Below are 56,804 nucleotides of genomic sequence, written 5' to 3'. Positions count from 1 at the left end.
TCCACGCTTAGTGCTTCGCTATAACCTTCAAGTGCAAACTTACTTGCACTGTAAAAGCCTTGGCCTGGTGCGCCAATCAATCCTGCCACTGAACTCATATTAATAATATGTCCACTACGCTGCTGTCTCATAACTGGCAAAACGGCGTTTGTGAGGCGGACAACACCCCAAAAGTTGGTTTCAAAAATTTCCTTGGCTTGTTCTAAACTTGTTTCTTCCAGCATACTGGCATGAATTTGTCCAGCATTATTAATTAGTAAATCAATGCGATTAGTTCGTGTGAGCAACTGTTTAATACATGATTGTACTGAGGATTCAGAGGTAACATCAAGCATCAACATTTCCACATTAACTGATGCTGGATGTTCCTTGCGACTCGTACCGAAGACCAAGTAACCTTCTTGAGCAAGCTTTTGAGCAGTTAACTGCCCAAATCCAGATGATGCTCCTGTAACTAGCACGACCTTTTTGTTAGTCATAGGTTTTCAGTTTTAGTACTACTATAGCGGTTCTCAGTTGGGGAATGGCAAAGTATGTATCAATTAACTTGGAGTAGCAATTTAGAAACGTTTGTGGTGATTAGTGGCTTGAAACCCAATTAAAAGGCACGTAGCTTACTGCAACCTTGGAGTAAGTGAAAATGCAAAATTCACGTCATAAATATGCTGATTTGAATAATGTCCAAAAAGCACATTGATTCGACGTAATTAAATTTGATAAATGCGTGAATTACTGTAGCCGTTCGGCGTCTATAGCTTACTTAAACTTAAGTGTACGCTAACACTCAATTAAAAAATTAAAAGCAGCTGCGAAGTTGGTGCGACGAATGAACGTTGTTCGTAGAGAACAGAAAATTTGCAACTCAAAGCTAATCTAAATTTATTAATGGAGAACGCTACAAATGAGAATTGAATCAGAGAAAGAATTTTGGTTACGCCAATTAGACGAATACCGAGAAATTGTCCGCCAAAGAAAACTAAAAAAACTCAATGCCCAAAACAACCCGTCCGTCAACAAGAATACGACGGACAAGTTTATTTAGTATTCGTTTTTTATCCTCAGATGTTCGACTGTCCCAGTATTCACGATCGCAAAACATCTGCACTAACTCTTCTCGAACCAACAGGCTACGTTTTGTGATGTTTTCGTGCAGGCTTAAGATACTAGCGATTTGGTCACGAATACCATCTTTGGCTTTTTCTACAAAAGGATTAGTAGGCAACTTTTCCAGCCCTGCTATCGTTTCCCGCAGTTCTTTAACTTCTGTAGGTTCAAGATGCTTATCTTCTTCAAAATCCACCATGCCAGCTAGCCTAGTAGCTTCGCTTACTAGCAAATCAGCCACTTGTGAATCTAAACTTCGACTACTAAGCATCTCCTTGGCATCGCAACGGCCGAGGGAGTAGTAGGTACATTGATAGTAGGCTGTATATTGCCCATTGCGATCGCGTCGGGACGACATCCGGGTTAGTGCGCCTTCACATCTAGCACACTTCAATAAATTAGCGAATGGGTTAATATCTTCTTTTCTTGCAGCCCACTTATTATTGCGATTTTGGCGAATAGTGCGTTTTATTTGTTCGTGTTGTTCGCGGGTAATTATCCCCTCATGGGTATCCCAGTTGCAATCCCACTGATCAAAATGCTTAATTTGTTTGCCTGACGGACTAGATGCAGTGACGTTAAATGGTGTTCCGCCTGCATGAACTGGATTTACTAAGAAGTTTTTTAGTCCAGTCGGTGACCACTGTAAGCCCGTCCAAGGGTATCGTTGATAAGTTTTTTTATGATTTTGAAATAAATCTAATTGCTCGATATCATCGGGCATTATCCGATGATTCCCTTTTGATTTTGTGCTTTTTGCATCTACTTTCCCACATACCCCAAACATCTCATTTAATATATTGCAAGTTTTTCTGGCACTACCATAACTATTAAATATTTCAAATATAAATAAAGCCAGTTCCCAAACCCTAAAATTACGCTTGCCTTCTAGTAGCGAAACACACCAACTTTCATCCTTGACGTAGGAATCATCAACAACCTTCCAGCCAAACGGCGCAAACCGATGACTTTTCTTCTGAACCATACGATGCTTACGTTCGGCAGATACACGACTGGACAACATTTTTATTTCAAATTTACTGGCTGCCAGCAAAATATCAATCGTCAACTCGCCACCCAAACTTTCTGTATCAATTGTTTGGTCTAGTGCTACTAGCCTAATACCCTTACTCCGTAATACTTCTAATAGCGAGTAAAATAGTTTTGATGATGACCCAATCCGGTCAATTCTGGTAACAATTAAATCAGTGACAGTACCCTTTGGTGTTATTTTTAAATCATCAATTAATTGCTGCAATCCATTACGCACCTCGGTTGTGCGACTTTGAATATCCCAGTAAAAGCGATCGCATCCAACATTTTTACCCCTTTCTAGTTGCTTTTTAAGAGCGTTGCGATCTTCTTGTTGCTCGATCGTCGAAACCCGACCATAAAACCATTTTTCGGTCATCTTGACAAATTTTTATTCTATAGTGACTATAGTATGTCATTTCTCAACGCTGAAGAACCGACAGTCTGCGATTTAATTGCCGACTTTGGCATCAAGGTACTTTGGCATCCCTCCTTGGGATTGGAAATAGGCGACAACTTACAAACACTGCTACGGGATTGTATTTCTGGCGCAATTCCTTTAGATATCTTGGTATTTGAAGGCAGCGTTGTTAATGCCCCCAACGGTACTGGCGAATGGAATCGCTTTGCCGATCGCGCCATGAAAGATTGGTTAGCAGACCTCGCCAAAGTTGCTCAATTTATTGTAGCGGTGGGAGACTGTGCTACATGGGGAGGAATTCCCGCCATGTCACCTAATCCTAGCGAATCGGAAGGTTTACAATTCCTCAAACGTCAAGAAGGCGGCTTTTTAGGGAAAGATTTTCTCTCACAAGCTGGATTACCTGTAATTAATATACCTGGATGTCCCGCCCATCCCGACTGGATTACGCAGATATTAGTTGCGATCGCTACTGGACGCATAGCAGACATTGCTTTCGATGAACTAAATCGTCCCCAAACCTTTTTCAACACCTATACTCAAACAGGCTGTACCCGCAACGTCCACTTCGCCTACAAAGCCTCAACCGCCGAATTTGGTCAGCGCAAAGGCTGCCTATTTTACGACTTAGGTTGTCGCGGCCCCATGACTCATTCTTCCTGCAACCGCATCTTATGGAACCGCGTCTCCTCCAAAACTCGCGCCGGAATGCCTTGTTTAGGTTGCACAGAACCAGAATTTCCCTTCTTTGACCTCAAACCTGGAACCGTCTTTAAAACCCAAACAGTAATGGGAGTTCCCAAAGAATTACCGCCAGGAGTCAACAAAAAAGACTACGCATTACTCACAATGGTTGCAAAAGATGCAGCGCCACCTTGGGCAGAAGAAGACTTTTTTACAGTTTAGTCATTGGTCATTGGTCATTAGTCATTTGTCCTTTGTGATTTGACCAATGATCGTAACCTTTCACACTACCCTCTAACTCTCAACGAGAAATCAAGTATTTCGACCATTTTGCAGTGGGGCGAGTGAATAATTACCAATGATAAATGACAAATGACAAATAACGAATGACAAAGGACAAATGACAAATGACAATTCAATCATTAGATATATCGCCCGTCGGTAGAGTTGAAGGCGATTTAGATGTCCGAGTTGATATTGAACATGGAAGAGTAGTCAACGCTTGGACACACGCCGAACTTTTCCGAGGATTTGAGGTTATCCTACGTGGTAAAGACCCCCAAGCCGGATTAATTGTCACACCTCGCATTTGCGGAATTTGTGGCGGTTCTCACTTGACTTGTGCATCTTGGGCATTAGATACAGCTTGGGAAACAGAAGTTCCCCGCAATGCGATTTTAGCCAGAAATCTTGGACAAATTGTCGAGACAATTCAAAGCATCCCTCGCTATTTTTATGGATTATTTGCTATTGATTTAACTAATAAAAAATACCGCAATAGTCGCTATTATGACGAAGCTGTTAGACGCTTTGCCGCTTTCACAGGCAAATCTTACGAACTAGGCATAACAATTTCCGCTAAACCCGTAGAAATTTATGCACTATTAGGCGGACAATGGCCCCATTCTAGTTACATGGTTCCCGGTGGCGTGATGTGCGCCCCCACTTTAACAGACATTACGCGCGCTTGGGCGATTCTTGAATACTTCCGCACCAATTGGTTAGAACCAGTGTGGTTGGGTTGTTCTTTAGAACGCTACGAACAAATCCAAACTTATGATGACTTTAGAGATTGGTTGGATGAAGACCGAAATCATCGAGATTCCGACTTAGGTTTCTATTGGCGCATGGGTTTAGACATCGGTTTAGATAGATATGGCGCTGGTGTGGGTAAATATGTGACTTGGGGATATTTAGCCCATGAAGATAAATACCAAAAGCCGACTATTGAAGGACGCAATGCGGCAATGATCATGAAAAGTGGAGTGTATGACAGCTTTGCAGACACTCACACCTTAATGGATCAGTCATTTATCCGCGAAAATACAACTCACTCTTGGTACGATGAAGGGACAGAAGATATTCACCCTAGCGATCGCACCACTAAACCCACTGCCATTAATACAAAAGACTTCGATAACGCCTACTCTTGGTCTAGTGCAGTCCTTCACCAAGACTTCGGACGTTTGGAAACTGGCCCTTTAGCGCGTCAATTAGTAGCCGGTGGTAAACATGGCGAATCTTGGCAACACTACGACGGCTTTATCCTAGATGTCTTCAAAGAAATGGGTGGTGCTAGTATTCATGTACGTCAATTAGCACGAGTTCACGAACTTGTCAAGTTATATCGGCAAGCGGAACACTGTTTACGCGAATTCAAATTAAACGACCCCTGGTATATCAAACCCACAGAAAAAGATGGACGCGGTTGGGGTGCAACGGAAGCAGCACGCGGTTCCTTGAGTCACTGGGTAGAAGTGGAGGGCGGTAAAATTAAGAATTACCAAGTGATTGCCCCAGGTACTTGGAATATCGGCCCTCGTGACAGTGAAGGTATCCGCGGCCCTATTGAAGAAGCTTTAATTGGCACACCAATTTATGATTCTAGCGACCCTGTGGAAGTTGGTCATGTGGCGCGATCGTTTGATTCATGTTTGGTCTGTACAGTCCACGCCCATGATGCGAAGACGGGTGAAGAGTTAGCGCGTTTTCGGACTGCTTAATTAGTCGAGGTGCGTTATTCGTAATTTAACGCACCACAACTTATACCAAATTATTGTGAAGCCGCATGAATCTGTGAAAGGCTGCAAGGCTTATGAGATAACGGTTTTAGTTTTATAATTCTATGCAACTTCATACAAAATTGGTATTAGTATATGCCTAAATCATTGAATGACTGCCCCAGAAACAAATTCATAACACACAGCAACAAGTTTTTAATATTCAAATATTTAGATAGATTAAGTACAATCCTCTAGTAATATTTTCTTCCATTTGTTCAATCAACCTTAATTCCTGTATTATACTTCTTCGTAAATTGCTTAGATAGTTGTATGGAGTAAAATCCATACTTAACCTTACTCCAATATCGCAAGCCATAACTTTTTCGTAAAAATACCCCCATCTTAAAGCGTTGGGATGAATTGAAATTTTGCTATATGGATTGTCTTTAATTCTTGGATTGTCGTACCAAATATTATAGTTTAAATCTATTGTAGGTCTCCAAAAGATGCAGTGTTCCAATGCTTTATCTCTCCATTTTCGGTTGATAAATGTTGGAAGACAATAATAAATTTCATTCGTTTTTTGGATTAATTCAAATTGCCCTTTAGGGTTATGCAAATCCCAATGAAGATCGGTGAAGTCAGAATTATAATTTTTCCTAATACCTAGACTAGCTTTTTTCATCTGCAAACCAATTATTTTGCCTGATGTGTATAAATGCTCGTCTCCTGGCCAAGTACTTTCAACGCTAGGGGAAACAGCCCTTTTCCCCTTTTGTTGTTATCTTAAGTTCTACTCATGGCGATAGTACCCAAAACGACTTACTGAATAACGGTTATGTTTAGCGGTGGCTAATAACTTTTGTAATCCGCCAGGGGCTTTAGTCGGTCTAATGGAACACGGTTGTTAAACCTCATCGCCACTCCAGCATTTCTTCAATCGTCAAACCAATATCACTCGCAATCTGCCGTAGCAATCTTGGTGAGATGTCACGCCCTTTGTGAAATGGGACTGTTGTTCCTCGTCCATCTTCGTGTCGAAACTGTTTGTGTGAGCCTTTCTGACGTACCTCCACAAACCCAAGGCTCTCTAATATTCGTACAACTTCTTGAGGTTTCAGAATAGGAATATTACTCATGGTCTACTGAACCACAATCTGTTGTATACCTACAAACTCTGTCTCGAATACCAGATCCTCGTCCTCTAGAAGCATCTCAATAACTTCACGCAAATTTTCCTGCAATTCATCCAAGGTTTCACCTTGAGAATGCGCCCCAGGAAAGCCAGGAACATAGCCAACATAGAACTTAGTATCAGGATCTCTTTCAACGATCGCAGTAAAAGTTTTCATATCATAATCATGGACAACGCTCACTTACAGCTTACTGGATCGCTCATCTAACTGAGCGTAGGCGTAGCCCGTCGTAGACATCGCCCTTGTTTCACTGTGGCAACCAGACTAAACTTAGTTTAATCTTATGGAAACTGTAAATATTCATCAAGCTAAAACGAATCTCTCAAAGCTGTTGTCGCGCGTAGAACTTGGAGAAGAAATCATTATTTCCAACCGAGGTATTCCTGTTGCCAAGTTGGTTCCGTTTCGCTCCTCATCAAATCGACTCAATAGTTTAGGGCAAGATAAAGGGCGTTTTGTAGTGCCAGATCATTTCAATGCCCCTTTGCCAGAAGAAATTTTGGCAGCATTTGAGGGCGGTGAGGAGTGAAACTTTTACTAGATACGCAGTGCTGGTTATGGTGGTTTACCCAACCAGAGCTTTTGAATGAAGCAGCAATCGCCCATATTGCCGATGAAACAAATGAATTGTGGCTCTCAGTTGCCAGCATTTGGGAAACGGAGATATTTACTACTTCAGCGATCGCTGCTGCTTATTGCGTTCATCCCCAAACAACGGATTGACCTAGACAATGAGGATCTAGATTGCAGTCGGTTGCAACGCTGTGTTATGCCGCACTGACTATGATAACTAGGCGATCGGCTTCAACAGCCACAATATTTTTACCTACGATTTCTCAATTTTGAAAAATACTAGGGGGTTGCCATTCACGATTTTTTCGTCCACCTTTGTCATGCCTATTCTTTCTGTTAATTTTTGTGATTCAAGGTTTGGGCGATCGCAGCTTGCTAAAAGATACTGATAGTTAAGTTTATTAAAACAATAGTCCAGTATCTTGGCTGCTGCTTCGGTAGCGTAGCCTTTTTTGGTTGCTTCAGGCAGCAAAGCATAAACTAGTTGGGGCTGTTCTTCATCAAAGAAATCCCACAAACCAACAAATCCAATGATTTCTTGCTCATTTTTAGTTTCAATAAACCATAAACCAAGTTTTTTTTCTTCAAAATTATTCTGGCTTTGTATCACCATTTCTTCAACCTGTTGCAATGGAAAAATTTTGTCATCGCACAGATACTTTCTAACGTATGAGTCAATGAGAATAGTATGTAGTGTGTTCAATCCACTCTTCAAAATTGGTTTTAACAACAGCCTCTGAGTTTCAAGTATTAAAGTCATTGGTTTAGACCTCACTCCAACTCCAGCATTTTTCAGAACAGAAACATTATACTAATTTGCAATGGACAACTCTTAGAGACGCTAAAAGCGTACAGCTTGCTGAATCACTAGGTTCTCTACTTTTTAGGGACGCAATCTCTTGCGCCCCTAGAATGGGATATTTTTTTAACTGGTAGTCCGAAAGATGCCGAAAGCGCAGAGACAAAAAGCTAAAAAACGAAATATTGAGGTTGGTTAAAACACAATAGTATTAAACCGTTAAAATATTTGCTGCTATTCGCTGTGCTACATCTTTATTTTGCCAGTAACTTCCGTGAGCGCTGCCGCCATTTACCAAAGCCAAAAACGTTTGTCGGATGGGAGGAATTTGAGCAAATAAATTCAAGAAACCAGAGTCACTAGTGAGAACGTCTTCTACCTTAACGTAAGAACCAGAATTGGGAATTAACTTAGTGATGACATTTTCTAGTGGCCAAGCAATTGGATCGCCAGGATGTATAAAATTGAGCCAAGACAACTCTCGATCTCCTTGGGTAAGGTTCTTCAACAAATTACTTAAACCAGGGCTGATGTCATGAGTACTTTCATCGTTAGCATTTCTACCATTGATACTAATTAAGCTAAACAAGGCAATGGGAGAACCCATAGTCTGAATACTAGCTAATCGGATACCTTCTTTAGGCTTGTCTCCAACGCCATAAAGCTTATCTCGAATATCCTTTACACTCTGATAGCCAGGAATTTCCTGATTATCCCAACGGCTGGCAAACAGAATGTCAAACAGTACAATTGTCCCCCAACTATGAGTCACCAAATGTAGGCGATCGTCCTGTTTATACTTTTCTAAGCCTTTAAATGTTTGCTTTTTAAGTTGGTTAGCTGCCATTGATCCAATTAGGCGACTGATGTACAGTCCTCCATCGCCGACAAATTGCAATATTTGCTTCTGGCGAAAATCTTGAAACCAGAGTTGGTTCCACTTAGACGAGCCTTTCAGGTTTGTTAGTAATTCATTTAAGGCGCTTTGGTTGACATCACCCCAGTAAAGAGGCACTTTGATGCATTCACGATTACGATCTTTCTGCCGGACTAGCTCAACAATCAAGTTAAACAACTTATCGGCATAAGTGTAATTCTGGTTCCTTTCATTTTCTTTCGATTCCCGTACATTTACGCCATGCAGAAATAAAACATAATCTTTTCCCATAGCTAACTTTGCCTTCCTTAAACTAATTAATCAAAACGGGTGATAATATTCTTAAGATTCCCATAAGAAATACAACTTTAATACATCTGTAAATATTCTTTAAAATTATATCCTCGTAATTGTGGTTTTCCTGTTAATCGACAATTATTTCACTATGATGGGCATTATCGGTCTACTTTAGGATGATTTTTGCTTGAGATATCTAATAATCTAACTATTTATTCAACAGTCGTAGCGTAACACACCAAAACTTATAGAAACGATGCGTTAGGCTTGCCTTAATGCATTTGCATAAAACAGCAATTTACACGGTAAGCTTGTGTCTGATTTAGCGCTACATAATTATCTCCCTCGCGTTCCCGATGCAGCATTGCAAGAATACATAGAATGGTGTGTTTTAGAGCAGGCTCAAGCCGCAGAATGTAACTTTACTCCCGATAGAAGTAAGTTAGATAATTTGCCACCAGCAGATTACATTCCTAAACTTGTCGAGCAGTTCATGAAAGTTAAACCAGACCCAATTAAAGCCGGATTGGTAGCTGCGATCGCAGGCAAGGAAGCTGACCAACACGCTTTATCTGGTTTAGCGATCGCTGCTGATTTTGTATCTCTTTATGTCAAGTATTTAATTCCTAAAGAAGGAAGTACTAAAGAACAGGCTGAAGAGATATTAACTAAAGTGTCACAAGATCAGTATGATAAACTGAATGAAATCGCTAAGAAACATGGTGTAGAGTTCTAGTTTCCTGCTAATGAATTATTTTTCAGAGGCTTTGTCTATATTATTTAGTCAGAGCCTCTGTTTTATTCACTATTGAAGACCTAAGCTACAACCTATTCGATAGTAATACAGGCGGCGAACAATTGGAGAGCAAAACTGATCGTAATCAGCGCGAAGCCAATACTTCCACACGATTTCCAAAACCACGTGTTCAAAGTTGGTTCATACCCAAGTTTGACACCTCTCTCGCTAAATCGTGAGCCAGTGCGCCAACTATCAAGAAAAGCGAGAAAGGCACCTATGAAGCCGAGAATTAAAGCTATGGTATTAAGAATTTTGACCATCGAATTTTAAGTGTAGGTACCACGCCTAACTATTTATTTAACTACTCTTATATGGTTTAACACGCTGCCTATAGTGTTATCCAACACTAAAGAGCAGATAAACACTTCTGTCTGGGATGTTAAAGCGCACTCAGCAGTGTAACATATCAAAATTTTGAATACTGCTCTTGGTAGTCTAATAGCACCTGAAATTGTGCTTTACCTCATCTATTTATCGATGACAGTGCTTTTGCAACTCACCAAAGTGATTAAATCTCATCCCATACTGACTATTATTGGTTGCGGAAATCTCAATCGCAGTGATGATGCTGTAGGCGTTATCATTGCCCAACGCTTACAGAAATATCTAGCTGAAAATCCTCATCCTCATGTGCGAGTTTATGACTGTGGCACAGCAGGGATGGAAGTAATGTTTCAAGCTAGAGGTAGTAAAGAATTAATAATTATTGATGCAAGTTCAACTGGTTCTGAACCGGGTGCTGTATTTAAAGTTCCGGGAAAAGAACTGGAAGCTTTACCAGAGCCTAGTTATAACTTGCACGATTTTCGTTGGGATAATGCTTTAGCCGCCGGACGGAAAATCTTTCAAAATGATTTTCCTGAAGATATAACAGTTTATTTAATTGAAGCGGCAAATCTTGATTTGGGACTGGAATTAAGTCCTGCTATTAAGCATTCTGCTGATTTAGTTTTTGAAGAGGTAGCTGCACTTATCAAACAGAATATTAACTAATCCAAAATCCAAAATTGAATTATGCCCAATCCCGATAAACAGAGAGTTCATCTACCCTCATTTCAAAAGGTACACCTTGACTCTCTGGCGGACAAACACGGATTTTAGCGCTGCTAACAATTCCATATAGTAATGTCCCCATTGGCACAATTTTTTGCAGAATTCGCCAATTAGTAACTTGATCGGGACATTCAATTACCAATGTTAGAGCATTGGCATGAGTTGTGACATACCACCGACAATTAGATAGAAGATTTTGAATGGTGCGATCGCAAGCTTCATAAAAGTATCTACTAATAGAATACTCTAGTTGCTGCCGCAGTATAATATCTGCCGATGTCGGTTGCATAGGATGTGAGTCATCACTATTAAAGTAATGCATATTTCTAACCATATTTCTTTAGCTTCCTACTTATATTCCAATCACCATTCCATAAAGTACATCTTTATTTGTTTCTAATAATTCTTGGGTTTCATCATCATAATAAGCACCAATACCACTACAGTGAATCCCCAAATAATTACTAGTTAAATAAAGCCTCTGTCCAAAAAAACCAGCTACTTGCATAGCAGTTTGATAGTTTAAATAATCTGACACAAAAAATAAAGTTACAGCGCCATCTTTAGCAATAGCTTGATTAATACATAAGTAACCTGTCTTTTCACTAAAGTTACCCGCTTTAACCAGATACGTACCTTTATATAACCCAGGTGTCATTCCTTTTACTCGATGCACCACTGAGTAAATTTCTATCTCCTCATAGTTTTCTGTCGGTATTGACTGCTGAAGTTGTTGCACTACATATAAATAATCTTCTTGAGAAATAGACTCTTTCCGGAAACGTCTAATAGAACGTCTAGCCCAAACTGTTTGATAAAATTTATCCCGATCAAAATCAAATTGAGGATACTCTAATTTCTGCTGGCGACTCTTTTGTAGAGTAGTTGCTTGATAGGCATCTTCAATAAATTGATTGGATTCAAAATAATCAGTACCAGAGACAAAAGGAACTTTCAGTCTTAAGTGTCTGATTTTCTTGTCTTGTATTTCTCCTGACACCGCACAAGCAGTAATAAACTCCTTATTCTCAAAACCCAAATCTGAATTGAGAGCAAGTTTATCAAAGTCAAAAATTAGTTGTATATCTCGGTTGTGGAGAAAAGCTGAAGCTGCAACTGCACCTAAATGGTGTCCGCTATCTAAGAAGCAATATCTTATGCTCCTGTTTTGATATTTCCAGCTAGACCTATAATAAACACAACTAATTAAAAAAATGAATCCGTTGATACTTTTACCCGGTATAATATAATTTTCTAACCCATCATCAATTAATTCATAGATGAGAGTTAGACAATTATTCTCAACTTCTAGATGATATATCCCATTTACTATTCCCTCTACGCCACGAACCTGTACGTAAACTTCTGTGGGATACAGAGCGCCTGCTGATGGATTTACCCGCAGTTTATAAGGGCCATCTTTATACACCTTTTCCAAAGTTATCGCACTGGTTAAAGAGATAAAAGAATGAACCGTATTATTGAGATTTAATTTCACTCTCCGATAAAACTTTGGATAAACTTTAAATGGAGATGGCTGTGTTGAAGCATCTACATAATTTGGATCAAGTTGTACCGATAAGTAAGAATGCTTGGTAGCGTCATGATAAGTTTTGCCCGATATCTGACTTTGTGGCATTTTTCAGAATCCTTAAAACTTCTACGTTGCTAGCACAATCTATCGCTTTATAATCATCTAGATTTTTCAAATACAAATTAGATAGTTATTAATATACTGTGGCAGGAGTTTTCCTAGCTTTAAGAATGAGCTTAAAACCATTGTTAAAGCTCAAATTTGATATCATGTTTCCATTGAATCTTGTGTTTAATAAAGCAGAGATATTACGCTGATATTTACTTTGTCATGCTTAAACTTATTAAGAAATCTCAAAAGGTTTACTTTTTTAACCAAAATTTGCTAGTTTATTTAAGTAAAAATTAAGTAAAACACAAACGAAAAATGGAAATTAGCGCTCGTAATTCTATCAAAGGTACTGTAAAAAAAATTGTACCTGGCACAGTTAATACTGAAGTAACTTTAGAAATTGCACCAGGAGTAGAGTTAGTGTCAATAATTACCAAATCATCAGCGGAAAAGCTGGGGCTTGCAGAAGGTAAGGAAGCTTATGCCGTGATTAAATCATCAGATGTGATAGTTGCTGTTGATTAAAATATGGGCAACTTTTTCTGCAAGCGGTTTTACCTGTAATACCAAATTGCATTCATAATCTATAAATTGAGTGACCTCACTCCTGGAATCAATTAGGACAGGAGTGGGGTCAATATAATTCGTAATTCGTATTTACAATGAATGCTTGCTCTGTAATCTTTTAATTACGAAGTGAAAATTATTTTAAGACAATCTTATGTAGATGTTAAATACAACATTTTTCAGGTAAATTAAGTACACAGGTAGGGGCACGGCAGTGCTGTGCCCTTAAAATAATCTGTACCTCACCAAGTTGTAATCTGCTATAATTTAATTATTAATAATGCGGATATAAATAGCGCGGATACTTTCTATATCTGGTGCTAAAGATGTATTTCCTACTTTAATAATAAACGAAGGAAAATTTTGTTCTAAAGTTACAGTAGCCCCTGGTGCTACGCCCATTGATATCAGCTTTTGTAAGATTGTTTCATCTTTATTTTTACAGAAGATGACGATTCCTCGTTCTCCTGTTCTCAATAATTCTAATGAACATCCAGTTACACTGAAGTGGGTAAACATTGAATTATAAATGAAAAATTGTGAAAGGAAGAAGGAAGTATTTTTCATCCTTCATCCTTCATATTTCATTTGGTCGTCAAAGGCAGCAACCAAACGAATAGTTTAAACGAGATAAGGTTCTTGATGTGTCTTAATTGTGCAATTAGAACGAGGATAAGTGACACAAAGTAGAGCGAATCCTTTAGACATCTGTTCGTCATCCAGGAAGTTTTGATCGTCTTGATTAATTTCACCTTCAACAACTTTGCCTACACAACTAGAGCAAGAACCTGCTTGACAAGAAGCTGGCAAGTCAATATCGTTTTCGTGTGCTGCGTCTAAAATGTAAGTATCTTCGTCAACTTCAATTGTGGTGTCGAGGTCTTCTTTTTTGTTGATTAATCTAACTTGGTAGGTAGCCATTTTCAGATTCTCCTCAAACGTTATAAAGTTGGTCTAATTTACGAATTTTTTGAGCAACCTATCCTACTTCTTGCTTCCCTTCTTCTTATAGAGATGCTACGCTTAGTTGGCTTCTCTATAGGGATAAGAGATGCAATGCGAACTAGAAGCTATCTCAAGAGCATTGAAACTCTACGGAATGCGTCTATGAGAAGCCTCTATAACTGACCTAGCGCTAACGGAATGATGTTAGCTGCAAGGTACACCAGTAGGCGTACCGTCGTCTGTTTTGAAGGACTTTCCACAACCGCAAGTATCAGTTGCATTGGGGTTGATGAATTTAAAACCGCTTTCCATCACTCCCTCAACGAAGTCAACAATAACTCCGTCTAATAACGGCGCACTTTTGGCATCAACGTAAACCAGCACTTTGCCTTGCTGACTTACCAAATCATCTGGTTGGGGCTTGCTGGTGATATCGATCGCATATTCGTAGCCACTGCAACCACCATCTTTTACAGAGATGCGGACACCTTTAGTTGCGCCATTAGCATCGGGTGCGGAACCTTTGAGGAATGCCCGCAGATGAAATTCTGCTTTTTCTGATAAAATAACGGCCATTAAGTCTCCTGATTTGTAGCGATTAGTTGTTCTGATTTCAGGTGGGGACGAAAATTAACTATTTTGTGCAATGCCTGTGGGCGTGGGTTCCATCGAATTGGATTGCGCGTGTCTCCAAGGCGCACTATTGCCGCATACTGGACAAGAGCGATCGCGGTGAGAACGGCGTTTAGCAAATTCCATTCGATTCAGATCGATTGTCAGCAATTGCGACAATAGAGGCTGACTAAACCCGGTGATCAGCTTGATAGCTTCCAGTGCCGTTAGACAAGCGAGTGTTCCAGAAACAGCGCCTAGAACTGAAAAGCCACGCTGATCCCACTCAGGCTTTTCTGGAAACAGACAAGATAAACAAGGAGTCACACCAGGAATAATCGTTGTCAGGTAAGCCTCCATTCCATTCATTGCGGCTTCCACCATTGGTTTACGCGATCGCACACAGGCTTCATTTAACAAATTGCGCTCTGTAAAGTTGTGGGCGCAATCAAGAGCCATATCAGCCGACTGCACTAACGAATCTACATTTTCCGGGGTAATGTAATCATGAACAGCTTCCACTTGGACATCAGGATTAATCGCATCCAGAGTTTCTTTAGCTTTGAATACCCTTGGCTTACCTACCCAATCATCAGTCATAAGAACCTGACGATTCATATCATCTTGCCGCAAGTCACCACCCCGGACTAAGATTAGCCGCCCAACGCCCGCTACTGCTAAGTAAAGCGCCGCCGTACCGCCTAATCCCCCCACACCTGTCACCAGAACTGTCGCTGACTTCAAGCGTTTCTGTGCTGTTTCGCCAAAATTCGGAAGCATCATTTGGCGACGATAGCGTTCTAATTCGGTAGGCGTTAGGTTAACCAATTTATACCTCCTAATCAGAAGTGATTTCTGTCAGTGTGACTACATTTTTCGGCTTGTCGTTAAACACTTTGAACAGCTTTTGTTCATAAGCTGTCGATTCGATAAATACCTGATAAGCTTTTTGCAAAGCCAAAGAATATTGATTTAGTCTCTCTTCTTGACTCAAGTCAGGAGAATTATCATCAATTTCCTGCATGTATTGAGAAAACTTTTTCAGAATATGTAGACGATGTACATTCACAACTTCTAAATCGTAGGACATATTAAAGAAGTGGAAAAATTCTTCTGCATCTACGAGCTTCTTGAATTCATCAATAGTTCCAGTCATTTAGCACTCTCCAATTTTTTCAGATGTTGCTTAAGTTCATCTAACTTGCGATAGATTTCATAAGTTGCGGCTGCAACATCCATAAGTTGTTTATAATCTGTTGGTAGCCCTTCAGCTAAATCATGCAGATCCATTTTCATTTGACCTGCTTTGCTGTTAAGCCGTCTGATTTGTCCTTGTAGTTCCTCAATACTCGTTTCTTCTGCTTGCACAATCAGCCACTCCACATTGGATTTTGGATTTTAGATTTTAAATTTTGGATTGGATGATATTGTTTTAATCAAATGGTGATGAAGCTAATGATTAAAACCTGAATCCAAAATCCAAAATCTAAAATTTTTAAATTTTGCCAACTTCCGGAAAGCGCTTCGCCAAATCAAGACCTTTCTTGACGTAGTTTTCTCCCTCTTCTGCCAATTTTTCTAGCGAGTCAAAGCCAAAACGATGAGCATCTCGTAAAGTTTTCACAGCTAGCAAAAGACGGCCAGAAAAAACTAGCGCCCAGCCAAATCCTTCATGGCTCAAATCAACCACAACCTGGGATATCAAACCTGTTTCTTGTTCAATCCCAGCCGCTACAGCTCGAAAAAATGCCATAATCCGGGCTTGAGTTACCGCATCAACTTCGCCCTCAACGGATATTTCCCGTTTCTTTTGTTTGGTAACAATAAAGGGTTTGAGAATCAGCTCATCTGACCAAGTACGATAAACTCCATAACTGTCTTGACCACGGATTTGTTTGATTAATACCTTAAGAAAAGGTGAGTTCAAGACTTCAGTTGTAGCGGTTCCGTTAACACTATTATTTGCGGTCATACTGTTGCTTCGTCTTCGATTTCATCAGCAAAGTTTGTTGTTTTTGGCTGTAAAGCTTTACGCAACCAAGGTGGAGGATTACCTTTGAGGGTTTTCACTAGCTTGTTTAGGACTTCACTAATTTCTTCTTCTTCCGATCGCGCCTTCACTGGGGTGACACCTTTCTTGATTAACCGAGCGGCGGCACTACCACCAATTGCTGTTACGTAAACAATTGTACAGTCGCCTATTGCTTCAAGTTTTGGGGTGATTTTGTCTTCATTCCCGTCTTCTTTGAGTTCGCCTTCAAAGGTGAGGGTTTCTACGAAGTGATATCCCTGATCGGTAATTTCGTAAACATCAATCATTTTTGCCCATCCGAAGTGGGCATTAATATGAACTCGGTCACTCGTCGTGAAGGCTATTTTCATCGTAATTCTCCTCTCTAAAGTTTTGAATTTTGAATTGGGAAGAAGAAATTCAGGAGTCAGAATTCAGGAGTAAGAACTAAATAAATCTGCATACTTAGTGGTTTTCCCTATGGAAACACCAAAAGCAAACAATCAGTGGCAGGTTTTACTCTTTCTGAAAAGCATTCTGAATTCTGAATTCTGACTCTTGAATTCTTGAAGAATAATTCAAAACTCAGTGCCCACAATTCCGAACTCTTGGAACTGCTTAACTCTCGCTTCTTCTGCCTCTAAAAACAGGTTGCCTATGCCAAACAAAAGTTCCATCGTGCCTCGATAGCCAACTTTAGTAAATTGACCATTACCTAAGCGGTCATAAATGGGCAATCCTAGACGATAAAGAGGAATTGAGAGGCGTTTTGCGATCGCACCGACATTTGAGTTACCAATCAGCAAATCAGAACCGCCCGCTAGACTCTCAAAGTCTTCTAAGTCGCCGATGGTGATACTTTTTACCGGGAGTTTTTCTAAGAGAGGCGATCGCGTGGTTGTCACCACAGCATGAATTTGCGCTCCCATCGATTGCAGGAAATGCACAGTTGACCACAATAAATCTGGTTCCAGCGCTAGAGAAACTCGTTTTGCACCGAAGTAAAAGTGAGTGTCCAACATCGCATCTTGCAACTGACGGCGTTGGCGGCGGTATTTTTCGGGTACGCTATTACCGCTCAAAATCGCCAATGCTTGGATAAACTCATCTACTGGTTCTAATCCCGTCAGTTCGCCAAACACCTCATAAGGTGTACCAAAGCGTTCTTCGAGAATCTTGGCAGCCCCCCGCATACTTTCGCCCAATGCCAGGGTAAAAGCGGAACTACCTACTTCTCGTAGCTGTTTTAAGGTAGTTCCACTGACTGTAACTGCACTATAAGCATCCTCTAAATGACCATCTAGAGAAGCGCCAAGGTCAGGTACAAAGATCGGCACTAATCCAAAGGATGTGATTATCTCTTTGATTTCCTGTACATCCCCAGGTGTGAAAGCAGAACCCGCCAAAACTGTGACTTGTTCAGTTCTGAGTCCACCCGCGCGAGGAATTTCCTTAACTATGCTTTCTACAGCAACGGCAAAACCATCTTGCAACGCACCTTTAAAATCTGGGGTAGGTGCAAAAACGATCGCTAAATCATTCAATTCTGGATGGCGATCGCGGATTTCCTTCAGAAAACCTTCAATGTCATCGCCTCTAGTTTCTGTTAACCCAGTACTACATAAACCAATAATTTCTGGGTTAGCTTTTTCTACCAGAGTCAGGATTGCTTGCTCCACATTCTCTTCACCACCCAAGATAGTAGTGACTTCCGTCATCGCTGTCGTAGCTAGGGGAATCGCTTCCCGGAAATGCCGCACCAGGACAACTTTAGCGAAAGCAGTACAACCTTGAGAACCGTGGAATAAGGGCATTGTCCCTTTCAATCCCAAAAAGGCTAAGGTTGCGCCCAAAGCTTGACTTTGCTTGAGGGGATTAACTGTCAGTGCTTTGTTAGAAGCGGTAACGATCGCCATTAAACTTCCTCCTCGTCCCAAGGAGCGGGTTTGCGTATTTGTTCCCAAATCGGGCTATACAGAGCTTCGTACAGTTCCCGCGCCATCTCAATCATTCCCACATAACCTGCATAAGGATGGTGGCGTTCTTGGTTGATATCAAGGAAAGGAATCCGAGCTTTCAAAGCTGTGTATTGGTTACGTCCACCAGCAATCAGCATATCTGCGCGAGTGTCTTTAACCAGTTGTAGCAATTCTTGAGCGTTGCCTTTCTCTAGCATGATGCCATCGTTGCCAATCAACTTCTTGATTTTGGCTTTATCTTCTTCAGTACTTTTCCGAGTACTGGTAGCAACAACTTCAATGCCTAAGTCTCTAGCAGCCGAAATAATCGACCAACTCTTAACACCACCTGTATACAAAACAACCCGCTTACCTTTGAGTCGGGCGCGATAAGGAGCCAATGCCAAGTCTAAAGCAGCCGTTTCTTCTGCAATTAGCTTTTCTGTCCGCTCTTGTAAATCAGCGTCGCCTAATTTAGCGGCGATGTTTCGCAGACAGCGATTCATATCATCGATGCCGTAGAAAGACTCTTCAATATAAGGGATGTTGTAACGCTCCTCCATCTTTCTCGCCATATTGAGCAGCGCTCGTGAGCAGATCATGACGTTGAGCTTGGCGCGGTGGGCGTAGCGAATTTCATCGTAGCGAGCATCGCCCGTAATTTTAGACAAAATACGGATGCCTAATTTTTCTAACAGTGGTGTTACTCCCCACATTTCCCCGGCGATATTGTATTCACCGATTAAGTTAATATCATAAGGCGTTGTATGTTCCGGTTCTGCTGTTCCGACAACATATTCTAATAAAGCTTCACCACCGAAACGGTTGCCGAGATTTTTACTGCCAATGAATCCTGGGGCAATGACGGGAACAACAGGAATACCGATTTTCTCAGCCGCAGCTTTGCAGACAGCATCCATATCATCGCCAATTAGGGCTGTAACGCAAGTGGCGTAGACGAATACTGCTGCTGGTTGGTAGCGATCGTGAAGTTCTAGAATTGCTTTGTAGAGTTTCTTTTCGCCACCGAAGATGACATCATTTTCACCCAAGTCAGTGGTAAAGCCCATTTTGTAGAGTTGAGGGCCAGACGACAGACTACCACGACTGCCCCAGGAATTACCAGCACAGGCGATCGGCCCGTGGACTAAATGAGCAGCATCTGCGATCGGCACTAGAGCAATCATTGCACCATCAAAGGCACAGCCCCCTTGAGCCGCGCCAGGTTGTGCCTGTTGAGCGCATGACTTATTTTTCTTTTGGGCTTGTTTGTGCTGATTATGTTCGCATCCTGTCTCAGTCAGCAGCTCGTTGATTTTACCTTGGGTGCTTTTCATCTCTCTTCTCTTAATTGTTAATTGTCCTTTGTCATTAGTCATTTGTTATTTACTAATGACTAATGACCAATGACTAATGACCAATGACCAATAACTAACAAATGTATTTTGTGACATCCTCTCCACATACATCGGCGAGGTAAGATAGAGCGCGGAAACGCAATCCTACAAATTCGTCATATAAAGGATTGAGTTTACATAGTGGTGGAATATCAATAGACTTCCCAAATAATTTAATTTGTCGCTCAAAGGGACAACAACAAGGAATTGTTTGGCAAATTAGATGAGCGATGCGATTATTTTTAACCTGAATTTCATCCACCACACGGCGCAACGGATTAAAAAGATTGTGGAACCATCCTGGTTTTTTCTGGTTAGGTGGATGGTAATTAGGATGAGGATGAGTGTGAGTATGTTCGTGAGTGTGATTGATGGTTTCCATTTATAGATACCTTGGGTAAATGCTATCAAGAAAAAGGGAGTTGGGGATTGGGGATTGGGCATGGGAAATTAATTGGGTTTGGATATTTCCCTATTCCCTATTCCCTACTCCCGAATCCCCTTCTTCACCCTTTAATTAACACGTTGTGTTTCTACGCAATTTCTAACGAATCAAGTCGTAGGAAATATCTGTCTTAGAAGGAATGTTGGTGTTGCGATCGATTTCTTCAAATAGGGTGTTTACAGTCCAGTTGAGGAGGTTGATTATACCTTGATAACCAATGGTGGCGTAGCGGTGTAAGTGGTGGCGATCCATGATGGGGTAGCCGATTCTCACGAGGGGAATCTTGGTGTCGCGCCACAGGTACTTACCGTAGGTGTTACCAACCAGGAAGTCTACTGGTTCGGTGAACAACAATGAACGCATGTGCCACAAGTCCTTACCAGGCCAAACAGTTGCATGTTGACCGAAGGGGCTAGAAGCAAGCAATTCTTTGATTTCTGCTTCAAATACTTCGTTGCTGTTGTGAACCAAGATATGCACAGGTTCAGCACCCATTTCTAGCATAAAGCCAACTACGCTGTATACTAAATCTGGTTCGCCGTAGATAGCGAAGCGCTTGCCGTGAATCCATGAGTGGGAGTCAGTCATGGCATCAACTGCACGACCGCGTTCGATTTCCAACTCTTGAGGAATGGGGATACCACTCAATTCGCTGAGTTTCATTAAGAACTCATCAGTACCCTTGATACCCCAAGGACGGGAAACTGAGGTTGGTTGCTTCCACTCTTTTTCAATATACTCGCGGGTTTTGAGGGTAGAGTGTGCTTGCAGAGCGATCGTAGCTTTAGCATTGATTGAATCTTCTGCATCTTCTAGCTTTGTACCACCTGGGTACATATCGAACTCACCTGTGTTGGGTGAATCCAGATAGTCGCTGTTGTCGGCTAGAATTGTGTAGTCAAAGCCGAACAGGGAAGCAATCCGCTTGATTTCGCGGTTGTTACCTACGTAGGTGTCAAAACCTGGGATGAAGTTGATCTTACCATTGCTGGTTTCTTTCTTATGACCTGCGGTCAAGTTAGAAAGAATTCCCTTCATCATGTTGTCGTAACCAGTGATGTGGGAACCGACAAAGCTAGGGGTGTGAGCGTAGGGTACTGGGAAATCTTGAGGAACTGAACCAGCTTCCTTGGCGTTGTTGATGAAAGACTGCAAGTCATCACCAATTACTTCTGCCATACAGGTGGTGCAGACAGCGATCATCTTGGGCTTGTAGAGTTGGTAAGAGTTCGCCAAGCCGTCAATCATGTTTTGCAGACCACCAAATACGGCTGCATCTTCAGTCATTGAAGAAGATACACCAGAGAATGGCTCTTTGTAGTGACGGGTTAAGTGCGTGCGGAAGTAAGCAACGCAACCTTGAGAACCTTGAACAAAAGGTAGAGTACCTTCAAAACCAACAGCAGCAAAGATTGCTCCTAGTGGTTGACAACCTTTAGCAGGGTTAACGGTTAAAGCTTCACGAGCGAAGTTCTTTTCACGATAATCCCAACCCTTTGTCCACTCTGCAACCCGTGTTACTTCTTCGGGTGCGTGACCGTTTTCAAACTGCTTTTTGTTTTCAAATAGCTGTTGGTACTCAGGCTGGTGGAATAACTCGACGTGATCTTGAATTTTTTCTGGATTCTGAGGCATTTCTGGATCTCCAAGGTTACTGAATTCTTTACTGAGCGAGGAATGAAGATTTAAGGCGGGAGTAGGAATATGATTCAAAATTCAAAATGCAAAAATCAAAACGAATTTTTAATCTTTCAATTTTGAATTTTGTATTCCCAACTCCCCCCTGGGGCTAAAACCCCAGGTTATCCTTACTTATCTCACTCTCCCATTTCCCTAAACGGCAGCCTTAGCCTTAGCTTCAGCCTTCTTAGCCTGAGCTTTTTCATTCCAAGGAGCGCCAATTAATCCCCAGGTTGGGCTGTTGAGTGCCAAGTCCATATCGCGTGCGAAGATGGCGAAGCCGTCATAACCGTGATAAGGGCCGGAGTAATCCTTTTAATGGTTTAATTATTTTCAACACCCTAATGTTTGCAGTAAACAGTGTCTGTTCTAAACATTGTTCGTTGATAACACATTTATTTTTAGGCTAAATATAGGCTAAAAACACAGCATAATTCGGCTCAGGACTCGTATCATCTCCGCTTGCTTATTAAACCCGAAGAACCCCACCCCGCCAAAGCTGTGCTTTGTCTCCCCTCCTCGCTTGCGGGGAGGGGTTGGGGGTGGGGTGCAATGACTGCGGGAATCGTAACTAAATTATGCGGACATGATATTACGCATCATCTAAATGTTGTCCTGAACCAAGGTGATTTTTTAATCGCCCGCTTTTTTGCTCATCTCTGCAAGCACAGCAGCAAAAAGAACACATGAGAACGAAAGTACTATTAGAATTAGAGAAAGTTAATCTGCGTTTGAAGTCTGCAAAGGCAAAGGTGACAATTAGAGAATCGAATGGAAGTCTGCAATTACGGGCGACGTTACCAATTAAACCGGGAGATAAAGATAGCAATGGTACTGGCAGAAAACAATACAATATCAGTTTGAATATTCCCTCTAACTTGGATGGACTCAAGACGGCTGAGGAAGAAGCCTACGAATTAGGGAAGTTAATCGCTCGTAAAACCTTTGAATGGAATGATAAATATTTAGGTAATGAGGCAATTAAAAAAGAATTTAAGACTATAGGAGAATTACTCGAACAATTTGAAGCCGAGTATTTTAAGACTCATAAGCGGACTACTAAAAGCGAACATACTTTTTTTTATTACTTTTCCCGAACTAAACGATTTACGAATCCTAAAGATTTAGCTACTGCTGCAAACCTGATCAGTTCAATTGAACAAATTGATAAAGAATGGGCTAGATATAATGCAGTAAGAGCGATCGCAGTATTTTGTGTGACATTCAATATCAAAATTGATTTATCTAAATATTCCAAAATGCCTGAGAATAATTCCCGAAATATACCGACCGATACAGAAATATCTGAAGGAATTCTCAAGTTTGAAGATTATCTTAATAGTAGAGGTAATCAAGTTAATCAAAATATTAAAGATAGCTGGCAACTTTGGCGTTGGACTTATGGAATGTTAGCAGTTTTTGGTTTACGTCCACGAGAACTTTTTATTAATCCTGATATTGATTGGTGGTTGAGTCAAGAAAATACAGATTTGACATGGAAAGTTGATAAAGATTGTAAGACTGGTGAGAGACAAGCCTTGCCATTATATAGGCAATGGATTGAGGATTTTGATTTGAGAAATCCGAAGTATTTAGAGATGTTAAGGGGTGCGATCGCTAAAAAAGATAACACCAATCATGCTGACATAACAGCGTTAACACAGCGAGTTAGTTGGTGGTTCCGCAAAATAGGATTAGATTTTAAACCTTATGATTTACGTCACGCTTGGGCAATTCGGGCGCATATTTTAGGGATACCAATTAAAGCGGCGGCAGATAATTTGGGGCATAGTGTGCAAGTTCATACTCAAACTTATCAGCGTTGGTTCTCGCTAGATATGCGGAAGTTGGCGATTAATCAGGCTTTGAGTAAGAGAAATGAAGTTGAGTTGATTAGGGAGGAAAATGCTAAGTTGAAGATGGAGAATGATAAGTTGAGATTGGAGGTTGAAAAGTTGAGAATGGAAATGGTTTATAAACAAAGTTAAACTTGCCCAAATACTGATAATATAATAAGCTAGGAGGCCAGTTATGGAAAGCATTAAAGTTAGAACATATATTGGTGATGATGGAATTCTGCAAATCCAGCTTCCGCCTGAAATTGCTAATCAAGAATTAGATGTAGTGATTGTCTTTCAAGCTGTCATACAAAAATCCTCACAGTCTCCAAACAAAACGCCGGAAGAACTAGGATACTCTCGTAAATTTGTTGAAGAAGTAATAGGTAGTTGGGAAGGCGATCCACTTGAGCGTCCAGAACAGCTTCCCTTTGAGGAACGGGAGGAGATTCAATGGCCTACCTCCTAGATACGAATGCATGTATCCAAATTCTAAATTCACCAAGTTCGCCTGTCACCCAAAAAACTTTATTATTTCCTTCTAGAGAAATTTACATTTGTACAGTTGTTTATAGCGAACTGTATTACGGAGCTTACAAAAGCGCAAACGTTAATAGAAATCTCACTCATCTAGAAAATTTATTTGCTGAGTTTGCTGATTTACCACTGGATCGTCAAGCTGCAAAAATAGCTGGAAATATTCGCGCTCGTCTTAATGCTTTGGGAACTCCAATTGGAGCAAATGATTTATTAATTGCTGCGATCGCTTTAGCAAACGACCTCACACTTGTCACTCACAACACCCGCGAATTTAGCCGTATTGATGGCTTGAAGTACGAAGATTGGGAATAGCTGCGTATGAAAGAGTCTATACATTATCTGAGGTTCTTATACCAATATATCTAGAATTCCTCGTATTATGTATTAACACTGATGTTAATCAAAAAAGTATTGATATCATTATGAGATATAGTATATTTTAATCTAATATTTTATCAGTAGTAAGCTGATATATCGTAAGGATTCAGGTCTAATATTTAGGAAGCAGTGATGGCCGAGACAGATAATTATTAGAATTAGCCAGCAGTGCTTGTGCAAAAAAGTCAATCACAGACCTACCTTGACGACGACAGGTTTGCACCACCGTCAACAGATAGGCAGTGTGTTTAAACCTGTCCATTGAACGAGAGCCACCACTTACCTTACGTTTCGTCACAGCCAAACGAAGGGAACGTTCAGCCTGATTGTTATCAGGAGGAATTTCAGGGAAGTCAAGGAAATACCACCATTGAATTGCTTTATCACGCAAAGAGCGTAAAAGGTTGCCGGCCGTAGCTCCTGCAAGATCAATCCACTGATGGAGTGAGGAATACAATTTAGATTTGAATTGATTGACCCAATCGTTGTAACTGGTGGAGTCAAGAGTCTCAAACCCGAAGAGCGTAATTTCTAAAGGCTTCATCGATTAAATCAACAAACGCTTCACCAATAGCTTGGTTGTGAAGACCTGGAAGCTGAATTAATTTTTTGAAGTGACGGCGTAGATGAGCCAAACATTTTTGCTGACCAACAGCTTGATAGCCATTGTAAACACTAAAATCGTCGCTGCTGAGTACTCCTGTATATTTAGTCCCTAAAATTGTTTCTAATTCGGATCGTGAACGAGTATCAGCCGCAGTAAACAAGCAGAAATCAGAATTGGCAACTACCCACAACCATTCTTTAACTCCCTTGACAGGCCTTGGTGTTTCATCCACATGAACGTTAGGTTGCGTCTGTTTTACCCAATTACTTAACTCGCTAACACTTGGTTCAACTGCTTGAGTAATTCGTTCATTGGTTGCTACTATTGTTCCTACCCCAATTTCAATTTGCCCCAATTCCCAAAGCATTTCTTGCTGTTTTTCATAGGGCATATGTGCATAATTACCCATCCATCCTAAAAATCCTTGAAGCCTAACACCCAAATCCTGCCCTGGTACTATGTCAGGCGACCAGTTGCCACTCTGTAATGTCCCACAATGCCGACATGATAAAGTGTGGCGATGATACTCAACTATTTCTATTGGACGTTCCACCAACTGTGCTACTTGTTGAATTTCAACTTTTACTGGTTGGAAAATAAATTCTGCTTGACCACAACAACATATTTGTGGGCGAAGTATTTCATAACGGTCTACTGTGTCAAATCCTTTACGGGTTTTTCCTTTGTGTCCTGGTTGACCTCCTGGAAAGCGTTTTGGGCTATCTGCCAATGGTTCAGTTGAGGGCTTGTTCTTTTCTGATTTTTTGAGCAGGTCAGTTGATGGTGGTTTTGATGAAGTTTTGCTATCTAGGTTGCCAATGACACCAAGCTTTTCTATTTTTTGTTTCAATTCCTGGATTGATGAGAGCAACTCTCTGTTCACGATCGCCTGTTGAATGATCATCTCCACCAGTTCTTCTTTGGGCAACTGGCGTAAGGATTTGTGTAAAAATAACCTGAACAATTTTTGTGCGAAAGCTAGATTTAGCAAGCTATTCCAAATAAATTTTGTACAACTTATTTTTACATGATGCCTAAGCGTTCAGCGTCTAAATCTTGAGGCAGGTTGTTCATCATGATTGCCCTACTTTACCTCAACCATCTTATTTGTCAATATCCCCTCACCTGAATCCTTACAAATTCAGATGCTCCAATTATTAAATCAAAAATTCTCACTAAGCCTAAAAATCTGAAAAAAAAAGCTAGTAAATCAAACGCCAAAGAATGTGATGAGGCTTGGAATGGTCGTGATTTTTATGTAAATATTAAGAAAAGTGAACATCGAGACTGGAATGACTGGCAAAGATATGGCTTTGTCTCTGCTGGTACTAAGAAAGACTATAGCAAACCTCTAAAGAAGCTTTTTTGTGGGTCGCGTATATTCGTCTATATACCACCCAAAATTGGTTATGTTGGCGTTGGTCTAGTAACAGATACTGCTATACGTGTAAAAGACTTTACTGTATTGGTCAATGGGCAAAAACTACCAATCCTAAATGTACCACTTATTGCTCCAAAAATGGATGAATATGTCGATGACTTGGATAAATCCGAGTACCTTGTCCGTGTTGAATGGATAAAAACAGTGCCTAAAAGTCAGGCATACTGGGAAGAAGGGCTTTTTGGAAACCCGCAAACAGCATGTAAAATGAGGCATAATTTTACAATAGAGAGGTTATCTCAGCATTTCGGATTAAATGATTAACTGTCATTTAATAATCACGTTGTAGCGCGATCGCACCCCTCCCAAAGCATACATCGTCACAAAGCTGATTTACTCAAAAACAACGCCGCGATAAATTTCTGCCATCGATAATGCGATCGCAACTGAATCTAAAGAAATAAATACCTCTAAGCTGTTAAAATCACTGAGCAACCAACCTTCAGCTTGTTTACTGTAGCGTTCCACAAAAGGTTCATCTTGCTCGACTAATAAATATTCGCTAAAACTTGGAATTGATCGGTACATCCGAAATTTACTTTGGCGATCGTAATCTGCGGTGGAAGGAGATAGGACTTCAACAATCAAAATGGGATTCAAGACTTCATTTGAGCGTTCAGCATTTAGTTGCGGTTCGCCGTCAAAAATCATTACGTCTGGATATACTCCGCGTCGATGTTCGGGAATCCACAGCCGTAAATCGCTGTTAATTGGCTCGAATTGAGTGTCGCGGAACACAGAGGTAAAATAGGTCAAAATATTGCCACTGATGCGGCTGTGTTTTAGTGTTCCTTCAGGTACGGGTACAATTTCTCCATCTCGATATTCGCTGCGTCCTTCGGCTTTTTCTTCAATTGCACGATATTCATCCAAACTGTAGCGGCGCTTGATGGTAGAAATCATAGGTCTTAGCCGATTACATTAGCTGTAGGGCAACAAAACTATTTTGTCACAGATTTAGTTGTGAGGAAATATCACTACGCATCTATCAACTATTTTGAACCATCCAAACTAAAAATCCGAGAATTTGCTCCACAGGTGGCAGAGGATAATCCATCAAGTCAATAGTGACAATATTATCCTCCAACTTCAGGAATCGCCATTGTGTACCACTGCTAATAGAACCATAAATTACGGCAACCGGACGATTTTTAGCAGCGTTGAATCTTTGTGCGGCAACCATTTCTGCAATACATTGTCCAAACCCTGTTCTTAAATCAGCTTTTTTCGCTTCCAAAATTACAATTGCAGGTGCTTCAATTTCTAGCACTTCCGGCGAACGACTCAAAAGGAAATCACACATTCCATTAAGTCCAACTGTCTCATCAACTGTAAAATCTTCCCCAGAGAATAAGCTAATTTGGCGATTTAATATTCGTCTAACTTCTAATAATACTGGGTAAATAATTCCTTCGGAACGCGCTTTTTCACTTGCAGAAGAAGCAAGAGGCAGACTTTCTTCAAGATATGCCGTCAGTGTTGCAGATGCCTCAATTGGTTCAGTGGTAGGAATAAATCGCCCACCTTCCTGTGTTTTTAACCCGAAAGCTTCTTTAACTTTACTGATAGTTGTAAACTGACTATAAGGCATATTTCTTAGAAATCATAATTATAGCCTTTGGACTAGCTTACCGGAGGCATCGTATAACAATATTATTTTGTCACAAATTTGGTTGTGAGGGAGGGAGTACCTAAGCAAGATATTGTAATCGCATATCATGCACCTCATGTCCTGCAGTATACAGAGTTTGCTGTAGGGTAACTTTGAAGCATAAATTCATATCAAAATAAAAAGTCTGTTTGCGAGTAGCGATCGCAAACAGACTTTACTTTTTTATACTTCTAATTAAGCTTGCTCCCAAAGCTGACGCACATAATCAGGCAGCGCGCCAGCAATTTCTTGAATCCGCTCTGGGGAAAGTTGGTCTTTGGTAGCAGAAAATACCGCTTTAACTGCCTGTTCTGCCTCGACTGATCCTGGAACTCCGCCTTCATTAGCAACTCGCGTTAGAAATAGCTTGGAATCAATTCCAATAGGAGCTGGGCCTTTTAAAGGTTGACGGATTCGACTTAAAAATCTCACAATCGGATTGGTGTCTTTCCAAAGTTCAGCGATTTCAAACTGGAGTGCTTTTTCATCTGTAGGTATAGCTTCTGTATGCAGTTCTGACTCGACGCGATCAATTGTGTCTGTGGTCATTAAGTCACGCATAACGCGATACACAACTTCGGTAAAGTCTCTTGCGTCATACAAATCCGCAAATCCGCTTCTAACCATGACTTTTTCAAGAAATGAATGATGTTCGTCTGCGATCGCAGTTCGAGTATCTTCAATCTCTGTTGGGTCAACTTCTGGAATATTTGTTCTAAAACTTTGATCTGGCATTGTTTTTTCTTCTGGTTATTAATTTTGAGTCTTTATGCTTACTTTATGTAAGGTCGCACAAATCAAAAACCCTTGTAATCTTCCAGAAGTTTGAGATGGTATCTATTCAAAAGTTAGAAATTTCTTTGATCTGCTCATAGCTGTAAAGTCATGGTTGAGGTGAGGAGAGCAATACTTCTGATGTTTGTGCCTGTCTGTGTCGAAAACCAGTCAAAATAAATGAGTTGGTATAAAATCAGCCGAAACAAAGATGCTAGAAACAACAAACATCGAAATTAACACCTCCTATGTCAAAGTACCCAACGATGACTTAGAAATCGATGCTTACTTAGCTCAACCAGCACAAAACGGAACCTTTGGCGCGATTATAGTCTTTCCAGAAATTTTTGGAATCAATCGTAATATTCGAGATATTACAGAATTAATCGCCAAACAAGGATACGTGGCAATAGCTCCGGCAATGTATCAACGTATTTCTCCCGGTTTTGAGGCTGATTTTAGCCCTGAAGATGTTGGGTTTAGTCCAGAAGCATATCGGCTTGGATTGGAATATTATCAACAAGTAAAGTATCAAGAGATATTCAGCGATATTCAAGCCGCAATCGCTTACCTAAAAACTTTACCCAATGTCAAAGATAATGCAATCGGTGTCATTGGTTTTTGTTTTGGGGGTCATGTTGCTTACATAGCTGCAACTTTACCCGATATCAAAGCAACAGCTTCGTTTTATGGTGGTGGAATTACCACTTCTAGTTATGGTGAAGAGACTCCAACTATTAATCGTACCTCCGAAATTCAAGGTACTATCTATGCATTCTTTGGTACAAGAGACACATTAGTTTCCCAAGAAGAAAACGAGCAAATTGAGGCAGAATTAAAGAAACATCAAATAAATCATCGTATCTTCCGCTACGATGCAGGACATGGATTCTTTGCCGGATTTTTTAAAGATAAGTACCCGTTCTTAGAGCAGCATCCGAGTTACAACCCAGAAGCTGCTCCTGATGCTTGGCAACATGTTCTAGAACTGTTTCAAAATTACTTGTAGGCAGGGAAAAGGCAATAGGCAATAGGCAACAGGGTTAAAAAATGTAGATTTGGGTGTGTTGTCAGCAAGTGCAACCTATCACAATTTAAAACATGCGATCGCACTCCTAGTAAGTCAGAAAAATGACAAACCTAAAACCCTTATTCCTATTGCCTATTGTCTTATTCCAACGATAATTATTTACGCCGACTTACTTAACAATACTCTTGCCTTTAACCTTTTAAGTTTTTCAGCAGTAATTGACAACCACATAAAAACGGGTTTGGATTTTCTGTGCGATCGTCCACAAGCACTTCAATAGGAAGCTTACTCTTATAAATCAATTCGTCATAATCCATCAATGCATTCCACTTGATCTTGCCAGTCGGGAAGCCTAGCTGTGCAGTAGCATCAAATATTAATTCTTGCCATTTATAAAACTCTGGATTTTGTGATTTGCAGTAATCGAGAATCGCAATAAATGCACCAGGCTTGGTAACTCGTAGAATTTCCTTAAGAGCAAGAACTGGATCTTTAACGACACAGAGGGTAAATCCCGACGCTGCGGCATCAAAGCTATTATCAGGAAAATCAAGATTGCACATATCTGCTACTTTGAAAGTAATGTCTGCGGATACGCGCTTTTTACGTGCTTCATCCAGCATTTTCTCAGAAAGATCAACACCGACGACATTCACCCCTTCAGGATAAGCTGAAAGATTAAGACCTGTTCCTACCGCAGCATCTAGTACGGTTTGTCCTGGCTTGAGCTGCAAAGAAGCAATTAGAGGTTCGCGCTCGATGTGCCAGTAACGCTTCATAATTGCGTCATAATCCACTGCACCCTGATCGTAGGTTTCAATCACCTGATTTATCTGCATAGGTTCCTTAACAAATAGGACTAATGATTTTAACTATTTGTTCAACCGTATAATATGTGAACTATGAAAAATTGTGTGCCGTAATAATACTTAGACAGTTTGACAATTCCAAATTAGTATCAAGTTAAACCAGTGCATGAACTTTTAGCCGCAGAGGAACCTGAATGATAAACTCGGTTCCTTCTCCAGCAGTTGAAAAGCACTCCAGTTTGCCGCCATGTTTTTCTGTGACGATTTGGTAGCTAATAGACATACCCATTCCAGTTCCTTTGCCAATGGGTTTTGTGGTAAAAAAGGGATCGAATATTCGTTGCTGAAATTCTTTGGAAATACCGACTCCATTATCAGCGATCGCCACTTCTACCCAGGTTGAATTAACTACCGATGTCCGAATTTTAATTCGACTGGGATTGTCCTTGATCTCCTGATAGGTGCGCTTGGCATTGCTTTCTTCTAATGCATCAATTGCATTCACTAAAATATTCATAAACACCTGGTTGAGTTGTCCGGCATAGCATTCTATTAGTGGTACAATGGCATAGTCTTTAGTCACCTCAATTTCAGGTTGCTCTGGTTTAGCTTTGAGGCGGTGTTGCAAAATCATTAGGGTACTATCGATCCCTTCATGAATATCGACGCTTTTGAATTCCGCTTCGTCGGTGCGGGAGAAATTTCGCAACGATAGTACAATTTGGCGAATGCGATCGGTGCCCACTTTCATGGAAGACAACATTTTCGGCAAGTCTTCTTGCAAAAACTCCAGATCCATTTCTTCGACAGCAATTTGAATTTCAGGAGCAGGGTTAGAATTATGCTCCTGATACAACTGCATAAGGGCTAATAAATCCTGAGTATATTCCTGCACATGGGCAAGATTGCCATGAATAAAGTTGACTGGATTATTAATTTCGTGTGCAACTCCAGCAACTAGTTGTCCGAGACTAGACATTTTTTCACTTTGAACAACTTGAGATTGAGTGCGCTGCAATTCCTCTAATGCATTTTTTAGTTCAGTAGTGCGCTCTTCTACCCGGTCTTCCAATTCTTCCTTACTTTTCTCTAAGGCAGTAAACGATTCGTGCAATTGCCCTGCCATGTGGTTGAAAGAGTTGGACAGGGTATTAAGTTCTCGAATGCCGCTAGTTTCTACTTTCTGATCTAAATTGCCGGATGCCATTGCCTCACTTGCCCAATTCAGGCGCAGAATCGGGCGTACAATCCAATGAGAGGTGAACACGCCCATCACTGAGGCAAGCAACAATGCGCCAAAACAAAGTGCGATTGTGGTATGCGTGTTGGCATTAATTTGCGCCATGAATACGTTTTCTGGCACACTCACTACCACTAGCCAATCTAAGCCATACTTGTCACGCCAAGGTACAACATCGACAAAATGGCGTTTTCCTTGCACTTCAAGCTGAAAATCTGTGTCTTGATTGATGGAGGCAAACCCGTTAAAGGTTTGGAGGTGTCTGGCAATGTTCTGTACAATTGGGTTGGGGCTGTCGATCGCCCGCAATCTCTGAACTTTTTGATTAATCAGGGTAAAGGGCTTCTCTGTGCCAGAATTGGCGACTAACATACCATCCCGTTCTAAAAGGAATACCTGCCCAGACTGACTAACATCTAAAGTGCGTAAAAAATCGCTGAGTTTCAGCAAGTGGATATCTGTAGCAATCATTCCTAGTAAGCGATTTTGTGCATTATAGATGGGACGACTGGCAGAGGCGACAATATAGGGGCCAGTGGGTAAATTTGCAGTCACAATCTTTCCCCAAATGGGTTTACCGGCGGTGATCGATTGGGTATACCAAGGTTCACTAGAATTTTTCCAAGTCCACGGAGCGCTAGACTGAGTTCGATTGCCTTGCTTATCGGTAGCATAGGTGTAAGTATTGTTTGAAGGCTTGGCAGTCCAATCATCAATAGTGATAGTCTTGCCATCATAACGAGCAGCACCCAGCCCCTCACCCGTGGTTAGCCCGATACCAATATAAGTCAGGTCATACGCCTGCATCTGATCCCAAAAATACTTGCCAAGAGTTTGGCGATCGCCTACATTTAATACTCCCCTGCGAATAGCATCTGCGTTAATCTGATTGAGCGTTTGCGGAACGGAAAGATGAGACTTCAAATGTTCATCCACTACATCGCTGGTACGATCCATCAACTGCTCTGCCAGGTTGTTAACTGCTCTTTGTCCATTTTTAAAAGACAAATAACCCACTAAACTAACTGCTGCAAAAATCTGAATAAGGAAGGGAACAACAAGAACAATCTGTAATGGAAACGCTTTACCTTCTTTGCTAGGATAGTGAGTTTTCATTGGAAACTAGAAGTTGAGTTTAATCTGATTTACTTCTATAGTTCCCAAGATGCCCACATACTTACCTTTATTTAAATTTTTTTGTCAAGCTGTAGGGTGCGTTGGGCTGCGCGGCTACTAACGGATAAATATTTTGCTAAAACACGTGATGTCTACGATGGTCACTTGCCGTTCGCGCAGCGTCTCGTAGAGAAGTGCGGGCTGCGCTTACGCAATTATTTGGGTTTGACAAAATTTTGAGTAAGTCAAATAGCATTTTGCTGACTAAATTCGACTTTATCCATATTTATGGGCTGTAATGACCAGTTATGATTATCATGATGGCAGTGCGATCGCAAAGCATGACGCTTATAGCCAAATTCAGGAGTCATCATTCATAATTCAGAAGTAAAACAGGCATTATGTCTGGCTTTGAACCTTAGTTTGTGTACTCCACAAAGTTGAAATCTCCTGTAAATGCAACTGGGTATCAGGTTAGCAACTAGAAAAAAGGAATTAGCTTAAAAACTTCGGAGACTCATAGCCAATAACTAAAGCTCGGTTCTACGTGAACCGAGCTTTGATTAAGATTTTATTTGATGATTCCCATGACACTTAGAAGATGTTTTAAAAGCCCCGAAAGTTATAATTTCGCAGTTCTGCCTGGGTTAATACAACGCCAAATTAATGTTTTAGCTATGTACTAATATGCAATGATTTGCTAACTATGAGAGCAAAAAATCTTTTAAAACATCATCTTCAACAAGCGCAATTTCTTTTGTATTAAGACAAAGAAATTTTACTTGCGAGTTAGGTTAAGCAGTTCTTTGGGAGAAGCAAGTAAGTCAATAGCCACGAAATAAATTTGACCTTGAGGATCGAGCAAAAATCGCCAAGCAATGTTCATCCCAACATTACCTCCAAACCAAGGAGTTTCAACTGTACCAGTAATTTTATGCTGTGTATAACCATCTTCTATAGTTTCCGAAACGCCTTTGGTTGGCTTCATCACTAACCCTTGTCCTTCATCTCGTAGATAGGCAGTGATAGCTTCTCGACCAACAATTGGTTTTTGGAAGGGTGGTTGCAGCGCACCATTGTTAGCAAATAAAGCAACAGCAGCCTCAAAATTATCTGCATTCATAGCCTCAATGTATCTCAACACTGTTGGCTCTGTAACTCCCTCAATAGTAAATTGGGGACTTAGGGATGCACGCGGGAACTTAAAGTTTATGACTTCTGCCTGTTTGTTATCAGCCAGAGACGGATCAAACCCCATATTTACTACAGTATTGCGTAGTACAGTAATTTGCTGACTCTGATCGATTTTCTGAACAGCTTCTAGCACTGCTTTAACTTGGGTTGACATTTGATAGCCAACTGGCATAGGAGCGACAATACCCTGTTTCATCCACTCTCCTAGCTGCCACCAGAATCCCAGCTTGGCGTTGACACCAAAGTATGCATAAGAACGGCTGATGGGAGTGTCAGCATTACTCGCTAAATCTCTCATTAATTGCGTTTGTTCTTCATGAGACATCTGCTTAATGTCGTTGAATATACCTTCCATTAATTGGAGATTTGCTTTTCCGGGAGCAGCTGGAGTAATTGTACGACCTAGTTCAGCGTAGGCATACCAGAGAAATGCCAATTGATCGTCAACGTTGAGTTTAGCAAACATTCCTGTAGTGGCTGGAACAGCATCTGCCACTTGAGTGCTAGAAAAAATATTCCGTGCAGATTCGATAGTATAACTCATGCTTGTTACCTTAAAGATTTACCTATTCAGTAGTTGCTTTCGGCTACATTTTGCAGTTTGAGGGATAAATCTAGGACATTTTTCCTGGATGACACAATTATCCCTAGATATTTAAATCCGAATTATTATTCACTACTCTGGCATCATAGCTGGTAAACATTAACAAAAGACTAAGATTTAGAAGATTTATCTGATGAATATCATTGAATGAAATGTATATCTACTTTTTATTTTCAATTTATGGTCTAATAAAAGTAATTTTTTAAAAGATATATCCTTCTAAAGGAAGGTATTTAACGGTATAGCATCTATCTATATAGATAAATATATCTAGTTTTTGAACTTTTTCGGCAAGAAAAATAGAATTTGCTAATTGCTTAAATTAGTTTTTTTAATTACTGTATGGATTACAGCAGATTTATATTTAGCCTTAGCTTGGGCTAAATAAAGTGAAGTCTGTCTAATGCAAAGCCTCGGTTCGTTTATTAGTAAAATGCAAGTTACAAATTTTTTGCGATCGCCCTTTAGTTAGGGGATAGTTCTGGCTCAATCTTTTTGCATAACATGAGTTCATTATTTTAGCTTCAAGTATGACCAGCATTCCAAATATCCAACCAAGCTGAACATCACCCTTGCCAAAATAGTGTTTACGAGTCAGACGCTCCTGCGTCGCTAACGCTGCGCTATCGAGCGTCATAGCTCGTCGTAGACATCACTTATCAAATCGCCAATCCTACCTGGACTGTATTAAATAATTGATTACACCTAAAATTATTAAATGAGCCGGATAGAACACATAAAACCATTTAGCCCGTGAACCTTGTGTACCATTGAATTGAAAAACAATAAATCCTGCAAAAACTGCCCAAATTTGAAATATATAATTTATAGATAGAATTACTAAAATTAAGTGTAAAATGCACCAGTAAAGCAACCATACTCTGGGATTGAGTTTGTCTATTAAAGACATCAATAAAATCACTCCAATTCCATATCCTCCATACTCAAAGCCCAAGACCTCAGAAACTGCTGCACACAATCCAATAATTATTAATTGCTGCCATAATTGCGGATAAAGCTTTACTAAGCGCAACATCACAAGTCCAAGAAGAAGTGTGAACAAAATATTAAATGAGAACTTTTGGAAAACAACAATATAGATTGGCTGAGATATAATTGCTGTAATTAATAGCCTGCCTCCATAGCGGTACACATTTTGGGTGTGTTTTTCGCCTTTAGCCAGAAGCCATGCAAAGAGGGGAAAGCTCAATCGCCCAATAAAGTGCAATATTAAAAAGTCTGGCATTAGCAGATAGCACACATGATCCATAACCATGAACACTGCGGCTAAGATTTTAATGCTGAAAGCTGAAAATTTAATCATAAGGTTGAGTTTTGCCGTTAAAATTGCCAAATAGGTTCTTAGCGATCGCTTGCTGGTTCAAAAAAATATCCTGAGTAAAATTCTCCGCTTCTTGGGGGTTGCCCAAACCTTCAACGCCAGCCCTAAGCTGAAGGATAGCTTTAGGTTGCTGGGTTGACTGTGGCTCCCTAACTTACCCAGAGATTCATAAAGCCGATGAATAAAAATCAAGATTTCTAATTTTTCTTTGGTAAGAGTAATACAAGAGCGCTACTAAATACTAGCAATTTGATAACATTAACAAAGTTGATGATTGTTTCCGACCCAAATTAGGCGATGTCTACGGTAGGCTAACGCCTACGCCCTCTTCAGCAGATTGGCAAAAACACTATGGCAAAGCGTAAGAAAAGCAATCTCCAGTGGATTAAAGAAACCCTTGAACTAAAGCCTGACCATCATTGGGAATCTCCATCAGGCTATAAAATATTTGTTGCGAATCGTGGGGCTGTTCGCTTCAATGTTCCCCAGGATTGGGTTTTTGAGCCACAAGAAAAATCCTTCAAGTTCCTCGATAAGAAACCCCCCAACGATGATTGCTGTCTGGAAGTATCTTTCAATCCTCTGCCACCCAATGATTGGAGCAAGTTTCCGCTAAAATCTACCTTGAAGAAAGTTCTGGAAAACGACAGCCGCAACATCATTGCTAAGGGAGAAATTATTACCGTCAAGCGCCAAACCGCCAAAATTGTCTGGACAGAGATGAAGTTCATTGACATTCAGGAAGAACCACGGGAAGCTTTTTCGCGGACTTGCATTGCTTTGGGGTCGAATATTCAGTGCTTGATTACATTCGATTATTGGGCAGATCAAGCAGAACAATTAATACCCGTTTGGGATGAAGCGATTCGTAGTCTCACACTAGGGTTATATATTCGTGACCCCATGACTGGTTTGGCTTTCCCAGACTGAAGCCCACCTCTTCAAGCAAGGCGATAACTTGCTCTTTGGTAACAGTCGGAAATCCATCCAAAAAGTCGTCGATAGATTCGCCTGCCTTGAGATAATCCAGAAGCGTCTGCACGGGAACCCTAGTTCCAGCAAAAACTATAGCCCCGCCCATAATTTCAGGAGATGCGCTAATAATTGGGGAGTCTTTAAGCATAAGTCTTTGACCTCCAGTTTCGTACCTAATAGTTTATCAATTCTCATGAGATATAAAGGCTCTCGTGTACCTTAAGCATATTTAGGTTTGATACATTCCACCTCGCTTTTGCTAATTACACTTCAATAATCTTGTCGAATAATGGCGACGCAACAACAGTCTACTTCTTTTACTGCGATGTCTACGACAGGCTATCCGGCGATCGCACCATCTCGTAAATTAGTTTTATTAACGCGCAATCATCAGGATTTGGGCAAAGTACCCGGATTATTAATTGAGGATTGGACGGCTTAATACGATTGCCTAGTTTATTGTCGAGTGAGTGCGTAGGCGAAGCCCGTCGCAGACATCGCAACAACAGTCTACTTCTTTTACTGCGATGTCACAGATAATTCATTTAAGATTAGCACTGGGAGCTGAGTTATATGGATGACAGAATTATTAAGACATCAGGGGTTTTTAAATGCACGTTATTACTCGTAAACGGCTGAATGAATTTGCTAAACTTTATCCAGATACAAATAACGCCTTGGCTCAGTGGTATCGATTGATCAAGGGAAATGAGCTTATACCAATTTAATGTGAAGTTGCACATATCTTGATCCCCCTAAATCCCCCTTAAAAAGGGGGACTTTGATAAATGTTTTTCCGGTTCCCCCCTTATTAAGGGGGCTAGGGGGGATCAAATTCTATGCAGTTTCATAAAAAATTGGTATTACCTCATTTGTGGAACTCCGTGAAATGTTTCCCTCAGCAGATCAAGTTGCTAAATTGACAGTGTTTAATATTGGTGGTAACAAAGTTCGACTCATTGCCGCAATTCATTACAACCGCCAAAAGGTCTACATTCGGGCTGTGTTAACGCATTCAGAATATGATGAAGGAAAGTGGAAGGAATAATGCAAAGCTTAAACCTAGATCAAACCATTACTGCTTGGTCATCTATTGCCGAAAACGTCTTTGTTCCTCACACAGAAGAGGAATATGAACGCTTAGTTGAGATCCTTGATTGTCTCATCGATCAAGTTGGTGAAGACGAGACGCATCCACTCGCGTCTTTAATGGAAGTTATTGGTGTTTTAATTGAAAACTACGAAACTGAACATATTCCTGAGTTAAAGGCGATCGCTTAACTTCACCCAGTATGAATATACAGTGGTGTGTTGTTGAGTGAAAGCGATCGCACTATCTCGTAAATTAGTTTTATTAACAGGGAATCATCGGGATTTGGGCAAAGTACCCGGACATGTCTATTGAGGATTGGACGGTTTAATGCGTAGGCGCAGCCCGTCGTAGACGTCGCCTAGTTTATTGTCGAGTGAGTGCGTAGGTATAGCCCGTCGCAGACATCGCTATAACTGTCTATTTCTTGTGCATTTCACACACAATCCCTAAAAGGGATCGCTTAAAATATTATTTAAGTGAGAGTGATGGGAGTTCAACTTAATAGTAAAATTTCAAGTATTTGCTTGAGGGTATCAGCAATGACAGCGAAAGAGCAACTTCTTCGAGAAATTGAGCAAGCACCAGAGGAACTGATAGAAGCAATTTTGTACATTTTGCAGTCTGTAAAGGCGCAACCTAGCTTCAAAGGTTCTAATCAAGATAGTATTCAAGAAGCAGATAGCACTCAAGTAATTGCTTCTCCTATCCAAGTAGATAACTCTCTGCTAAATCTCTTCAATGAGTTCGAGCAATTTGCTCAGAGTATTCCTCCTGAAGAACTTGTTAACTTGCACACAGATAGTGCAGAGCAGCACGACCAGTATCTTTACGGAACTTCTCAAACATCGATATGAATCCTGTTTTCGTAGACACGTTTTACTGGATAGCGCTTGCTAATCCACGAGATGCATGGCACGTCCGCACTCAAGAAATACACAAATCGCTGATGCAAACAAAACTGATTACAACCGATGAGGTGCTGACTGAGTTTGTGAATTATTTCTCAACTGCTGGTAGATACACCCGAAGCGGAATATTTCAACTAGCACAAAGCATTCTACAAAATGATCGGGTTCAAGTTATTCCCCAAACACGCGAATCCTTTTTAGGTGGTCTAGCTCTGTATTCTCAACGTTTTGATAAAGGCTATAGCTTGACAGATTGCATTTCTATGCACACCATGCGGCAACTGGAGATTATAGAGGTACTGACACACGATAAACACTTCGCCCAAGAAGGCTTTGCGATCTTGTTGTCTGATTGAGTGTCCCAAGTAAAAAAACGTTATTTAAGTCGCGAGCGCAACAACAGTCTACTTCTTTTACTACAATCGCACTATCTCGTAAATTAGTTTTATTAACACGCAATCATCGGGATTTGGGCAAAATACCCGGATTGTTAATTGAGGATTGGACGGTTTAATGCGTAGGCGCAGCCCGTCGTAGACATCGCCTAGTTTATTGCCAAGTGAGGGCGATCGCCACAACAGTCTACTTATTGTGCATCTCACACACTGATACTTAGATATCATCATTAAGCAAATCATTATACAAAAGATTTCCGAGTAGGTAGTTAGACTTCTCAATTCCGGTAAAATAGGTTATTCTAGATGTTTTTTTTTAAACTACATATCTATCATTAGAGTCCAATATGCGAAAAGTTCAAATGGTAATAGCTCGATCAGGAGTCATCAACCAAGTTCTAACTCCACCTGAAGTAATTGTAGAATCTGCAAAACAGTACAATGAGGAATATATTCCACTGACAATAGAGCATGATATTCGTAACCCTCCTATTGGAAGGGTGGTTTCTGCCGAAGTGATAGTGCTTGATGATGGAACTCATGTCCTTCAGGGCGAAGCAGAAGTTTTTGAAGAATCTGACAATCTTGATTCACTTCCCAAAAACGATAAGTCTATAAAGATTCGTGCTGAGGAAATAGATAACTTTCTGGTTCTCGGCAATCAAACTTTTGAGGAAGATGAGGATGTAGCAGATATATATCAAGAATTGCGAGAGCTTGGGGCTGGAGATCGCAACCGAGTTTATCGTGAAGACTCTGTAGAGCCTATATCGTTATTGATAATTGGCTTTGGGATATTCGCTCTTCAAGGAATATCGAACGGTTTTTTCTCAAAGTTAGGCGAGGATTTATACGAAAAGCTGAAGCTGAAATTGAAGAATCTCTCTGAGAAAAAATCTTTGAAGCAGAAGGAAAATCTGCTCCAATTTCAGTTTTTTGTAAATAGCCATGCTGGTAGAAGAATTGAGGTAAATGTAGTCATTACAAATCCATCCCACAACGATTTGGATGGATTTTTTGCTTTTGTTCCAGCCATGCTAGATACAATACTTTCGGGTTTGCCAGTAGATGATTTAGATATCTGCCGCGTAGTTTTTAGTTATGAGTTTACGCAGCTTAAGTTGCTATATGTTTTGAGATCAGACGGTGTACCGATCAACTTATATCGTATATAAAGAAAGAGATAATTGATGCATCTTCAATGACTAAGGGCTGTGATCAAGCAAAAGCGATCGCACCATTTAATCTAAAAAATCCTCGTTAAAAATAGTCTTTTATTTTACAGTTATTCTTTAAACAAAATGCAAACAAAATCTAAAAACGAGACTCCATAAGAGTTATACTGTCTGAAGCAGGAAAATAGATTCTTCTTAAAAAACCTACAATTCAGATTTAGGCTAGAAATAGGCTCTTTTTTCTCCCTCCGCAAAAAAACCTTGCATTATATGATGTTGAGGAGCGATCGCTAGGTTCGGAGTAATCCCAAGAGTGCATTTGACGGAAAGGTAGACCCATCTTTTGGAAGACGTACTTCTCTTTCACACCAGAAGCTACCAAATCAGGCTTCAGCGCTTTGATAAATTCCTCGAATTCGTAAGCGGTAACGTCGTCATAAACGATGGTGCCGTTTTCGATGTAGTGAGTGGTACGTTTGTAGTCGTCATTATGAGCGAACTCATAACCTGTACCAATCATCTTCATGCCCAAATCTTGGAAAGCTGGGACAACGTGGCGAGGACGTAGACCACCAACCATGATGGCAACGGTCTTACCATCCAAGCGGGGGCGGTACTTAGCAACTACCGCATCCATTGTTGGCTGATACTTGGCGATAACTTTCTCAGCGTTTGCTTGGATTGTTTCGTCAAACTTGGAAGCGATTTCCCGTAAAGATTCAGCAATCTTGGTGGGGCCGAAGAAGTTGTATTCCAACCAGGGTATACCATAAGCTTCTTCCATGTGACGGCTGATGTAGTTCATCGACCGATAACAGTGGATGAGGTTCATCTTCACATTGGGGGTCATCAACATTTCGTTGATGGTGCCATCACCTGACCACTGAGCGACTACGCGCAAGCCGATTTCTTCTAACAGGATGCGGCTAGCCCAAGCATCTCCACCGATGTTGTAATCACCAATGATGGCTACATCATAAGGAGTACCTTCAAACTTGAGTGTACCGTCTTTCTTAGCTTGGTCGGATCTGGTGAAAACCCAGTCACGAACCATGTCGTTAGCAATGTGGTGTCCCAAAGATTGGGAAACACCCCGGAAGCCTTCGCAACGCACAGGTACAACTGGCTTGCCAATTTCTTTGGATGTCTTCCGAGCAACTGCTTCGATGTCATCCCCAATTAGACCGATGGGGCATTCAGATTGAATGGAAACACCACGGTTGAGTGGGAAAAGTACATCAAGTTCTTGGATGAGCTTGGTAAGTTTCTTGTCACCGCCGAAAACGATATCTCTTTCTTGGAAGTCAGAGGTGAAGTGCATGGTACCAAAGGTATCAATACCTGTGGTTCCAATGTAGTAGTTACGACGACCAGACCAAGACCAGTAACCGCAACCTACAGGCCCGTGGCTGATGTGGATCATGTCCTTAATAGGGCCCCAAACCACACCTTTAGAACCAGCGTAAGCACAACCACGAGCGGTCATTACACCAGGAAGGGATTTGATGTTAGACTTAACGCCGCAATCGGACTTACCTTCTTCATATACACTTAAGTGCTTTTCCCGTTTTTTCTTAGCTTTATCGGGGTAAGCGTCTAGAACTTCTTTAATTAGTTCTTTTCTTTCTTCGATGATGTTTTGATTTTCTGGAGGTGTCATATTTAGCCTCTGTGACTCGTAAGGATCGGGGCATAGGGGGACTAGGAGTCCCCTCTAAGATTAGGGGGGAGATTAGAGGGAAAGGTCAAAGGTCAAAGGTAAAATGTGAAATTCTTCCTTTTTCCTTTTTCCTTGTGCTAAAGCGTTATTTATTAGCAGCGAATTATACTACAGGAGCTTCAGCAGCACTCTTACCAACTAGCATTGCAGTGTTTTCGTCGCTTTCGAGAATACCGAATTCAATCAACAATTCTTCTAGTTCTTCCATTTCGATGGGTGTAGGAATAGCTAGGTTCTTGTTGTCGATAATTTTCTGAGCCAATGTGCGGTATTCGTTAGCTTGGTTGCTTTCTGGTGCGTACTCGTTAACTGTCATCCGGCGCAATTCTGCGTGTTGAACGATGTTGTCACGGGGTACGAAGTGAATCATTTGGGTGTTCAACCGTTTTGCCAAGGTTTCGATCAATTCGATTTCTCGGTCTGTGTTACGGCTGTTACAAATTAAACCACCCAAACGCACGCCACCGGTGTGAGCATATTTAAGAACACCACGAGCGATGTTGTTAGCAGCGTACATCGCCATCATTTCACCTGATGTCACGATGTAGATTTCTTGTGCCTTGCCTTCACGGATAGGCATTGCGAAACCACCACACACAACGTCACCTAATACGTCGTAAGATACGAAGTCTAGGTTTTGGTAAGCACCATTTTCTTCTAAGAAGTTGATGGCGGTGATAATACCACGACCGGCGCAACCTACACCGGGTTCTGGCCCACCAGATTCTACGCAACGAACGTCACGGAAACCGGTTAACATTACTTCTTCGAGTTCGATATCTTCTACTGCACCACGTTCTGCGGCGAGGTGAAGAACGGTTGTTTGAGCTTTGCTGTGCAGCATCAAACGGGTGGAGTCAGCTTTAGGGTCGCAACCGACGATGAGGATGCGTTGACCCATTTCTGCCATAGCTGCTAAGGTGTTTTGGGAAGTGGTAGATTTACCGATACCGCCCTTACCGTAGAAAGCTATCTGTCTTATATTTTCGTCTGTCATGGTTCTTGTTTCCCTGCAATTGGTTGGTTAGTGGGTCTTTGCTTTTGTCAGTTGCGTTCACGCCAGTTGAGCGACAGTAGTGAGCGCGTGTAGAGCATCGTTGGTAGCATTGGCATAAATGCCTGCTGGGGGCGATCGCTCCACAGCCAAAATTATTGACAGTAAGTTCATCGATCTTCCTCGTTAAAATTTTTTTCTTTTTGTTTTTGTCCTTTGTTCTTTGTCATTTGTTTTGACAAAGAACAAAGAAAATTACGTGATTTACAAATACGTCATAATGTGTTTCAGTTTGCAAGATTCCATAGGACTTGATGTTGTTATTTGTCAACAATCAATGCATAAGTCCTATTACTTGTTCAAAATAGCGCCCTTCATATTTGTGACGCGATCTAGTGCAGCTTTGGTGTCTTCTGCTGACACTCCACGCACAGCCATTGCTTCACCGAGATGCTTGGCGATCGCATCGAAGTGTGGTTGCTGTAAATTCAATCCTGCGTGGGTTTTGTCCATTGGACGACCACCGTATTGCTTTGGCCCTTCAAATATTTGACCTAAGAAAGCAACTAGATGATTGCGTTGCTTCGCCATGTCTGTACCAGCAAAAATGGGACTGAGGAGGCTGTCTGTAGCAATGCGTTTGTGGAGTTCATCTACTACTTGTTCGATAGCTGGTTGTCCACCAATGTTGTCGTACAATGTGCTCATATCCTGTTCCTTTGAAGCGAGTTGGATGATGAAATTTGCAAGTAGGCGCTTAATCTTTTGCCTATATGCTATTAGCCGTCATAGCTAATTTAGCTATCAGTTGCCGGTAGGATTGAAGCATTGATGTGGAGACAATTATATGGTTCAAATCCTACTTTCTGTTCCTGGCTGAATGCATATTAGAGCGTATTTGTAGATTACGTTAAGTCCTACAGCAATTCCTAAACTGCTTCGACTACAAGGCTCTTGCTGACACGATCTTGTAATCTGGCTTCGATCGCAATTTTCAGAGTTGCTGTACTACTAGAACAGGAACCGCAAGCACCTTGCAGTACAACTTTAACGCGATCGCCTTCTACATCATAGAGTTCTACATCTCCCCCGTCTGCAATGAGTACGGGTCTGACTTCTTCATCAAGAACCTTTTGAATTAGAGCAATCTTTTGGACGTTTGTTAGCGCTCGTTCCTTAGATGTAACAATTTCTGTGGCAACTTGTACGCCGTAATTGTTGAGAGCAGGTGAGGCGTATTCCTGTTGAACTGATCTAATAATATCATCAATGTTCGCCAGACAGGAACCGCATCCGCCACCAGCTTTTACATAATTTGTTACTTGTTCAGCATCCGTGAGATGATTTTCTAGAATCACGCGACGAATCTTAGATTCGCTGATGCCAAAGCAACTGCAAATTAACGCGCCTTCATCGTCATCATCATGAGTAGCTAGAGGAATGCCACGATAATTATAGATAGCGGCTTCTAGGGCTTCTTGTCCCATCACAGAGCAATGCATCTTTGCCTCTGGTAAACCACCCAGGTAATCTGCAATGTCTTTATTGGACACTTTCAAGGCTTCATCTAAGGTTAAACCTTTAACCATTTCGGTTAATGCACTAGAAGATGCGATCGCACTAGTACAACCAAAGGTTTGAAAGCGAGCATCTAGAATCTTATCAGATTCTACTTCCACTTTCAGGTGCAATCTCAGAGCATCGCCGCAAGCAATACTACCGATTTCGCCCGTTGCAACCTTAACTCCAGCTTCGCCCGTTTCTTCAATTTCTCCCTGATTTTTGGGATCGTAAAACAGTTCTAATACTTTATCGGTGTAGTCCCACATAACGAATTTTAGATTTTAGATTTTGGATTTTAGATTGGGGGATTGGGCATGGGGCATAGGTTCCATTCTCAATGCCTATACCCTATTCCCTATTCGCTATCGCTAGTTCCTAACGGTGTGCCAGTGCTTGTTCTTGTCCTTGCAACCAACCTGCATCATCATTTTTGAAGGGTGAGAGGGCGCGTAAACGTTCTACAATACTGGGCATTACCTCTATTACTTGATCGATTTCGGCTTCTGTGGTGTAGCGACAAAGACTGAAGCGAATTGAACCGTGCAAAGTTGTGTAGGGTAAGCCCATTGCCCGCAGGACGTGGGAGGGTTCCAGAGAACCGGAGGTACAAGCAGAACCGGATGATGCACAGATACCGTATTTGTTCAATAACAGTAGGATTGCTTCACCTTCAATGTACTTGAAGCCGATATTGGTTGTGTTTGGCAATCTCTGCGTAACGTCGCCATTAACTACACAATCGGGAATTTTAGCTAGTAAAGTTTGTTCGAGGCGATCGCGCAGCTTTCTTTCTCTTGTGGTTGCTTCTTCTAAGTGTAACAGTTCTAGTTCCGCAGCTTTGCCCAAGGCGATAATTGCTGGAACATTCTCTGTTCCCGCCCTACGTCCGCGTTCCTGGTGTCCCCCAATCATAAAGGGACGGAACCGAACTCCGCGCCGGATATATAAAGCACCAATTCCTTTAGGCCCGTGCAGCTTGTGACCAGACAGGGTTAACATATCTACCGTGCTAGTCTTCATATTCAACGGGATTTTTCCCACTGCTTGCACCGCATCTACATGGAAGATAGCACCATATTCTTTGACGCGCAACCCAATTTGTTCAATCGGGAAAATCGTGCCGGTTTCGTTATTAGCATACATAATTGTCACCAGGGCGGTGTTACCCGTCAAGGAAGCTTCTAGTTCATCTAGATCCAACTGCCCTTGATGATTTACTGATAGATAGGTAACACTATAACCTTGGGTTTCTAATTGTTTGCAGACATTAAGTACTGCTGGATGTTCAACTTGGGTAGTAACGATGTGGCGCTTTTCTGGTTGCGCCAATAGTGCAGCTCGAATGGCGGCGTTATCTCCCTCAGTTCCACAACTTGTGTAGACAATTTCTGACTCATCGGCTCCCAGGATGGCTGCAAGTTGTTCTCTTGCTGTTCTCACTGCTTTACCGACTTGCCCACCAAAGGTATGCATACTGGAGGGATTGCCGTAATAATCTGTGAGGTAAGGTAACATTACCTCTATAACTTCTGGGTCTACCTTAGTGGTAGCATTATTATCAAGATAGATGCAGTTATTTTGCATTGTTGTCTTCAATTACAAATTAGGAATTATTTAAGCTTCAGAACTCACTGATTGGGATTGACGCTTTTGCAACTGCTCAGAATATTTCTGGGAATAGCAGTTAAACCAACGTTCCCAGTAATCTTGTTTATTTGTTAATTTAGCAACTATGTGGTTGTAATTCGTAAACCAGCCTTCCCAATAATCGCTAGGCTGCTTAACGCAACCGTCGCATGTGGGACAACCAGCTTTACACTGAGGCACGGTATGAATGCTACCAATACAGTTTGTACAAAGTTCAGGGTCAATCCAGTGCTGTCCGTCAACCACTTTAACTGCATTTGTGGGACATACCGTTAGACAGAGATTGCAGGAAATACACTGGCTAGTAAGAATTTTGTAAGCCATGATTTATTCTCCTTTTGGGCGCGGGGAGTGGGGAGTGGTGAGTGGTGGTGAGTGGGGAGTAGTGAATATTGAAATTCCCTACTCCCTATTCCCTATTCCCTATTCCCTATTCCCTAATTCCTTAACGTATTGCTCGTAGAACTCCAAAGCAACCTTTTCAATCACGTCGTAAGCTTCAACAGTCTTGATTCCAGCTTCTTGCAATTTTTCTTGAGGACAGTTACCAATCTTGGAGACTAAAACTGCTTTGCAATCTGCGATCGCTTTCATAATATGCTCAAAAGAAGCTTCTTCGCCGTATCCACCTTGGCAGTATTGGTCAATTTTGCGATGGCTGACAAAGCGAACTTCGTCCCCACCCACTTCGTAAATTTGGAATTCTTTCGCATGACCAAAGTGCTGGTTAACCAATCCGCCGCCTTTGGTTGCTACTGCAACTAGGACTTTAGGACTGTTGGCAAATTTCTTGCCGGCAAGCGCCTTATCTTTGGCTACTTTAAGTTCTTCTTTAAACTTCTCAATTCCTTCGTGAACGGTAGCGCGTTGCTCCATGTCATATTCTGGAGTCATTTCCAAGAATTTCTCTTTGGAAAATTCTTGGCTGCGGTCTTCTCCCAATAATCCTACTGCATCGGCGCGGCACTGGCGACAGTGGCGCATCATTTTCATGTTACCGGAGCAATTATCTTGAACTTCTTTGAGTTCTTTGGGTGTGGGGCCACGTTGACCGATTAAACCAAAGTGTGTGCCATGTTCTGGTGCAGAAATCAGTGGCATGATGTTGTGCAAGAATGCACCTTTCTCACGAATGACTCGATTCACTTCGACTAAGTGATGATCATTAATTCCGGGAATCATCACGGAGTTAACTTTGCACAAGATGTCAGCATCTTTCAGGGCTTGCAATCCTTCCATCTGTCTTTCGTGGAGAATTCTCGCGCCTTCAAGACCTCTATAACGCTTGCGTCTGTAGTGAACCCAAGGATAAATCTTAGCACCGATCTCTGGATCTACCATGTTAATGGTGATCGTAACGTGATCTATATTTAATTGTTTAATGCGATCGATGTAGTCGGGCAGCATTAAACCATTGGTTGATAAACACAGCTTGATGTCTGGTGCTTGCTCTGCAATCAACTCAAATGTGCGGAAAGTTTTTTCTGGGTTCGCTAATGGGTCGCCAGGTCCGGCAATTCCCACAACTGTCATTTGGGGAATCTTGCCGCCAATGACCAAAGCTTTGTGTGCTGCTTGTTCTGGTGTTAGCAATTCGCTAACTACTCCAGGACGGCTTTCGTTAGCGCAGTCATATTTGCGGTTGCAATAGTTGCATTGAATGTTGCAAGCTGGTGCAACTGCAACGTGCATCCGGGCGTAGTGGTGATGAGCGTCTTCGCTGTAGCAGGGATGTTTAGCAATGCGTTCTTGGAGCTTTTCGTCCCTTTCCACTGTGGCGCTGGTGGTGCTGTCGCAGCCGCAACCACCGGATTTTGCTTGGGTTGTCGATTCCGTAGCGTTGGAGTTGAGGAGTCGTGTAGACGGTGATGTCATTGAGTTTCGCAAAAGGTCGGTGGACTTGGCTGCCACTGTGGGAGATGCTGTTGCCACTCTCTATGCCCAGGAATTGAAGTCGCGTCTTTCACACTGCCTGCAAACCCTTGGGTTCGGGTGACTTGTTTTCAAGTAAGACAGGCAATAGATATCTGATGTTCGGCTGGTGTGTGTCAAGGTTCGGTTCTTGGGTAGAATTTGTGCTTACAGCCGCGACTTCTTTTCACTTCAGGCATGGTGCTATGTCATCCCTCCACTCACTTTTCGCTTTGTTTTGTTTCAGAGCGTTAGGTGATTGGCGATATAAGATTTATAGCAGCCGTCTCCTAGCCAAACACTGCGTCTCTCTAGGATAGAATTTATTGGATTTATTACGTTTGTACTCAAATACTAAAAACCCTAATTCTTCAAACATTACAAGAATTAAAAAAGTTTTTTTCGGGTAGGGGTTCTAGTATTTTTTGGTTGGGGTTCTAGTGTTTATAGATAGGGGTTCAGGATTTCTTTGTACTCAGCCACAATCCAATCCCAGCAAAGAATTTAATCTACTTGCAACTGGGTTTTGGTTATTTAAATGTGTACTCACATTGCCCTCAATTTGCGTCAAAAGCAAGAACTGCCAAGGGTTTGAGGGTGAAAAACTGAAGTAATCTATCTTGTTTTACTCCATAAACGTGCGAAATTGAATTCTGTATCTAACATATCATTTTTTTGAGGGTAAAAATGCACTTCATATTCTTTTAATTTTTCTTTGACAATGATGTTCAATTATGCCTTTAAGTCTTGTCTGATAAGCCATATAAGCTAGTGGGAATAGATGTATTGCTGCACCTAATTTTTAAAAAACTTAACTTTTCAGTTCTTTTTTTTCATTCCCACAATGAGGAGATGGGTAGGAAAGTCTCGAAATTTTGTGTTTAAGAGAAACAACAAATTATAATCTAACATGATTGAGCGATCGCAATGATTTTTCTGAATTGCTCATTACAAACCTTAGCGAAAAACCTACCCACTTTCCCTACGCAGGGCTGTTTCATCTCACAAACTTAAGGAGTTTGTCAATTAGAAATAAATCTTTGAGCGTTTTCAATACATTAATGACCGCGAATACTATGAGCAAACTCTTATGCTGTATGAATTAAGCTACCAATGTAATAGACAATCTGATGATATAGATAAAAAGACCTACAACAGCAAAAAATATTGCCCATCAATATTGATTGCAGATTACTTTTTTTATAGCTTTAGTTAGTGTTTAAAATCACCTTTAGAATATTTCAAAAAGGGCATTATTTTACATTTACAATCAATAGGTAGGCATAATTAAACATACAAAAAAATCCTGGTTTGTAGTAAGGTCTGTCAGGGCTGAAGTCTTTACTACAAACTCGGAGTCATGCTGAGATACTTGCTCATGAAGTTGCAACTGGATTTTAAGCTAGAGCGACTGCTGGTTGCTGCCAGCGTCCCACCGCCTTACCAATCACCGCTAATTCTTGCATCAAGTTATCGAAACGGTCTGGCGTAAGAGATTGGGGCCCATCAGATAAGGCTTTAGCAGGGTTGGGATGAACCTCTATCATCAGGGAATCTGTGCCAGCTGCGATCGCAGCCATTGCCATTGATGGCACAAACTCAGACCAACCTACACCGTGGCTAGGGTCAATCATGATTGGCAGGTGAGTTAGTTTTCGCAACACTGGCACTACTGATAAATCCAGCGTATTTCGCGTATATTGACGGTCAAAGGTACGTATTCCTCTTTCACACAAAATTACATTGGGATTGCCAGATGCCAAAATATACTCGGCTGCCATCAACCAATCTTCAATAGTCGCTGCCATTCCCCGCTTCAAAAGAACTGGTTTCGGCTGCGCTCCCACTTTTTTGAGCAAAGAGAAATTTTGCATATTCCTTGCTCCCACCTGGATTACGTCAGCAATTTCAGCAATTTTATCCAAGTCAGCAGCATCCATCACTTCTGTAATAATACCTAGTCCGCTAACTTCCCGCGCCTTCGCCAACAAATCCAAAGCACTCTCGCCGTGTCCTTGGAAGGCGTAAGGTGAAGTCCGGGGTTTGTATGCCCCGCCTCGCAAAAACTTGGCTCCAGCTGTCTTGACGCGCCGTGCAGTTTCCACAATCATTTCTTCATTTTCTACGGAGCAAGGGCCGGCAACGATTACCAAAGGCTGGTGTTCACCAAATAGCACCGCTCCATTGGGAGTATTAACCATCACTTCCGAAGCTTCACCGTGGCGGTACTGGCGGCTGGCCCGTTTGTAAGGCTGCTCTACCCGCAATACCTGCTCAATCCAGGGGCTAAGTTCCTGAATTTGTAGTGGATCTAAGCTGGCGGTTTCACCTACTAAACCAATAACTACTTTGTGTTGACCAACAATTTTTTCTGGAGTTAGTCCCCAGCTACTTAATTCCTTATCAATGCGGTTTATTTCCGCCTCCGGAGAACCACTTTTCATTACTATAATCATCTGGAAGTTCCTGATTAATTGAGTAAAATTTTTTGTAAATGGGCTAACTTTATTGTTGCTTACTTAGCCTAATTACGAATAGTTGAAAATAAAATTTATTTACAAAATATAGCGCTCAGTCAGTATGTTTACTGTAAATAACTGGATATAGGGTATAAAAAAGTTTATATAATTTTAATTCGCAATGTTGAAGTTTTGAAAAAGAATTCACAAATCAGAATTCATGAATCAGAATCAAATTACTAGAGGATTCGGACTCGCCACTAATTAATTCTGGATTCTGGCTCCTGCCTCCTGACTCCTGAATTCTTTGTTAATAAAATTTCAACTTCAACATTAACTTCTTCGTTTACTCAATACCGCAGTTATCTAATACCTGAGCGCCGTTCATTATGAGTTTTTTTGCCGAGTTTCGCGCCAAACTTCCACCATTCGTTCCCAATTGGTGTTGAACTCACCCAAACCCAGCAGACTTCCGACTCTTTCTTCATCCCAAGAGGCAGAAAGAACGCCATAAGTTATCCCTAAGACCCCCAAACCAAATAATCCCATGTTCACCAATAACACGGCGATGGGAGGTAGTTGGATGTTGAAGTACATAGCAAGCAGATAGCTAACAACCAAGGCGCTAATGCCCAAAGCTGTTGGTACACCACAGAACCCAGCTACCCGTCGGATCATCCGCTGGCTGACTACTTGGGGAATAGCCATCTCTTCTTTGGTGTAAGGCCGTTTTTTATCAGCCTGTTTGCCAGATTCTTGTGGCTGTGCTGCTAGTTTACTTTGAGTTTTTGCGGGTTTTTGGCGCTTTTTTTTCGGTTCAAAGGGCAAGCGACTGCCTTCAGATTCTTCAGCAGACATAAGCGGTAGTCCCTATCCACGAATACCAAGACGAGCGATCAAAGCTTGATACTTTTCCCGGCTTTCCTGAGATATATAGGCTAGAAGACGCTTGCGCTGACCAATTAGCTTTAGCAGTCCCCGCCGGGAAGAATGGTCTTTTTTATTTGCCTGGAGATGTTCGCTGAGGCGGTTAATGCGCTCAGTTAACATGGCAACTTGGACATCGGCCGAACCAGTGTCTGTTTCGTGTACTTGGTAATTGGAAATTATTTCTTGTTTCCGCAGTTGCGTCAGAGCCATGATCGATTTAATTTCTAGTTTTTCTAAATGTATGTAGCAGTCTCCTATAATATCACAGCCATCAAGCTGGATGTGGAATCATCTTTGCTAGTTTGCCTTGCACTCTAGGAAACTAAGTAAGTTAGAAGCTAGACTCCAGTATCCTCCATAGACGCAAGACTGAATGCGTATTGTTATTATCAGCTTGTTCTACGCCTTAAATTCTGTTCATCCCATCGGGTGTAAGCCAGTACTTTATCGCCCGCATTTTCGTAGAAAAAATCGATATTGTCACTTTGCAAGGTTAGATTCTGCTTGCGTAGAGCAATAAGGTTTTGATAATACTTAAATAAATCACGATTTTGATCGCTTTCCAACAAAGACCAATTAATTTTCTGTAGCTGAGTCACACTTTCGCTTTTTTGCTGGTATTCGCCAAACTCTTCTCCCATCCACAGCATTGGTATACCCATTGCTGTCATTAACAGAACAGCTGCTAACTTTGTTCGCTTAAAAGCCTCTGCCTCAAAGATCCCGCGATCGCCTAATTCTCGCAATAAACGTTCGCGATCGTGGGTTGCCAAATAATTTATCACATTACTAGCACTTGCATAACCCTGCCGTCTGGGATCTAAAATTTGTTTTAGTTGTTCTAATTCAAATGTTTCTCCACAAATGTATGGAACTACAAAGTACCGATAACTCTCATGCCATAAGTATCAATAATGCGTTGCCCATTTTTAATCCGCACCATGCTGAATTTTTCTGTTTCATTAATATCTGTTGCATTAGGGTCAATAACGTCTACCCATTCATCATTTTCAAATTTTGGGCTTTTGCTTTGAACACGAAATTTACATTGATAAATGCCGTCTTTGAGTTTTAATTGAGCGTGAAAATAACCATCTTCACTTTTTACCATTGAAATTTATTTCCACTCAGAAAAAAAACCAATTAAAGCTGCTCCTTTGTTACGAGGAGCAAACAACGTGAACTCAATTAAACTTACCATTTCGATTTTTTTTAATTTATCTTTTCGTTAGTAAACTATGTCAGTACCTATGAAAATACAAACATTAAGTAAGTGGGCAAGAATAAATCAAACTATGTTACGCAATGTAGAAGTAATGAAATTTGCTTGTAGTAAGCGGCTCCAGCCCTTACTAAAAACTTTGAACTATTAACGGTCACTTACTTACCCCAAGCATATAGTTATAGGCTTTATGAGGACTTTTGAAGAGTTCCTTCCTTCCAAAGAACTATACATCTATCTTTAGTTAGTCTTGCTTACAACGAAATATTTGGCTTTGAGCTTTGGTTATTTGTGAGTTTTTTATAAGATAGAAGACTTATTTTCTGTCGCTTCAATAAACGCCTCAAACTCACGATTGCGTGTCCATTGAATAGCCCCATCTCGTCCTGTAAAAAATAATTTAGTTTGGCTTTTATTTAGCTCAGACAAAATTTTTGGATCAAAATTAGCAGAAGAAGCGATCGCTACTTGTGGTTGCAGAGCAATCACTAAATCTTTTAATGACTGAGGAGCACACCATAACACTTGTGGACGCGGTAAACTACCACTCTTAACTAATTTTTGTACCTCTTTAGACTTAACATTACCAACTAGTAACCAATTCTGATCTAAAATTTGCAATTGTAAAATAGGTAATTGATCGTTGATTAATTGCGCCACTATTGAACCCGTTTTCACAGCTTGGCCAAGTGCTAACGGTTGATAAGATCCTTGATACTTTTGTAGTTCTTGCTGAATTGCCTGAGTCGCCATAGAATTTTCTGGCTTGGGGGAATATTCATAAAAGTTTTTAATTGGTAAACGTTGCAATAATTCCAACCAAGCATTACTTTCGTTACCTTGGAAATCAGTTGCGATCGCCCAATTAATTTGATTTACACCCTGCTGTTGCAAAAACGGTAGAATTGTGAAACGTCCTGTCCCTTCATCGCCACTATTAATTACAGTTACTGTCCCTCTATCTTGAACAACTATAATTGGTTCCGTACCAGATTCTAATACCGTTATCCTAAATAATGTATTTGTAGAATGCCACAGGGGAATGAATACTAAACCAATCGCAATTACATTAGCAAACCACCACCGCCGCTGCCACCAAGGGACTAACCAAACCAGTATAATCAGTAAATAAATTATCAGAAGCTGCCAAGTGGATATGCTACCTACAGCAACAGAGTTTCCTGGTAATTTGCTAAAAAATTCCACTAGTTTAATTAGCCAATCAGTCGGATAATGTAACACCGCAGCTAAAAAGCTTCCTGCCTGAGTCCAAATTAAACCAACTAAGGCACTAATGATTCCACCTATACTAATGATCGAAATTAATGGAGTACTAACCACATTCAGCAACAAACTATAAGATGGTACAACTCCAAAGACAGAAAGTTGCACAGGTAAAGTCCAAATAGTTGCAGCTAGGGGAACAGCAATCAAAGCAGCGATCGCAGGTGGTAGCCATGCTAGACGATTGACTAATGCGGGTACTGTTACGATTAATCCCAGCGTTGCTAAAAAACTTAATTGAAAGCCTAAATCCCAAATCCATAGGGGATTAAACACTAATAGTAAAGTTGCTGCTAATAGTAATGAACCGAACTGTTTGACTTTTCTTTTTAATAGCAAACCAACTAATGCCGCAAAACCCATAATTACGGCTCTAAGAACCGCAGGTTGAAAACCTGTTAAACTCAGAAAAATGATTAAAGCCAAAAAGCCAAGGGTAAATTGCGTTCCTTTTCTTGCCCGCCTCGTTAACTGTAAAATCACACTCAAAATCAAAGAAGTTTGGAATCCGGAAGCTGCTAAAGCATGAGCTAATCCAGCTTGTACAAATAAGTCGCGGATATCGTAGGGTAAATCAACAGCTTTGCTTCCCAACACCATTGCACTGACAAGTGGCCCTTCAGGGATACCCAACCAACGAACTTGCGATCGCACAATTTGCTCCCGAATTTGCCACCATCCCCATTTCCGTTCTTGCTCTAAAACATTTATTTGTCGCCCGATCAAACCAGCAAATGTTCCTTCTTGCTTGAGAAACTTCTGAAAGTCGAAACCTCCCGGATTGGAAGCCGCTTTTGGTTTGTATAAAATCCCAGTCACAGCAATCTGTTGACTAGGGTATAAGCCAGTAGCTTGAAGTATAGGCACTGTTACATACAATTTGCCTGTAACTCCTTTTGGAACACCTGCTGAACCTTTATCATTTTTGACTTCATCTAGCTGAGTTGCTTCCAGCCAAAATTGTCCACGCTGGCTGCGAGTTAAGCGGGGATTACTCGCCACTTCGCCACGAATAATTACTAGTTGTTCTTGATTACTGCTATTTCCAGGCGGGACAAACTGACTAATATCTTTTGCACTTGGTTGCGGCACTCGCCATTGAAAATATAAAGTTGCCAATAATCCCACTAAACCAGCAACTAGCCATATTCGAGCATGAGGAGTAGTTTGCCATATGTTAGGCACTGCTTTATTTTTGCTTCCAGCATTTTCTGGCTTTTGAGCAAGTTGGCGTGAAGTGGTGCGTCTTCTAAAAAGAATTGCTCCCACTATCCCCAAAGCCGAAATCCACACACCACCCCAAGGAATTGCTGTAAGCAGTAACCCAAAAATGTAGCCAAGACAAATAATTACACCACTGCTTTGAATCATAAAATTTTTTGTAAAAGCACCTGACAACCCGAATTTGCAGCTAACTTAAGAATAGTTAGGGCAGCAATAGAGAAAAAGCGCCATTGCTGAATTTGGCTATAAAATTGAAAAATCAAATATTCCAAACTCTTATTATCTGCGTTTGGACTGCCTCTGTGTGAGCTTTTCATCTCTTTAATCAGCAACACTGAAAATTTTTAATGCTTGTGGAGAAGTATAGTCCATCAAGTTGATACAAACAAAGCCCGCCTATGCGGGCCTTTTTCTCATAGCCTTAATGTTCTAGACTCAAGATTTAACGGTATTTCTGACTTTTAGCTATAGCTACATCATAAGGAAATACTTAGAGGCTGTTTGAAAAGTTTGGGGGGGTAAAATTTTATGCTAATCGTCTTACCATGATCCGGATCATGGCAAGGTAGATAAACGTCTCCGATGTTTCCGGTAATAACTCATAGTCTCTGGCCAATCGCCGACAGCCCATTAGCCACCCAA

Annotated in this window: 61 protein-coding genes and 5 pseudogenes (1 of these 66 running past the window's edge); 19 read left to right on the top strand and 47 right to left on the bottom strand. The window is 41.1% G+C overall.

Annotated elements, in window-relative coordinates:
• Positions 1-479, bottom strand: partial view of an SDR family NAD(P)-dependent oxidoreductase gene (locus H6G26_RS20200; RefSeq protein ID WP_190730949.1) — the 5' portion only. 325 nt of this gene lie to the left of the window's left edge; the window shows 479 of its 804 coding nt (coding positions 1-479); the start codon lies at positions 477-479; the stop codon falls past the left edge of the window.
• Positions 480-976: 497 nt separating this feature from the next.
• Complete coding sequence (gene xisF / locus H6G26_RS20195) at positions 977-2,515, bottom strand: fdxN element excision recombinase XisF (protein ID WP_190730948.1); 1,539 nt, start codon at positions 2,513-2,515, stop codon at positions 977-979.
• A 33-nt stretch (positions 2,516-2,548) separates the two neighbouring features.
• Here xisF and H6G26_RS20190 point away from each other — a divergent pair, with 33 nt between their 5' ends.
• A complete protein-coding gene (locus H6G26_RS20190) occupies positions 2,549-3,463 on the top strand; it encodes a hydrogenase (RefSeq protein ID WP_190730947.1) in 915 nt (304 codons plus the stop codon).
• A 185-nt stretch (positions 3,464-3,648) separates the two neighbouring features.
• A complete protein-coding gene (locus tag H6G26_RS20185; RefSeq protein WP_190730946.1) occupies positions 3,649-5,244 on the top strand; it encodes a nickel-dependent hydrogenase large subunit in 1,596 nt (531 codons plus the stop codon).
• A 220-nt stretch (positions 5,245-5,464) separates the two neighbouring features.
• On the opposite strand, the gene H6G26_RS20180 is transcribed toward H6G26_RS20185, so the two are convergent.
• The 3 genes from H6G26_RS20180 to H6G26_RS20170 all read right to left on the bottom strand — a co-directional run bounded on the left by H6G26_RS20180 (position 5,465) and on the right by H6G26_RS20170 (position 6,596).
• Positions 5,465-5,929, bottom strand: coding sequence for a hypothetical protein (locus H6G26_RS20180; protein WP_190730945.1), 465 nt, complete (start codon positions 5,927-5,929; stop codon positions 5,465-5,467).
• 229 nt (positions 5,930-6,158) lie between these two features.
• On the bottom strand, positions 6,159-6,383 hold the full coding sequence (locus H6G26_RS20175) for a type II toxin-antitoxin system HicA family toxin (protein WP_190730944.1): 225 nt from the start codon (positions 6,381-6,383) through the stop codon (positions 6,159-6,161).
• A 3-nt stretch (positions 6,384-6,386) separates the two neighbouring features.
• Positions 6,387-6,596 carry a type II toxin-antitoxin system HicB family antitoxin gene (locus tag H6G26_RS20170; protein WP_190730943.1) on the bottom strand — a complete coding sequence of 70 codons (210 nt, stop codon included), beginning with the start codon at positions 6,594-6,596 and terminating at the stop codon, positions 6,387-6,389.
• 127 nt (positions 6,597-6,723) lie between these two features.
• On the opposite strand from H6G26_RS20170, the gene H6G26_RS20165 reads away from it, so the two are divergent.
• Both H6G26_RS20165 and H6G26_RS20160 read left to right on the top strand, forming a co-directional pair.
• Positions 6,724-6,969 (top strand): type II toxin-antitoxin system Phd/YefM family antitoxin, encoded by a 246-nt coding sequence (locus H6G26_RS20165; RefSeq protein ID WP_190730942.1) that lies wholly within the window; start codon positions 6,724-6,726, stop codon positions 6,967-6,969.
• Positions 6,966-7,097 (top strand): annotated as a pseudogene (locus tag H6G26_RS20160) (type II toxin-antitoxin system VapC family toxin); the annotation flags it as partial. The gene H6G26_RS20165 and the pseudogene H6G26_RS20160, both read left to right, overlap by 4 nt.
• A gap of 169 nt (positions 7,098-7,266) precedes the next feature.
• Here H6G26_RS20160 and H6G26_RS20155 read toward each other — a convergent pair.
• Both H6G26_RS20155 and H6G26_RS20150 read right to left on the bottom strand, forming a co-directional pair.
• Positions 7,267-7,773 (bottom strand): GNAT family N-acetyltransferase, encoded by a 507-nt coding sequence (locus H6G26_RS20155; protein WP_190730941.1) that lies wholly within the window; start codon positions 7,771-7,773, stop codon positions 7,267-7,269.
• Between the two features lie 250 nt (positions 7,774-8,023).
• On the bottom strand, positions 8,024-8,980 hold the full coding sequence (locus H6G26_RS20150) for a hypothetical protein (RefSeq protein WP_190730940.1): 957 nt from the start codon (positions 8,978-8,980) through the stop codon (positions 8,024-8,026).
• Positions 8,981-9,299: 319 nt separating this feature from the next.
• Here H6G26_RS20150 and H6G26_RS20145 point away from each other — a divergent pair, with 319 nt between their 5' ends.
• Positions 9,300-9,722, top strand: a complete 423-nt coding sequence (locus H6G26_RS20145) for a hypothetical protein (protein WP_190730939.1) — start codon at positions 9,300-9,302, stop codon at positions 9,720-9,722.
• A gap of 585 nt (positions 9,723-10,307) precedes the next feature.
• Positions 10,308-10,778, top strand: coding sequence for a hydrogenase maturation protease (locus tag H6G26_RS20140; protein WP_190730978.1), 471 nt, complete (start codon positions 10,308-10,310; stop codon positions 10,776-10,778).
• Between the two features lie 19 nt (positions 10,779-10,797).
• On the opposite strand, the gene H6G26_RS20135 is transcribed toward H6G26_RS20140, so the two are convergent.
• Entirely contained in the window at positions 10,798-11,172 is a 375-nt protein-coding gene (locus H6G26_RS20135; protein WP_190730938.1) for a hypothetical protein, read from the bottom strand.
• A gap of 18 nt (positions 11,173-11,190) precedes the next feature.
• The gene (locus H6G26_RS20130) at positions 11,191-12,477 is read right to left on the bottom strand and encodes a nitroreductase family protein (RefSeq protein WP_190730937.1); all 1,287 of its coding nucleotides are present in this window, start codon (positions 12,475-12,477) and stop codon (positions 11,191-11,193) included.
• A 321-nt stretch (positions 12,478-12,798) separates the two neighbouring features.
• Between H6G26_RS20130 and H6G26_RS20125 the strand changes: the two genes are divergently transcribed.
• Positions 12,799-13,008, top strand: a complete 210-nt coding sequence (locus tag H6G26_RS20125) for a molybdopterin-binding protein (protein WP_190730936.1) — start codon at positions 12,799-12,801, stop codon at positions 13,006-13,008.
• Between the two features lie 309 nt (positions 13,009-13,317).
• Here the strand turns inward: H6G26_RS20125 and H6G26_RS20120 are convergent, their stop codons facing one another.
• The 12 genes from H6G26_RS20120 to nifK form a co-directional block, all read right to left on the bottom strand.
• Positions 13,318-13,617 carry a FeoA family protein gene (locus H6G26_RS20120; protein ID WP_347242484.1) on the bottom strand — a complete coding sequence of 100 codons (300 nt, stop codon included), beginning with the start codon at positions 13,615-13,617 and terminating at the stop codon, positions 13,318-13,320.
• 54 nt (positions 13,618-13,671) lie between these two features.
• Positions 13,672-13,971 carry a 2Fe-2S iron-sulfur cluster-binding protein gene (locus H6G26_RS20115; protein WP_190730935.1) on the bottom strand — a complete coding sequence of 100 codons (300 nt, stop codon included), beginning with the start codon at positions 13,969-13,971 and terminating at the stop codon, positions 13,672-13,674.
• Between the two features lie 228 nt (positions 13,972-14,199).
• Complete coding sequence (locus H6G26_RS20110) at positions 14,200-14,571, bottom strand: iron-sulfur cluster assembly accessory protein (protein WP_094327427.1); 372 nt, start codon at positions 14,569-14,571, stop codon at positions 14,200-14,202.
• Between the two features lie 54 nt (positions 14,572-14,625).
• Positions 14,626-15,435 carry a HesA/MoeB/ThiF family protein gene (locus H6G26_RS20105; RefSeq protein ID WP_190730934.1) on the bottom strand — a complete coding sequence of 270 codons (810 nt, stop codon included), beginning with the start codon at positions 15,433-15,435 and terminating at the stop codon, positions 14,626-14,628.
• A 10-nt stretch (positions 15,436-15,445) separates the two neighbouring features.
• Positions 15,446-15,763 carry a nitrogenase-stabilizing/protective protein NifW gene (gene nifW / locus H6G26_RS20100; RefSeq protein WP_190730933.1) on the bottom strand — a complete coding sequence of 106 codons (318 nt, stop codon included), beginning with the start codon at positions 15,761-15,763 and terminating at the stop codon, positions 15,446-15,448.
• A complete protein-coding gene (locus H6G26_RS20095) occupies positions 15,760-15,975 on the bottom strand; it encodes a CCE_0567 family metalloprotein (protein WP_190730932.1) in 216 nt (71 codons plus the stop codon). Before H6G26_RS20095 ends, nifW begins: the two co-directional genes overlap by 4 nt.
• 127 nt (positions 15,976-16,102) lie before the next feature.
• Positions 16,103-16,579 carry a NifX-associated nitrogen fixation protein gene (locus H6G26_RS20090; protein WP_118163723.1) on the bottom strand — a complete coding sequence of 159 codons (477 nt, stop codon included), beginning with the start codon at positions 16,577-16,579 and terminating at the stop codon, positions 16,103-16,105.
• Positions 16,576-16,989: a nitrogen fixation protein NifX gene (gene nifX / locus H6G26_RS20085; RefSeq protein ID WP_190730931.1), complete on the bottom strand. Its 414-nt coding sequence runs from the start codon at positions 16,987-16,989 to the stop codon at positions 16,576-16,578. The genes H6G26_RS20090 and nifX overlap by 4 nt, the downstream gene beginning before the upstream one ends.
• A gap of 207 nt (positions 16,990-17,196) precedes the next feature.
• Positions 17,197-18,534, bottom strand: a complete 1,338-nt coding sequence (gene nifN, locus H6G26_RS20080; RefSeq protein ID WP_190730930.1) for a nitrogenase iron-molybdenum cofactor biosynthesis protein NifN — start codon at positions 18,532-18,534, stop codon at positions 17,197-17,199.
• Entirely contained in the window at positions 18,534-19,913 is a 1,380-nt protein-coding gene (gene nifE, locus H6G26_RS20075; protein WP_190730976.1) for a nitrogenase iron-molybdenum cofactor biosynthesis protein NifE, read from the bottom strand. The genes nifN and nifE overlap by 1 nt, the downstream gene beginning before the upstream one ends.
• A gap of 94 nt (positions 19,914-20,007) precedes the next feature.
• Positions 20,008-20,355, bottom strand: a complete 348-nt coding sequence (locus tag H6G26_RS20070) for a Mo-dependent nitrogenase C-terminal domain-containing protein (protein WP_190730929.1) — start codon at positions 20,353-20,355, stop codon at positions 20,008-20,010.
• 162 nt (positions 20,356-20,517) lie between these two features.
• Positions 20,518-22,053, bottom strand: a complete 1,536-nt coding sequence (gene nifK, locus H6G26_RS20065) for a nitrogenase molybdenum-iron protein subunit beta (RefSeq protein WP_190730928.1) — start codon at positions 22,051-22,053, stop codon at positions 20,518-20,520.
• 698 nt (positions 22,054-22,751) lie between these two features.
• Here nifK and H6G26_RS20055 point away from each other — a divergent pair.
• From H6G26_RS20055 to H6G26_RS20045, 3 genes and pseudogenes are all read left to right on the top strand, one after another.
• A pseudogene (locus H6G26_RS20055) lies at positions 22,752-24,086 on the top strand (site-specific integrase); the annotation flags it as partial.
• 43 nt (positions 24,087-24,129) lie between these two features.
• The gene (locus H6G26_RS20050) at positions 24,130-24,405 is read left to right on the top strand and encodes a hypothetical protein (protein ID WP_190730926.1); all 276 of its coding nucleotides are present in this window, start codon (positions 24,130-24,132) and stop codon (positions 24,403-24,405) included.
• On the top strand, positions 24,390-24,788 hold the full coding sequence (locus H6G26_RS20045) for a type II toxin-antitoxin system VapC family toxin (RefSeq protein ID WP_190730925.1): 399 nt from the start codon (positions 24,390-24,392) through the stop codon (positions 24,786-24,788). Before H6G26_RS20050 ends, H6G26_RS20045 begins: the two co-directional genes overlap by 16 nt.
• Before the next feature lie 178 nt (positions 24,789-24,966).
• On the opposite strand, the pseudogene H6G26_RS20040 reads toward H6G26_RS20045, so the two are convergent.
• From H6G26_RS20040 to H6G26_RS20030, 3 genes and pseudogenes are all read right to left on the bottom strand, one after another.
• A pseudogene (locus H6G26_RS20040) lies at positions 24,967-26,365 on the bottom strand (IS66 family transposase).
• Between the two features lie 870 nt (positions 26,366-27,235).
• A complete protein-coding gene (locus H6G26_RS20035) occupies positions 27,236-27,805 on the bottom strand; it encodes a Uma2 family endonuclease (protein ID WP_190730924.1) in 570 nt (189 codons plus the stop codon).
• An 85-nt stretch (positions 27,806-27,890) separates the two neighbouring features.
• Positions 27,891-28,493, bottom strand: coding sequence for a hypothetical protein (locus H6G26_RS20030; protein ID WP_190730923.1), 603 nt, complete (start codon positions 28,491-28,493; stop codon positions 27,891-27,893).
• Positions 28,494-28,568: 75 nt separating this feature from the next.
• On the opposite strand from H6G26_RS20030, the pseudogene H6G26_RS20025 reads away from it, so the two are divergent.
• Positions 28,569-28,664 (top strand): annotated as a pseudogene (locus H6G26_RS20025) (element excision factor XisI family protein); the annotation flags it as partial.
• 84 nt (positions 28,665-28,748) lie between these two features.
• Here H6G26_RS20025 and H6G26_RS20020 read toward each other — a convergent pair.
• On the bottom strand, positions 28,749-29,288 hold the full coding sequence (locus tag H6G26_RS20020; RefSeq protein WP_190730921.1) for a DUF2267 domain-containing protein: 540 nt from the start codon (positions 29,286-29,288) through the stop codon (positions 28,749-28,751).
• Positions 29,289-29,538: 250 nt separating this feature from the next.
• Between H6G26_RS20020 and H6G26_RS20015 the strand changes: the two genes are divergently transcribed.
• Positions 29,539-30,336 (top strand): dienelactone hydrolase family protein, encoded by a 798-nt coding sequence (locus tag H6G26_RS20015; protein WP_190730920.1) that lies wholly within the window; start codon positions 29,539-29,541, stop codon positions 30,334-30,336.
• A 212-nt stretch (positions 30,337-30,548) separates the two neighbouring features.
• Here H6G26_RS20015 and H6G26_RS20010 read toward each other — a convergent pair whose 3' ends face one another.
• From H6G26_RS20010 to H6G26_RS19990, 6 genes are all read right to left on the bottom strand, one after another.
• Entirely contained in the window at positions 30,549-31,196 is a 648-nt protein-coding gene (locus tag H6G26_RS20010) for a methyltransferase domain-containing protein (RefSeq protein WP_190730919.1), read from the bottom strand.
• 124 nt (positions 31,197-31,320) lie between these two features.
• A complete protein-coding gene (locus H6G26_RS20005) occupies positions 31,321-33,522 on the bottom strand; it encodes an ATP-binding protein (protein ID WP_190730918.1) in 2,202 nt (733 codons plus the stop codon).
• A 245-nt stretch (positions 33,523-33,767) separates the two neighbouring features.
• The gene (locus H6G26_RS43840) at positions 33,768-33,896 is read right to left on the bottom strand and encodes a hypothetical protein (RefSeq protein WP_277883902.1); all 129 of its coding nucleotides are present in this window, start codon (positions 33,894-33,896) and stop codon (positions 33,768-33,770) included.
• Between the two features lie 404 nt (positions 33,897-34,300).
• Positions 34,301-35,260 (bottom strand): orange carotenoid protein N-terminal domain-containing protein, encoded by a 960-nt coding sequence (locus H6G26_RS20000; protein WP_190730917.1) that lies wholly within the window; start codon positions 35,258-35,260, stop codon positions 34,301-34,303.
• A gap of 460 nt (positions 35,261-35,720) precedes the next feature.
• A complete protein-coding gene (locus tag H6G26_RS19995) occupies positions 35,721-35,957 on the bottom strand; it encodes a hypothetical protein (RefSeq protein WP_190730916.1) in 237 nt (78 codons plus the stop codon).
• 36 nt (positions 35,958-35,993) lie between these two features.
• Positions 35,994-36,644 carry a TraX family protein gene (locus H6G26_RS19990; RefSeq protein ID WP_190730915.1) on the bottom strand — a complete coding sequence of 217 codons (651 nt, stop codon included), beginning with the start codon at positions 36,642-36,644 and terminating at the stop codon, positions 35,994-35,996.
• A 369-nt stretch (positions 36,645-37,013) separates the two neighbouring features.
• Here H6G26_RS19990 and H6G26_RS19985 point away from each other — a divergent pair, with 369 nt between their 5' ends.
• Positions 37,014-37,592, top strand: coding sequence for a hypothetical protein (locus tag H6G26_RS19985; RefSeq protein WP_190730914.1), 579 nt, complete (start codon positions 37,014-37,016; stop codon positions 37,590-37,592).
• On the opposite strand, the gene H6G26_RS19980 is transcribed toward H6G26_RS19985, so the two are convergent.
• Entirely contained in the window at positions 37,537-37,785 is a 249-nt protein-coding gene (locus H6G26_RS19980; RefSeq protein ID WP_190730913.1) for a DUF433 domain-containing protein, read from the bottom strand. The genes H6G26_RS19985 and H6G26_RS19980 overlap by 56 nt on opposite strands.
• A 141-nt stretch (positions 37,786-37,926) precedes the next feature.
• On the opposite strand from H6G26_RS19980, the gene H6G26_RS41810 reads away from it, so the two are divergent.
• From H6G26_RS41810 to H6G26_RS19950, 5 genes and pseudogenes are all read left to right on the top strand, one after another.
• Positions 37,927-38,079 carry a hypothetical protein gene (locus H6G26_RS41810; RefSeq protein ID WP_199326994.1) on the top strand — a complete coding sequence of 51 codons (153 nt, stop codon included), beginning with the start codon at positions 37,927-37,929 and terminating at the stop codon, positions 38,077-38,079.
• A 426-nt stretch (positions 38,080-38,505) separates the two neighbouring features.
• A pseudogene (locus H6G26_RS19965) lies at positions 38,506-38,685 on the top strand (type II toxin-antitoxin system HigB family toxin); the annotation flags it as partial.
• The gene (locus H6G26_RS19960) at positions 38,685-38,918 is read left to right on the top strand and encodes a hypothetical protein (RefSeq protein WP_190730912.1); all 234 of its coding nucleotides are present in this window, start codon (positions 38,685-38,687) and stop codon (positions 38,916-38,918) included. The pseudogene H6G26_RS19965 and the gene H6G26_RS19960, both read left to right, overlap by 1 nt.
• Before the next feature lie 351 nt (positions 38,919-39,269).
• Positions 39,270-39,584 (top strand): hypothetical protein, encoded by a 315-nt coding sequence (locus tag H6G26_RS19955; protein ID WP_190730911.1) that lies wholly within the window; start codon positions 39,270-39,272, stop codon positions 39,582-39,584.
• Positions 39,581-39,994, top strand: coding sequence for a PIN domain-containing protein (locus tag H6G26_RS19950; RefSeq protein ID WP_190730910.1), 414 nt, complete (start codon positions 39,581-39,583; stop codon positions 39,992-39,994). The genes H6G26_RS19955 and H6G26_RS19950 overlap by 4 nt, the downstream gene beginning before the upstream one ends.
• 60 nt (positions 39,995-40,054) lie before the next feature.
• Here H6G26_RS19950 and H6G26_RS19945 read toward each other — a convergent pair whose 3' ends face one another.
• Positions 40,055-40,240: a hypothetical protein gene (locus H6G26_RS19945; protein ID WP_190730909.1), complete on the bottom strand. Its 186-nt coding sequence runs from the start codon at positions 40,238-40,240 to the stop codon at positions 40,055-40,057.
• 155 nt (positions 40,241-40,395) lie between these two features.
• Between H6G26_RS19945 and H6G26_RS19940 the strand changes: the two genes are divergently transcribed.
• Positions 40,396-41,208 (top strand): hypothetical protein, encoded by an 813-nt coding sequence (locus tag H6G26_RS19940; RefSeq protein WP_190730908.1) that lies wholly within the window; start codon positions 40,396-40,398, stop codon positions 41,206-41,208.
• Between the two features lie 217 nt (positions 41,209-41,425).
• Here H6G26_RS19940 and nifD read toward each other — a convergent pair whose 3' ends face one another.
• The 14 genes from nifD to H6G26_RS19875 form a co-directional block, all read right to left on the bottom strand.
• Entirely contained in the window at positions 41,426-42,868 is a 1,443-nt protein-coding gene (nifD, locus tag H6G26_RS19935) for a nitrogenase molybdenum-iron protein alpha chain (protein WP_190730907.1), read from the bottom strand.
• Positions 42,869-43,031: 163 nt separating this feature from the next.
• Positions 43,032-43,925 (bottom strand): nitrogenase iron protein, encoded by an 894-nt coding sequence (gene nifH, locus H6G26_RS19930; protein ID WP_190730906.1) that lies wholly within the window; start codon positions 43,923-43,925, stop codon positions 43,032-43,034.
• 348 nt (positions 43,926-44,273) lie between these two features.
• Entirely contained in the window at positions 44,274-44,630 is a 357-nt protein-coding gene (locus tag H6G26_RS19925; protein ID WP_190730905.1) for a group 1 truncated hemoglobin, read from the bottom strand.
• A 221-nt stretch (positions 44,631-44,851) separates the two neighbouring features.
• Positions 44,852-45,751, bottom strand: coding sequence for a Fe-S cluster assembly protein NifU (gene nifU / locus H6G26_RS19920; RefSeq protein ID WP_190730904.1), 900 nt, complete (start codon positions 45,749-45,751; stop codon positions 44,852-44,854).
• A 109-nt stretch (positions 45,752-45,860) separates the two neighbouring features.
• Positions 45,861-47,069 (bottom strand): cysteine desulfurase NifS, encoded by a 1,209-nt coding sequence (gene nifS, locus H6G26_RS19915; RefSeq protein WP_012407223.1) that lies wholly within the window; start codon positions 47,067-47,069, stop codon positions 45,861-45,863.
• A 30-nt stretch (positions 47,070-47,099) separates the two neighbouring features.
• Complete coding sequence (locus tag H6G26_RS19910; protein WP_190730903.1) at positions 47,100-47,456, bottom strand: 4Fe-4S binding protein; 357 nt, start codon at positions 47,454-47,456, stop codon at positions 47,100-47,102.
• A gap of 99 nt (positions 47,457-47,555) precedes the next feature.
• Positions 47,556-49,007 carry a nitrogenase cofactor biosynthesis protein NifB gene (nifB, locus tag H6G26_RS19905; RefSeq protein ID WP_190730974.1) on the bottom strand — a complete coding sequence of 484 codons (1,452 nt, stop codon included), beginning with the start codon at positions 49,005-49,007 and terminating at the stop codon, positions 47,556-47,558.
• A gap of 1,433 nt (positions 49,008-50,440) precedes the next feature.
• Positions 50,441-51,499: a 3-deoxy-7-phosphoheptulonate synthase gene (gene aroF / locus H6G26_RS19900; protein ID WP_190730902.1), complete on the bottom strand. Its 1,059-nt coding sequence runs from the start codon at positions 51,497-51,499 to the stop codon at positions 50,441-50,443.
• A gap of 390 nt (positions 51,500-51,889) precedes the next feature.
• Entirely contained in the window at positions 51,890-52,360 is a 471-nt protein-coding gene (locus tag H6G26_RS19895) for a PAM68 family protein (protein WP_190730901.1), read from the bottom strand.
• 12 nt (positions 52,361-52,372) lie between these two features.
• A complete protein-coding gene (rpsO, locus tag H6G26_RS19890) occupies positions 52,373-52,642 on the bottom strand; it encodes a 30S ribosomal protein S15 (protein ID WP_041565894.1) in 270 nt (89 codons plus the stop codon).
• A 179-nt stretch (positions 52,643-52,821) separates the two neighbouring features.
• Entirely contained in the window at positions 52,822-53,259 is a 438-nt protein-coding gene (locus tag H6G26_RS42715) for an alpha-amylase family glycosyl hydrolase (protein ID WP_347242485.1), read from the bottom strand.
• Between the two features lie 47 nt (positions 53,260-53,306).
• The gene (locus H6G26_RS42710; RefSeq protein WP_242053811.1) at positions 53,307-53,543 is read right to left on the bottom strand and encodes a hypothetical protein; all 237 of its coding nucleotides are present in this window, start codon (positions 53,541-53,543) and stop codon (positions 53,307-53,309) included.
• A 411-nt stretch (positions 53,544-53,954) separates the two neighbouring features.
• Positions 53,955-56,309 (bottom strand): ComEC/Rec2 family competence protein, encoded by a 2,355-nt coding sequence (locus H6G26_RS19880; RefSeq protein WP_190730900.1) that lies wholly within the window; start codon positions 56,307-56,309, stop codon positions 53,955-53,957.
• Positions 56,310-56,688: 379 nt separating this feature from the next.
• Positions 56,689-56,804: transposase (locus tag H6G26_RS19875; protein WP_190727979.1), on the bottom strand; the 116-nt coding region annotated here is incomplete at its 5' end.

The organism is Nostoc sp. FACHB-888, from assembly GCF_014696655.1.
In the GTDB taxonomy this organism is placed as follows: Bacteria; Cyanobacteriota; Cyanobacteriia; order Cyanobacteriales; family Nostocaceae; genus Nostoc.
This window is presented reverse-complemented; position numbering and strand designations above follow the sequence as displayed.

Excerpts from the sequence above, each read along its gene's own strand:
- nifH (WP_190730906.1), bottom strand. The coding sequence starts at position 43,925 with ATGACAGACGAAAATATAAGACAGATAGCTTTCTACGGTAAGGGCGGT.
- H6G26_RS19950 (WP_190730910.1), top strand. The coding sequence starts at position 39,581 with ATGAATCCTGTTTTCGTAGACACGTTTTACTGGATAGCGCTTGCTAAT.
- H6G26_RS20165 (WP_190730942.1), top strand. The coding sequence starts at position 6,724 with ATGGAAACTGTAAATATTCATCAAGCTAAAACGAATCTCTCAAAGCTG.
- xisF (WP_190730948.1), bottom strand. The coding sequence starts at position 2,515 with ATGACCGAAAAATGGTTTTATGGTCGGGTTTCGACGATCGAGCAACAA.
- H6G26_RS19985 (WP_190730914.1), top strand. The coding sequence starts at position 37,014 with ATGGCAAAGCGTAAGAAAAGCAATCTCCAGTGGATTAAAGAAACCCTT.
- H6G26_RS20120 (WP_347242484.1), bottom strand. The coding sequence starts at position 13,617 with ATGAAAAATACTTCCTTCTTCCTTTCACAATTTTTCATTTATAATTCA.
- H6G26_RS19955 (WP_190730911.1), top strand. The coding sequence starts at position 39,270 with ATGACAGCGAAAGAGCAACTTCTTCGAGAAATTGAGCAAGCACCAGAG.
- H6G26_RS20115 (WP_190730935.1), bottom strand. The coding sequence starts at position 13,971 with ATGGCTACCTACCAAGTTAGATTAATCAACAAAAAAGAAGACCTCGAC.
- H6G26_RS20150 (WP_190730940.1), bottom strand. The coding sequence starts at position 8,980 with ATGGGAAAAGATTATGTTTTATTTCTGCATGGCGTAAATGTACGGGAA.
- H6G26_RS41810 (WP_199326994.1), top strand. The coding sequence starts at position 37,927 with ATGGCGACGCAACAACAGTCTACTTCTTTTACTGCGATGTCTACGACA.
- H6G26_RS42710 (WP_242053811.1), bottom strand. The coding sequence starts at position 53,543 with ATGGTAAAAAGTGAAGATGGTTATTTTCACGCTCAATTAAAACTCAAA.
- H6G26_RS20050 (WP_190730926.1), top strand. The coding sequence starts at position 24,130 with ATGGAAAGCATTAAAGTTAGAACATATATTGGTGATGATGGAATTCTG.
- H6G26_RS20135 (WP_190730938.1), bottom strand. The coding sequence starts at position 11,172 with ATGGTTAGAAATATGCATTACTTTAATAGTGATGACTCACATCCTATG.
- rpsO (WP_041565894.1), bottom strand. The coding sequence starts at position 52,642 with ATGGCTCTGACGCAACTGCGGAAACAAGAAATAATTTCCAATTACCAA.
- H6G26_RS19925 (WP_190730905.1), bottom strand. The coding sequence starts at position 44,630 with ATGAGCACATTGTACGACAACATTGGTGGACAACCAGCTATCGAACAA.
- nifW (WP_190730933.1), bottom strand. The coding sequence starts at position 15,763 with ATGACTGGAACTATTGATGAATTCAAGAAGCTCGTAGATGCAGAAGAA.
- H6G26_RS20175 (WP_190730944.1), bottom strand. The coding sequence starts at position 6,383 with ATGAGTAATATTCCTATTCTGAAACCTCAAGAAGTTGTACGAATATTA.
- H6G26_RS20170 (WP_190730943.1), bottom strand. The coding sequence starts at position 6,596 with ATGAAAACTTTTACTGCGATCGTTGAAAGAGATCCTGATACTAAGTTC.
- H6G26_RS20130 (WP_190730937.1), bottom strand. The coding sequence starts at position 12,477 with ATGCCACAAAGTCAGATATCGGGCAAAACTTATCATGACGCTACCAAG.
- H6G26_RS20180 (WP_190730945.1), bottom strand. The coding sequence starts at position 5,929 with ATGAAAAAAGCTAGTCTAGGTATTAGGAAAAATTATAATTCTGACTTC.
- nifS (WP_012407223.1), bottom strand. The coding sequence starts at position 47,069 with ATGCAAAATAACTGCATCTATCTTGATAATAATGCTACCACTAAGGTA.
- H6G26_RS20125 (WP_190730936.1), top strand. The coding sequence starts at position 12,799 with ATGGAAATTAGCGCTCGTAATTCTATCAAAGGTACTGTAAAAAAAATT.
- nifK (WP_190730928.1), bottom strand. The coding sequence starts at position 22,053 with ATGCCTCAGAATCCAGAAAAAATTCAAGATCACGTCGAGTTATTCCAC.
- H6G26_RS20015 (WP_190730920.1), top strand. The coding sequence starts at position 29,539 with ATGCTAGAAACAACAAACATCGAAATTAACACCTCCTATGTCAAAGTA.
- H6G26_RS20155 (WP_190730941.1), bottom strand. The coding sequence starts at position 7,773 with ATGACTTTAATACTTGAAACTCAGAGGCTGTTGTTAAAACCAATTTTG.
- H6G26_RS20190 (WP_190730947.1), top strand. The coding sequence starts at position 2,549 with ATGTCATTTCTCAACGCTGAAGAACCGACAGTCTGCGATTTAATTGCC.
- H6G26_RS19880 (WP_190730900.1), bottom strand. The coding sequence starts at position 56,309 with ATGATTCAAAGCAGTGGTGTAATTATTTGTCTTGGCTACATTTTTGGG.
- H6G26_RS20185 (WP_190730946.1), top strand. The coding sequence starts at position 3,649 with ATGACAATTCAATCATTAGATATATCGCCCGTCGGTAGAGTTGAAGGC.
- H6G26_RS19980 (WP_190730913.1), bottom strand. The coding sequence starts at position 37,785 with ATGCTTAAAGACTCCCCAATTATTAGCGCATCTCCTGAAATTATGGGC.
- H6G26_RS19995 (WP_190730916.1), bottom strand. The coding sequence starts at position 35,957 with ATGACGCTCGATAGCGCAGCGTTAGCGACGCAGGAGCGTCTGACTCGT.
- H6G26_RS20110 (WP_094327427.1), bottom strand. The coding sequence starts at position 14,571 with ATGGCCGTTATTTTATCAGAAAAAGCAGAATTTCATCTGCGGGCATTC.
- nifB (WP_190730974.1), bottom strand. The coding sequence starts at position 49,007 with ATGACATCACCGTCTACACGACTCCTCAACTCCAACGCTACGGAATCG.
- nifU (WP_190730904.1), bottom strand. The coding sequence starts at position 45,751 with ATGTGGGACTACACCGATAAAGTATTAGAACTGTTTTACGATCCCAAA.
- H6G26_RS20005 (WP_190730918.1), bottom strand. The coding sequence starts at position 33,522 with ATGAAAACTCACTATCCTAGCAAAGAAGGTAAAGCGTTTCCATTACAG.
- H6G26_RS43840 (WP_277883902.1), bottom strand. The coding sequence starts at position 33,896 with ATGATGACTCCTGAATTTGGCTATAAGCGTCATGCTTTGCGATCGCAC.
- H6G26_RS20045 (WP_190730925.1), top strand. The coding sequence starts at position 24,390 with ATGGCCTACCTCCTAGATACGAATGCATGTATCCAAATTCTAAATTCA.
- H6G26_RS20035 (WP_190730924.1), bottom strand. The coding sequence starts at position 27,805 with ATGATTTCTACCATCAAGCGCCGCTACAGTTTGGATGAATATCGTGCA.
- H6G26_RS20020 (WP_190730921.1), bottom strand. The coding sequence starts at position 29,288 with ATGCCAGATCAAAGTTTTAGAACAAATATTCCAGAAGTTGACCCAACA.
- aroF (WP_190730902.1), bottom strand. The coding sequence starts at position 51,499 with ATGATTATAGTAATGAAAAGTGGTTCTCCGGAGGCGGAAATAAACCGC.
- nifD (WP_190730907.1), bottom strand. The coding sequence starts at position 42,868 with ATGACACCTCCAGAAAATCAAAACATCATCGAAGAAAGAAAAGAACTA.
- H6G26_RS20090 (WP_118163723.1), bottom strand. The coding sequence starts at position 16,579 with ATGACCGCAAATAATAGTGTTAACGGAACCGCTACAACTGAAGTCTTG.
- H6G26_RS19960 (WP_190730912.1), top strand. The coding sequence starts at position 38,685 with ATGCAAAGCTTAAACCTAGATCAAACCATTACTGCTTGGTCATCTATT.
- H6G26_RS20030 (WP_190730923.1), bottom strand. The coding sequence starts at position 28,493 with ATGCCTTATAGTCAGTTTACAACTATCAGTAAAGTTAAAGAAGCTTTC.
- nifE (WP_190730976.1), bottom strand. The coding sequence starts at position 19,913 with ATGAAAAGCACCCAAGGTAAAATCAACGAGCTGCTGACTGAGACAGGA.
- H6G26_RS19990 (WP_190730915.1), bottom strand. The coding sequence starts at position 36,644 with ATGATTAAATTTTCAGCTTTCAGCATTAAAATCTTAGCCGCAGTGTTC.
- nifX (WP_190730931.1), bottom strand. The coding sequence starts at position 16,989 with ATGAAAATAGCCTTCACGACGAGTGACCGAGTTCATATTAATGCCCAC.
- H6G26_RS20070 (WP_190730929.1), bottom strand. The coding sequence starts at position 20,355 with ATGGAAACCATCAATCACACTCACGAACATACTCACACTCATCCTCAT.
- H6G26_RS19910 (WP_190730903.1), bottom strand. The coding sequence starts at position 47,456 with ATGGCTTACAAAATTCTTACTAGCCAGTGTATTTCCTGCAATCTCTGT.
- H6G26_RS20010 (WP_190730919.1), bottom strand. The coding sequence starts at position 31,196 with ATGCAGATAAATCAGGTGATTGAAACCTACGATCAGGGTGCAGTGGAT.
- H6G26_RS19940 (WP_190730908.1), top strand. The coding sequence starts at position 40,396 with ATGGTAATAGCTCGATCAGGAGTCATCAACCAAGTTCTAACTCCACCT.
- H6G26_RS20000 (WP_190730917.1), bottom strand. The coding sequence starts at position 35,260 with ATGAGTTATACTATCGAATCTGCACGGAATATTTTTTCTAGCACTCAA.
- nifN (WP_190730930.1), bottom strand. The coding sequence starts at position 18,534 with ATGGCGATCGTTACCGCTTCTAACAAAGCACTGACAGTTAATCCCCTC.
- H6G26_RS19895 (WP_190730901.1), bottom strand. The coding sequence starts at position 52,360 with ATGTCTGCTGAAGAATCTGAAGGCAGTCGCTTGCCCTTTGAACCGAAA.